Below are 57,671 nucleotides of genomic sequence, written 5' to 3' on the forward strand. Positions count from 1 at the left end.
AACACCGTCTCTACACCTGCCGATCGCGGTATAATATGTTCAAACTCAAAAGTAGTGGCAGTAATGTTACAAGGAAATGATCAGGCTGAATTAAACATTACCGCCTAATAGTTGTTCAGCCGTAAGTTCGAGGTGAGGAAATATCCCCGATTGAATCAAATCGCTGCCCACAAACTCCACCGCGTCATACCAACCTTCGACTAACGTGAGAACCGTGACTTTAGCATTTAGAGGGTCAACAATCCAATATTCAGGAATATCTAAAACGCTATATTCGGCTCGTTTGGCACGATAGTCGGTGCTTTTCGTCGATTCGCTGACGACTTCAACAACGAGTAGAGGTGGGGGTTCATTTAATTCAATAACGGCTTCACGATTTTGCAGGTTACGCCACTGTTCTAGAGGAATCACGACGACATCGGGAATACGAACGGTATCCCATCGACCGGCGCGGGGAGAACGCACACCGACAACTCCAGCCAAGGCTGTCCATTCTTGTCCTATTTGAGCGCATTGGTTATCAAAGGTGCGTTCCAAGAATTTTAAAATGGCTCCATGTTTTCCAGTACCCAAGCTCATCGGGACTAGCTCTCCATTAACCAGTTCATAGCAAGTGTCTGTCCCGTCGTCATACTTCAAGTATTCTTCAAGAGTCAGGCGGTTGGTGGTTGTCAGCATGGCAGGTTGGGGAAGAGTATACCAAGTGGCGGTCAACTATAACAACTAGAGCAGTGGGCAAATAACTGGGGACAAGAGACGTTGCATGCAACGTCTCTACTAGATTCTGATGCTGCTATTCAAATTTAGATGGTAATTGCTGTACCATCAAACTTGGTCAGCGAGAAACAGCTATCTTCGTTATACGTCAGCTTTTGCTCCTGCAAAATTCCGATCGCGATCGCTTCCCCTAATTTTACCGATTCGGTGTAGTCTGTACGCCAGTGTACACCTGCCATGTTGCGACCAATGGAAATATTTGCCGCTAGCTTATTCAATTCTCCGCCTACGGTGAGAACCTCTGTATCGGGTCCACTGTAGGGGATGTAAGACACCAACTGTGTCCCATCTTCATTCGGCACCATTGGCTTGGGTATCTGATAAGACTCATCAAACCACGCCTTTAACATCGTCACACAAGCCCCCGCCACTGTCGCATGTCCCGCACCGTAAGCCGGATGAGTCGGTGATCCTTCGGGAAACACTTGCGGTAGCAGATAATTACCATTTTTATCAAACATCGCTTTGAGTGCTTGAGAATTGAGAATCTCTGGATGAATTGGATACTCCGCCCGTCCCGTCATAAGATTGTGAATCAATCCACCAAAGGCTTCAGGGCGCAGCCGCCGATGCACAAACCATTTTTGATACCAAACTGCTTTTAAGGCTCGCGTCGCCACTTCTGTGACTAAACTGAGGATATGGGGTCCACCAAACGTACCAAACCCATTCTGATTCTCTGACGTGAGATAGAAATTTCCCCGATCAAACGGTGCGCCCATATCCAATAAAATCAAACAAGCATTCAAATAAGCTTGATAGAGGGCATCAAAATGCACATAATTGCCTAAATCCCGCATATTCCGAATATAGCGCGGCACTTTGTCAAATTTATCCTGACCACTGAAATCAAAGCCATTTTGCACCGCCAACCACATTTTATAATCGGTCATAAAGTCGCTGTTGGGAACAACTGTCCGTTGGCGTTGGTTAATTGTCAGCGTGCCATATTGGATATCTTTGAGCAGAAATTGCGAGATAAAAGGACCAACCACATCTCCCGGCGTAGATCCTCGGAAAATCACATCCGGTGTCACCTTACCATCTTCTTTCGGTCCCCGGAAATCCGAACAGTTTGAAAGTTCTTCGGCGGCTTTTTCAATATCGCAGTTATCGCGAAAGTCAGTAAAATTAACTTCCCGTAATAGCGCCATCCAGTACAGTTCTATGGCTTCACAAGCATTTTCTGCCCCATCGATACGGGGAGCAGGGCGAATCGTTACTGACTGAGCATCGGGTCCTTCTAAGTCAAAGGCTAACGCGGCTTGCGGATTGATTAATCGACGACAACCTAGGCGTTTGTTTTCCTCGGAACTGGATTCGGATAACTCTGGTTTGCCGCGAGTACAGCCCCGTGGTATTGCCTCAAAATCGCCAGGATTGCCACTACACAATGCTTTGAGTAAGAGTCGGTAAGCTTTTTGGTCTACTTCACCCAACTTGTTATGGGGTAAACCTTTGGAATAGTTGGCAATGTAACTGAGTTCGTTCTCAGCGTTCCGATACGCCGACTCCTCACCATTATTTAAATGCTCAGGATGGGGGCGCAAAAAGGCAATTTCAGCCGCTTCTTCACGAACTTGGCGAGATAAGCTGCGACGGGAAAAGATTTTTTTCATATTAATCTATCCTTGGAACAAGAAGCTTTATTCTTCAACAGCAATAGCAACCCATCCGGATAACTTCTAGGTTGGGTTACCCCTAAAATTTTCCAGCTTAACTTTGTCTACCGTTGACCCACGGCAGACAAGGATACGGTTGCTCAGGTTAGACGATTAGACCAATGGTAGAGGCTTCAATGATTCGCTGTCTATATCCCACATTTTTCTTTACGAAAACGGGATGCCACCTGATGCGATCGCTCACAAAAATATGTATAAGGATAAAGTATTAACTGTTTTAATGCCGTAATAGGGACGCACCTACGTAGTCGGACTGGCGGTAAACTGCTAAATCCAGGTGAACTCCCCCAGTTTTGGTAGAGATCTCCTGTTTCTAACCCGGTTAGTTCATGGGCAGCAATACCCGGTGCAGCTGAGGAAGAATTCAGGAATCCGAGAAATGCCACAGCCCCCATTCCTCCTATTTCCCGTTCCCTGTTTCCTCCCCTCACCACAATACTTATTCAGTAACCCCTAAGCTAAAATCACGCATCATCTTCTTAATCTCTATGTTGTGCATTTCCTCCTGACCAATTTGACCCCGGGCAAATTCTTCGAGATAGATGGAAGCATCTTCCACGACATCCAGAAGGTCTTTATAGAGATCTAAGGCTTTTTTCTCATGATTAAGGCTTTCCTGTAAAACATCCTGCACAGAATGTTGGTAAGTTTCCTCGATGGGCGCAATCTTTTGGCTGGGATGACCTTCTAAGCCTGTGATAATTTCTCCCACCTGTTGAGCGTGGAGTAGAGACTCACTAGCCTGTGCCTTAAAAAAGTTGACAATGGGAATTCGGTTGGGACCAATGATCATCAAGGAGTAATGAGTGTAACGCACGACGCCAGCCAACTCAAACTCCATAATGGTGTTGAGCAGGGCAATGGTCTTTTTCAGGTCAAGTTCTTTCATCATGTTGAGGTTACAGTATGTAGATTCACTGAGATCTGTTTTAGTTTATCTTTAAAGGACTCTAACAAATCAGCCAATCTACAACAGTTGCTAGAGAACATTTCGCAACCTCAGTCAGGGGAGATGGGGGAGATGGGGAAGCTGGGGTGATGGGGGGAGCGATGTAGAGACGTGCCATGGCGCGTCTGGAAGCTGGGGGAGCAAGATGCTCCCATTACGGCGAACCGCTTATTTTTGGGCATTATTCAAGTTCGCCCCGTCTAAGTTAGCTCCCGCCATATCTGTTCCTGCGATAGTGGCGTTGTTGAGATTGGCATTGTTTAAATCAGTATTGCTCAGGTTCGCGCCTTCCAGGTTGGCACTGTCTAAGTTGGCTCCTGCCAAATTCGCTCCCGCTAAATCTGCCCCGTTGAGATTAACGCCATTTAGATTAGCACCTTCTAAGTTAGAATGACTTAGATTTGCGCCTTCGAGATTGGCTCCTGCCAAATTCGCATTGGCTAAATCGGCATTGGTACAATCGGCACCTTTGAGATTTTTGCCACTCAAATCAGCGCCGTTGAGGGTCAAGCCTGCACATTTGAAGTTACTGGGTGCGACATTGGCATCACTAGCTGTAGTGGGCGGGGATATCGCCTCTTCTGTCTGGGTGGGCTGACTGACGGCGGCATTGGTTACACTATTTCTCTGTAACAACCATCCAGCTACACCAAGGGCGATAAGCACCGGAAGTGCGATCGCGACCCCCATAACTAAAGGTTTACCACGTTTAGCTTTTCGGAGTTGAGCTTCAGCTTGGATGTTTTCTAGCTCAATCTGATGAATCGCCTCTTCCATAAACTCTGATGGAATTTGGGCTTCGGTTCCAGCATCGATTAGCTCTTGTACCGAATAGCTTTGGTTGTGCTGGGCATAGAGTTGAGCAGCTCGCGTCAAAACGTCTTCGGCTTGCTCTTCTGGAATTCGATGGTTTTGCAGTTTCATAGGAGAGTTAGCGTGAGTACAATGAGCAATTTCCAGATAAGGTGGCTGGTTCCGAGAAACGGAGAATAAATCGTCGTTAACGGTTTCAGCGTCTGGCGCAATTGAACGGCGATAAAATTTATAAGCAGACAAACTTAAACTAGGTTGAATGCTTATTTAAATTTAGGCGGGAGTGGTTACTCTTACTATTGAGAATAGCTTACTCTTAAGAAAATTGAAGTGATTGAGGCGTATTTTTGAGGAAAAATGGTAAAATTTTACTGTTCCCTTAAAAAGGAATCGGTTAGTTAAAGCGTTGATAAAGAAAACAGTGACTAGAGATTAGTCAAATTTAGCGGTTGGGATTAGGGCGGGTTTTGTTGCTTCCTTTGTGGTGCGTTGACTCCTTTAATCCCTAAACCCGCCCCTACGTCTTTGGCATGCGATCGCGTATCGGTTACACAGCTGCATCATTAATCGACTTAACCAGGTGATGATTTGTAAATTAGTTAGATTAACCTTGGGGAAAAAGCCATGAATATCCGTATTGGGAACGGTTACGATATCCATAAACTGGGAAACGGACGCCCTTTGATTCTGGGGGGTGTAAACATTCCCCACGAATTGGGATTGCTAGGACATAGTGATGCAGATGTCCTCACCCATGCGATTATGGATGCCATGCTAGGCGCATTGAGTCTCGGCGATATAGGTCATTATTTTCCCCCCACCGACCCAAAATGGGCAGGAGCGGATAGTCTAGAGTTATTGAGTCAGGTGAATCAGTTAGTGCGATCGCAGGGTTGGCAGATCAGCAATATTGATTCCGTCATCGTCGCCGAACGCCCCAAGCTCAAGCCTCACATCAAAACCATGCGCGATCGTATCAGCACAACTCTAGCATTACAACCCGATCAAATTGGGATTAAAGCCACCACGAATGAAAAATTAGGACCCGTGGGACGAGAAGAAGGTATAGCGGCTTATGCTGTAGCGTTATTAGTTAAAGAGCATTAGTTCTTGGTTGGAACTTAATAAACTCAATGTACCTCACCAACATGGAAAACGCTGTATAAAGCCAGTTTGGGCTTTATTTGGTGTTGATTTTTGTTTAAGTCCCGGAGGGATACTGAAATGATCTTGGGCATTCAATGATCGGCTTGGAACCTTCTGCCTTGTCTTAAAGGCTCAATTTCCAGGGAAAGTGTTAGTCTATCCTCTAGGACTATCAAGTTGATTGTTTACCAATTCTGATGAGCGCCCTTTTACCATACTCTGAAGACATTAAAAAAGCCAGACTCAACACCCAGAGTTTAGGATTCCCCAGTCAAACCCTTTCGGTCACTCCGCGACGTTTCCCTGCCAAACCATTGGGGATCAAAGGACGGTTGACCACAGCGTTAACTGTAGGTATAGCAACGGTTTTGGCGTTCACGAGTCAAGCCGCGATCGCGCTACAAGTGCAGGTGACTCCAGAAAGCCCTCAGTTAGGGGATACACTGTCGGTGATGATTGACACAGAAACCACAACTCAACCGCCAAGCGTGTCCATCGGGCAAAAAATCTATCCCGCCTTTCCTGTCACCGCCAATCGTTATCGCGCCTTACTCCCAACCACTCCTCTGGATAAATCCGGACGTTTAGAATTTCAAGTCATTGGGGATGGTGAGGTAAGAAACCTGGCTGTATTCCTGAAAAATCGATCATTTCCCACCCAGCGTATCCGACTATCGGGTAGTGCCAACCGATCCGCCACAGAACTGGAACTCAATCGGGTGGCTGAGTTTAAAACATTGGTGACGCCGCAAAAGTTCTGGAATGGACCCTTAGTCAAACCTAATGCAGGTCGAGTGTCTACAGTGTTTGGTGTGCGTCGTTATTATAACGGAGTATTCGCCGAGGATTATTATCATCGAGGCGTTGATTACGCGGCTGGAACAGGTTCACCTGTCTTAGCACCCGCCGCCGGACGAGTGGCGTTAGTGGGACGAGAATCACAGGGGTTTAATGTACATGGTAATACCGTCGGAATTGACCATGGTCAAGGGGTGTTGAGTATTATGCTGCACCTCAATCAAATCGACGTTCAAGAAGGAGATTTTGTCCAAGCCGGTCAAAGAATTGGTACAGTGGGTTCAACGGGGGCTTCTACGGGACCGCATTTGCACTGGGGACTGTATGTTCATGGCATTGCTGTAGATCCAGTACCCTGGAGATTTGACGGTATTGAATAATACAGGGTTTAAGTTTTTTTGAAGTTTTTTCCCATCTTATACACTTATGGGTTTTGTTTGAGGTAAACTCTGGTAAGTCTCCCCTAATCCGAGTGACTAATGGGCAATCCAATCCAACACCATGAGTATTGAAAAAATCGTAGAACAAGCTCTGCAAGATGGTTACTTAACCCCAGTCATGGAAACTGAGGTTGGGCGTATTTGTGATACAGCCTCAGAGCTTTCGATCGAAGAATATATGGCGTTGGATCGCCTGATGGGAGCGCTGTTGACGGGTGAAGTCGTCGCCGTTCCGCGCAAGCAGTTTATTAACGTGATGGAGGAGTTGGTACTCACCGAAGCGATCGCGCAAGTGGCGGAAATTGAAGCAACTAGCGATCAGGTGCTGGATGTGGGCGATATCGCCGCCTATGCTCTGAATCGACTGCCTCCTCTATATGCTACGACAGAAGAAGGGGCAAAATACCAACGTCAACGAGCCAAAGAAGAACTGCAAGACTTGATCACTCAGCAAGTTGATACGGCAATCATGCAAAATCAGCATCGACCCGATTTTGGCTCTGAACGCCAAGCGATTCGTCGAGGTAGCGGTAAAGATCTGTTCCAGCAGGTGAGTTCCTTACTCCAAGATTACGCCCCCAACTTTGAACCCAAATCTGATCTCAAAAATCCTTAGAGGCGCAGGGGAAGCAGGGGAAGCAGGGGAAGCAGGGGAAGCAGGGGGAGCAGGGGGAGCAGGGGGAGCAGGGGGAGATGAGAGAGATGGGGGAGATGGGGGAGCAATTTCCTAATCAACAAAGGACGAATGACAAATGACGAATCACTTCCGCACCAAGATAGGCGTTCCGACTTGAATTTGTTCATACAACGCCTGAATATCAGCATTTCGCATTCGTAAGCAGCCGTGAGAAACTGGCTGACCCACTAGATCTTCATCATTAGTACCATGAAAGCCGATCTGATGGTATTCGTCAGACCAAAATCCGATCCAGCGATCGCCTAAGGGGTTATCGGGTCCAGTCGGGATTAAGTCACCCGTAATCGGTTGTCGCCAGATGGGGTTCCGCTGTTTACGGAGAACCTTAAAGTTACCTGTTGGCGTTTCCCAACCCGGTTGACCCACAGCAACCGGATAGCTCGCGATCTCTTGCTCCCCCCAGTAACTGTACACCTTAGCATCACTCAAATCCACGACTAGCCGCACATCCAAAGCCACGATCGCCTGATTGAGATGGGGAGTTAGTAATGATACTTGGGCGATCGCGTTTACATCAGAAGCACCTGGATGGGGTAAAATTAATCCGGCTAAAGGAACAGGTGTATCTAAACCCCATCGCAAATCCAGGGTCATTCGCTCTCTTATCCATTCACCATACTTGCCCAATAGTGGAGGTGAATCCAAATCACTCTCATCCTCCCCTCCATAAAATGTTCTCTGAACCGATTGGGCAATTTCAGAGGAGAGCTGTATCGACTGACGTTGTTGCCACGCCACTGACAATAGTAATCCTGCTGCTCCAAAGCAAAGCAGCATCAAGCTAGTTTTTAGTGAGAAGGTTCCACCCATAATAACTGAGGAGGCTATCACAACCGAGGCAACTCTAACTTATCAAAACCACTTTATATTTGACATTGGCAGCCGTCTTACCATTTTTTCCGGATAGGATGTCTTTCCTCTAGAAGAATGATGATAGGCTTTTCCAGATGCCATATTGAAACTTGACGGGAAACATTACCCGTTTGGAGGATGTACTTGGTAAGTTTGAATAGAGATAATTAAAATTTAGTTTATTCACCCCAACCAAGCCTTTGCTAATCTAAGCGGGAACTCTACGTGAAGTCAGGCGTCTGTGAAAAGTAAGGATGTTCTAGCACCCATTACCATCCATGAGCCAATCGATTTCTCTATCCTGGTCCCCGGTTGAGGTCACACCAAATAATGTGACGGTGCAACCTGAAAAACTCTCGAACTACGATTTAATTTTGCGCTGTCAGGACGGTATTACTCCTGACCGGGCTGCTTTTGCTGAACTGCTACGCCGATATCAGTCCCATGTGGAGAAGGTTTTATACCATTTGGCTCCAGATTGGCAGGACAGACCCGACTTGGCGCAAGAAGTTTGGATTAGAGTTTACCGGAATATTAAGCGCCTCAAGGAACCCGTCAAATTTAAGGGTTGGTTGAGTCGTATCACGACCAATCTTTTCTATGACGAGCTACGCAAGCGCAAGCGGGTAGCTCCGCCATTGTCCCTGGATGCACCGCGTCGGATGGATGATGGTGAGATGGATTGGGAAATTGCTGCTGATGGTCCAAGTCCGGAAGACAATATGGCAACGCGGGAATTTTACGCCCAGCTACGAGAAGCCATTAAAGACTTGCCAGAAGCATTCCGCACGACTATTGTCTTGCGAGAAATTGAAGGGATGGCTTATGAAGAGATTGCCGAAATTACAGGGGTATCCCTGGGAACCGTCAAGTCGCGTATCGCTAGAGCCCGCTCAAGACTGCAATCTCAACTGCAACCCTATCTAGATGTTTAATTGTCTCCGGATTAGAATGGGGAAATTGTTCCCCTAAACCAAAGTTCATTCTATGATGGGATATATAACATCTTGGGTGAAGTAATCCCAAACGCTTGAGGGCAATGGGATGAAGGGTGTAGTCGTTCACTCAAGTCTTGCGTTACCCTGACTAAGGTCAACTTTCAACTATTATTTTATTTGCTAAGCTGCAAAAGCTGGCAGGTTAACGGTAAAAGTCAAACCTTATCAGCCAATACAGTTTAACAGTGGGGCTGGGCATCTCCTCACTATAAAACGCCAACAGCGTAATTGATCAGATTACGACCAAGGAAGCCCATACGCTCTCTCGAATAGAGTCAGTGTGGGATGATGTCACAAACGATAACGATCCATAATTGAGCGCTAGTGAAGACTCGGTGGTGATCTAAAATGAACTCTAATTTTGATGCTCATAACTGTTCCGGGCAAAAAGCTGCCAGAGACATGGATAGTCTACAGCGCGATCGCTTTGAACTCATCAGTGCCTACATCGATGGTGAGGTGACAGCAGCCGAGCGCTATCAAGTGCAAGATTGGTTAGCCAATGATGCCAATAGCCAACGCTTGTATGCTCGACTGATGAAGCTACGCCAAGGGCTGCATCAGCTCCCCGTACCTGCCACTCAGGTAACCACTCAAGAGACGGCAAATCAGGTGTTTAGCCGCATTGATCGCCGCCGCATACGGAACACCATGGTTTGGGGGAGTGCCGCGATCGCCGCAATGTTTGTCAGTGCCTTTTCTGGGATACTCCCTGGTAGTCAGTTTATGCCACGGTTGGCTCAAACTCCTGTAACCGAAGAGGCGGCGGAACCTCTGATGATCGCCGTGAACCGTCCAGTTATCCAAATCCCCAAGGCGAAAAGTGCCTCGCCGGAAAATTTTATTGATTCTGCCATCTTCAACCCCTAAAAATCCTGTCGCTGGCAAGAAAACAGAAAAATATCTTCCCCTTATACCCCATTTCCTTGATGGGGTATTCATAATTCAGACTTCATCGGATTCCACCAACCCGAAGAAATGAGTGTACCCCCCAAACGCTGCACTCGCTCAGGTTGCATCAGGTAAATCCAAGCCTGTCCTAACGATTGGTTCGCCAGATCATAAATAGTCACTTGTTGCCGATAATATTCATTGTCCTCTGGGATTCGCTGCGGATTGTAGTCTTCTAGCTGATCCAAAACGGTTAAAAGGGTTGGTTCAGTAAACGTCAGTAAAAATCCTCGCACCGGACTATTTCCAGGAATCATCGCTGGATAGCCGATGGGCAAATTAAACAGTTGACCCAACGCGATCGCAGGTTGGGCGGCTATCACTTTTCCTTCACAGTAGCGTTGATAATTGACTTCCCCAGGTTTGAGAGTCCCGTAAACAAACACCCGGATGGACATACTCCCCTCCTAATCCTTTGACTGTCCTGGACTAAGCTTTGAAATAATTGATCAGATTCCATGGTAGAGTTTAGGGGTTGAAGTTACGAAAACCGTTCCCTGTGACACACCGAGCGAAGTCGAGGTGTTCCCTGCTCCCTTCTCTCACCTTTATCAAAACTAATCATTCACTTCAGAAATTCTATTCCCATAGCTAGATCCCAAGTCAACCCTAGGTCTATGCTAGTTACTCATTCAGGACATCCATCAATACACCCAACGTGAGATTGCTGAAGGCTTCACATTTTGTTACAAATGTAAAGAGACAACTCGCGTGGATAACAGGACTACTATGCTCGGTGGCTTTGCCGGTTTAACCAACCCGTCTGGTACAGATTGGGGCGAACGGATGCTCAATACCGTCGCTAGCAATACGATTCGCCACCTCTTTACTCGCAGTGAGTCTGTCGAGGTTTCGGTGCGCTGCAATCCCTCCAGTAAACTGTTACAGGGTAGCATTGACAGCTTTAAGATGCAGGGGCGAGGCTTGGTGATCCGTAGACAGTTTCGGACTGAGGAGATGTCCTTTGAAACAGACGCTGTGTCCTTGGACTTCAGTTCTGTCCTCAAGGGTCAGATCCACCTGAAGCAACCCACCCAAGCGATCGCCCAAGTCGTGTTGACAGAACCCGATATCAACCAGTCGTTTAAAGCCGAACTGGTGCGAAAGCGTTTAGAAAATATTTCCATTCCCGAATTGGAGGATATCACTGGGGGTAAACCAATTTCCTTCACCGACGTGCAACTCAAGCTGCTTCCCAATAACCGGATTCAGCTTTTTGCCAAAGTTAACCTTCCCGATCAGGAGTTAGTCCCGATTAGCATGACCTCAACTTTAGCTGTAGAACGGCGGCGGCGGATTCTGTTCAAAGACTCTAAATTTGAACCGGATACTATTCCAGAGGAATTGCGAGGCAATTCTGAAGCCTTGACCGATGCCCTGGATAAGATTTTGAATAATATGGTGGATCTGGATCGCTTCAATCTTGATGGCGTTACGATGCGAATCAATCGCCTAGAAACCCAAGGACAACAGCTGATATTCAGTGGTTACGCCCAAATTGATCGTATTCCTAATACTCCGTAACCATTAAGGGGGTGTAGGGTGTAGGGTGTAGGGTGTAGGGCTTGTAGCAGACAAGGCAACAAGGAAAAATTTGCCCTCTTTTCCTCTTCCCTCATCACGAATTGAGCAACTGCATGTCATTGAACGCCTTTTTTTCCTTGGGTGGGGTCGTTATGTTGCCCCTATTAGTGCTTTCTATCTTAGCGATCGCGCTAATTTTAGAGCGGCTAAATTTTTGGTGGCGAGTCACCCAGCGCCAGAACCGCCTGATGCGAGAGGTGCTGCACCTCTACCAACAAAATCCCCCAGAAGCCTTTCTCAAGCTAGAACAAAACAGTGATCTGCCGATCGCCCGAATTTTTCTAGCGGCGTTGGAACTCAAACGTCCCACTCCCGAACAATTTCGACTCGCCCTCGAAAGTGCGGTGCAAGCGGAGTTACCCATTCTCAAGCGGTTCAACACCGTATTTGAGACAGTCATCAGTGTCTCACCTCTGCTGGGACTTTTAGGTACAATTTTAGGCTTAATTGACGCCTTTGCTGCCCTACGGATTGGGGATATTGGCGGTCAAACCACCGTGGGTGTAACAGGGGGTATCAGTGAAGCCTTAATTTCCACCGTCGCCGGGTTGAGTGTCGCGATCGCGACTCTGATCTTTGCCAACACCTTTCGCGGATTATATCGGCGTCAACTCGCCCTGATTCAAGAATATGGGGGCAAGTTGGAACTGATTTATCTGGGTTATTACGAGCGAATGAAATAGCGATGGGCGCATCAGAATTTAAAACCCTTCCCCCTTTACCCGGTGTAGAGACAGAACCATAATCATGTATAATTGAATAGATTTAATCGTACTCCTGATGAGCGAATCCTATGTAAATAGAAACCCTAGAGCAACATCAGACGAAATTAAAATTGGCGAATTTTTGAATCGTCAAGCTCAATTGGGTCAACTTTCAGGAGTCATTCGGGTAGAAGGTGCAGCAGAAATACCAGGTAGTCGCAGTGGGGATTATCGCTTTATTCATCCAGACGGTAGCCAAACCTCTGCTGACTTAATGCAGCCTCAAAGCAAACGAACTAGGAGTATCGCCCAAAATATCATAGAAAAAAGCAATCAAGCGAAGATTGTCGTGATTGAACTAGCTAGAGGAGAAAGTAACCAAATTACAATTAATCAAGCTGAAAACATGGCTGATAGTGTTCTCTCTACACCCGATTGCGGGATCAGCCGAATTATTTTTATTAAAAGCCATCAGATTATCGTTGATATCTCCCATTAAGAGGAATTATCCATGCCCAAGCTCACTTGTTTATGCGGTGAAAACATCAATTTATCACCAATTCCCAATCCCCAAGGATTCAAGCTAGTCTGGGAACCTTTACGGGAAAAATTAATTGAGGAACTGATTACGGCTTACTCCTCAGCGAAATCTGAGCAAGAGTTTGAAGATTTAATCTACAAACTCCTTTATCCTCGGAATCCAGAGTTTCCCCAAATTTATGAATGTTCAAATTGTCAGAGAATTGCGGTATTTGCTCGTGCAGCTGACAGTCAACCTACAGTTTGGTACGAACCAAAATTTAAGGGAGGAACAATAAATTCAATCCGTTCTCTAGTAGAAAATTCCCAAGACGACGAAAAAGCCCAATCAACTCAATCAGATTATGTCCCATTAAATACCTATCATTAGGACGAATATCACTGAATTAAGCGTTTGTAGTAAGCGCTTGAGCGCTTCTGGCACGCCCTTCGTGGCAATCTGGATTTATTTTTTGATCAATGCAACGTCTCTACAATGGTGCCGAAAGTCCTAAGCTGTCATGCATTTAAATTGGGAAGGGGTAGCGAGCAAGATGCTCGCACTACAAGGATTTTGCCATTCTTGACATTAAGGTTTAAATGCCGAACAGCTTAATCGATGTGTCTACTGCTGATGCTCAAGCGGCTCTCAAACAACATCAGACAGGTGGTCCGCCAATTACTTTGGCTCAGGGGGTGAGGGGATATCTCTGGGAAGGCGCTAGACAAAATCCACCGAGTCCATTTTCTTCAGTGATGTGGGAACAGGATGGTCAGATTTATACGGTTCGGTTGCGGGTTCAGCCACGTCAGACTCTGCTTTATATGGCGGGTTCTATGGCGAATGCTGAACCAATTGTTGGTGCGGTGGCGGCTGAGGTGAATCAACCAGAACCTCCACCAATTTTACCCAGGGTTGTGCCTTCTCCTGCTCCTGTCTCGGAGGAAACTCTAGTGGCGCTGAAAAGAGAACCAGAGGGTTCTGGTGCGAGTGAAGGGAATCCCAGGAACTCAGTATCAGCATCTTTGGGGGCAAATGCTTCTGGACAAGGAACATTGACTTCAACAGAGTCCTCTGAACAATTGGAAGAATGTCGTCTCGATTCCCAACCGGAGATGATGACAAAACCACTTTTAAGTATTCCAGTTACCGTTGAAGGCAACCCAGGGTTGGTTGAGGTTAAAGGTAGCACAATTTTCGATGCGGATACAATTGCTACAAGAATTAATCCAATTATTCAGAGGTTAGAAGCTGGGAGTTTAAGTCTAGAAGAGTTCCCCAAAGAAACAAGCAATGCAATTACTCAACTTTATCTAGAAAATCACTATATAACTTCCAAAACTGATATCCCAGAGAATCGGAACGGGATTTGGGAGTTTAATATTATTGAAGGAGGTTTGCAGAGCGTTCAAATTGAGGGCAGACAGCGGTTAAATCTTGCTTATATTTGTAGTCGGATCAAACTGGCTGCGGGGATTCCTCTGAATGCCAATCGCCTGGAAGAACAATTGAGGTTGCTGGGGGTGAGTCCCCATTTGGAAAATGTAGAGGCGAGTCTGCGTAGTACGGGAAATGAAGGCAAGAGTGTTTTGATTGTACGGGTGAGGGAGGTCAATCCGTTTGGATTTAACTGGAATATTGATAATTATTCTCCCCCTAGCGTTGGCTCGGAACGATTGGGTATGGGGTTCCGTTATCTGAATTTAACTGGTTTTGGGGATATCCTGACTGGCTCCTATCGTTTTACGACCACGGGGGGAGCAGATATTTTTGATTTTACCTATCAGATGCCTGTTAACCCGATGGAAGGGGCTTTTTTACTGAGAGTGGCTCCAAATCGCAATGAAATTACCCAGTCGCCATTTGATGAGTTGGGAATTCAAGGTGAGACGGAATTGTATGAAATTGGGTTTCGTCAACCGTTGGTGCGGACTCCTCGCGAAGAGTTTGCCTTGTCGCTGAGGTTTGCATTTCAGGAGGGTCAGACGTTTGTTTTCGACGAATTGCCGACTCCCTTTGGCATTGGACCCGATGAGGATGGTGTTTCTCGTACCAGTGTGTTTAAGTTGGGTCAGGATTATATCCATCGGGATATCCAGGGAGCTTGGTCTTTGCGATCGCAGTTTAGTTTGGGTACGGGGTTATTTGATGCGACGACGAATCCGGGTTCTATTCCCGATGGGCAGTTTTTCAGTTGGTTGGGTCAAGTACAACGGGTACAGCAGTTGAGTGAGAACAATTTTTTGATTATTCAAGGGGATGTCCAGTTAACGCCGGACAGTTTGCTACCATCCCAGCAGTTTGTGATTGGTGGGGGTCAGTCCCTGCGGGGCTATCGCCAAAATGCGCGGACGGGGGATAATGGATTTCGCCTCTCGATTGAAAACCGAATTACAATCGAGCGCGATGCAGCAGGAGAACCGGAGATTCAAATTGCGCCGTTTTTGGATTTGGGAATGGTTTGGAATGTGGAGGATGATCTCAGGGATTCATCTGACCAGAAGTTTTTGGGCGGGGTTGGCTTGGGGTTATTATGGGAAGGATTTTTAGACATTGATGAGCTGAGTTTGCGCCTTGATTATGCACTACCGTTGATTGAGCTAGATGACCGGGGTGAAAATGCCCAGGATGAGGGTTTTTATTTTAATATTAATTATCAGCCGAAATGGTGAGGGAAAGCAATAGTTTGTAGTGAGAACTTTAGTTCTCTAACGCATGGCTGGAGAGGGCTAAAGCCCTCACTACGAACAATTGTTATAAAAATAAATATATTTCCGGCGCAATCTGGGGTAAAATTTCTGGCAAACAAATTAGTGAACCGATGAGAGAGATTCAGGGCGACCTAATCAGAGTTATCGGTTGGTGGGCATAATTTTCGGATCGCCCCTATTCCCGTTCCCAATTTTTGCATTTACCTGGAGGACATGATGCTGTCATTTCTGAAACGAGTCACTCAGTTGTTAATGTTGTTGATTGTCATGAGTGTCTTTGGTGTTGGGAAAGTGAGGGCGCAATCGATTACTCCGGCGCAGGATGGCACGGGAACCAATGTGACGACGAATGGGAATCGGCATGACATTGATGGGGGTAGTTTGTCGGGGGATGGGGCAAATTTATTCCATAGTTTTGAGCAGTTTGGCTTGAGTGAAGGGGAAATTGCTAATTTTTCATCGAATCCGAATCTTGTGAATATTTTGGGGCGGATTCGTGGGGGAGATCCGTCAATGATTAATGGTTTGATTCAGGTGACGGGAGGGGATTCTCATCTATTTTTGATGAATCCGGCGGGGTTTGTCTTTGGTGATTCGGCGGCGTTGAATGTGCCGGGAAATTTTACGGTGACGACGGCGAATGGGATTCAGTTTGGTTCGGGTTGGTTTAATGCGACGGGGGCGAATGATTATCAGGGGTTGGTGGGTAATCCAACTGGGTTTGGGTTTACCATGGCGCAACCAGGTGCCATTGTCAATGAGGGGAATTTGGCAGTGGGTGCAGGGCGGGATTTGAGTCTGGTTGGGGGTGCGGTGGTGAATACCGGGGAGTTGGAAGCGCCAGGGGGAGGCGTGGTTGTCTCGGCGGTTCCGGGTGAGAATTTGGTGCGGTTGAGTATTCCGGGGAATGTGTTGAGTTTGGAAGTGGAACCCTTGGGGGAGAGTCAGCCAAATGGGTGGAATTTACCGATTACGGCGTTACCGGATTTGCTGACAGTGGGGGCTTCTGGAGTACAGGGGAATTCCGATGGTACGGTGCAGGTGGCTGGAGTGCAGGTTCCAGGGGATGCGGGGACAGCGATTGTATCGGGTGAGGTGGATGTGTCGGGGGAGATGGGGGGTAATGTTGGGGTTTTTGCGGAGAAAGTGGCGGTTGTGGGGGCTGAGATTGATGCTTCCGGGGTAAAGGGTGGGGGTAAGGTGTGGATTGGGGGGGATTATAAAGGTGAGGGAACTGTGCCGAATGCCCAGCGGACTTTGGTTGATGGGAGTTCGGTGATTAATGCCGATGCGGGGGTGAATGGGGATGGGGGAGAGGTGATTGTTTGGGCGGATGAGGCGACGGGGTTTGATGGGAGTATTAGTGCGCGTGGGGGGAGTGATTCTGGGAATGGGGGGTTTGCTGAGGTTTCGGGTAGAAACTTTTTAGATTTTCAGGGAAATGTCGATACCCAAGCACCAAAAGGTCAAAGCGGTTCTCTGTTGCTTGACCCAACAAATATAAATGTTGTCTCAGGTGCTGGGAACACTTCAGACACAACTATTTTCTTTGGCGATCCGCCTACTGATGCTCAGGTGTCAGCAAGTTCTATAAGTAATGCAACATCCAATGTTATCTTGCAAGCTACAAATGATATTAGTTTTCAGGCTCCGATTAATATTACTACTCCTGATGTCGGGTTAACTGCCGAAGCAAACAACAATATCAGAGTTTTGTCCAGTATTACTACCAATGGGGGTAATTTTACTCTCAAGGGGGACAGCGATAACAGCGGCGAAGGTCTAATCACAACTTTTTCTGGTACGTCAATATCGACAGGAGGCGGGAATATCCGTATAACTGGAAGTAGCGGTGATAATCAAGAAGGCATCTTACTCGACAGTTCTATTAACTCAGGAAGCGGAACTATTGCCTTGACTGGAACTAGCAAGGGTACTGGAGAATTTAGCAGAGGCATTACCATTGGTCCGAACGGCAATCTCATTTCAAATGGAGGGATGATTGTCCTTACCGGAACCGGTAATGAGGGTACAGGAATTATTCTCTTCGGACTGATTGATTCCGGAGGAGGAAATATCAGCGTTACTGGAACTACCAGCGGAGTCAATACTGATCCTAACGAGAACATTCGTCCGCGAGGTATTAGTATCAACAGCGCAGCCACTTTTATTTCAAATGGCGGGAATATCATATTTAATGGGAGTAATAGTAATGGTCCAGGCATTTCTACCTTTAGTCTAATCAACTCAGAGGGCGGAAATATCACTTTTACCGGAACCAGTACGGGGACTGATGAGTTTGGAAGAGGCTTAAGTATTAATAGCGATATCCTTTCAGAGGGTGGGGATATCACCTTCACTGGAACTGGCAATAATGGTTTAGGCATTTTCATTGATAACAATACCTTAAACTCAGGGGGAGGTGAGATCCGCTTCACTGGAACTAGCACTGGAATGGGTCAGTTTAGCACAGGTATCGGTCCTAATCCCGGAGGCAATATCCTTTCAGAGGGCGGAAATATCACTTTCATTGGGATTGGAAGAGATGAGCCAGGTATCGAACTCCAAAGTTCGCTAAACTCAGGGGGAGGAAATATCAATCTTACTGGGAGTAATGCTAACAGTGATCCCCTCACCTTTTCAGCCGGAAGCACTGTAGAGGTTAACGCCAACATCACCACAGCCGGGGGAGATATCAATATTACTAGCGGTGGAATAATTGATACCACTGGCGGCACTCTCAATTCTGGTTCTAGCGGTAATGGGGGTGCGATTAATCTCACCGCGCCTAACGGCAATATTAATACAGGCGACTTATTTTCTTTCTCACAGCTTTCTGGGAACACTACAGCCGGTAACGGTGGCGGAATCACCCTGAATGCTGGCGGTGATATCAATAGTGATGTTCTCAATTCCAGTTCTACTCGGGTTATCGGTGATGGGAATACCGGAAATGGGGGAACCATTTCCCTGGAAGCTGGAGGCAACATTCAAGTCACTGAAGTCGATACTCGTTCCCAGATTATCGCCAGTAGCCAAGTGACTAATCGCACCGCCGGAAATGGCGGGGACATTACCCTGGAAGCGGGTAATGATATTACAGTTATCGATCGCTTACTCTCTTTTTCCCGTATTGGCATCACCGATGGTGATGGTACCGCCGGAAATGGCGGCGCAATTAGCCTCACAGCCGGAGGAAATATCAATATTCCTGGTGCAGATTTCGGTGGTACATCTCAGCCAATCTATTCTGAATCGCGGGTAAGTGGGAATGGCACAGCCGGAAATGGTGGAGCAATTACACTGACGGCTGAAGGGGGAATCACGATTAATGGTGTCCCTGGGGATATTCTTGGCGCTAATGCCATACGTGCGGGTTCTGTGGTTGGCGGTGATGGTATAGCCAGCAATGGCGGTGCGATTAAATTTGAAACCCAAAGCGGCGATATTAATATAGATGTACTCGAAGGCGCGATCGAATCAGCTGCGGTTGTTGTCGGTGAGGGGACAGCCGGGGATGGGGGTACAATTACCTTTGATTCCGGAGGCAATATCAACGTAGCGAACCCCGTTATCTCAGGTACAGGGGTAGGCACGGGTACAGCAGGAGATGCAGGGGCAATCACATTTAACGCCTCTGGCGATATTATCACTGGTGTCGATACCAATATCAGCGGCGTTACCTTATATGGCGTTGATGCTCGTGCATTGAGTGGGGGTTCAGGGGGTGCAATTAGCATCACCAGTCAGAATGGTTCAGTTGATACTAGCGCCGGAACCGTAAATAGTAGTTCTGTTGCTGGTACGGGAGGTGAGATATCTCTCTCGGCTGCTAACGATAGTGCGATCGCAACCATTGCGACGACGAACAATAATGTGAATGTGGATGCTCCTCTTAATCTGACTAATGATACATCCATTGATATTGACGGTACGGGAGGCAATGTTAACTTTAACGATACAGTCGATGGCAACCAGAATCTAACGGTTAATTCCGGTAGCGGTGATAGTAATTTCAACGCCCCAGTGGGTAACAGCCAACCTCTAGGAAATCTCCAAGTCAACTCGACTGGAACTACCCGGTTCAACGATACGGTTCAATCCGCTAGTCTAAGGACAGATACAGGGGGAGAAACTCAAATTAACGGCGATGTTACCACCACGGAAACCAACGGGCAAAACTATGGTGATAATGTCCGAATTGACGACAACCTTACCCTCAATAGCAACAATAATCCCATCACCTTTAATGGGACTCTCAACAGTCAAACTGGGGAAAACAATGATCTAACCGTTAATGCCGGAACGGAGAATATTACTGTCAACTCCCCAGTAGGTAACACCCAACCCCTAGGAAATCTCGAATTCAATACAACCGGGAACACTCAGATAAACTCAACTGTCCAATCCACTAGCCTGACGACAGATACAGGTGGAGAAACTCAAATTAACGGTAACGTCACCACCACGGGACTCAACGGACAAAACTACAATGATAACGTCCGAATTGACAATAACCTGACCCTGGATAGCAACAACAATCCCATCACCGTTGAGGGAACAATTAACAGCCAATCCGGTGAAACCAATAGCCTCACCATTAACTCCGGTAACAGCAATACCAGCTTCAACGCAGACGTAGGAAATACCAGTTCTCTCGGTGACGTTAACATTAACAGTACCAACGACATTAACACCCAAAACCTGACCGCTAACACCATTAATCTCACCTCAGAAAATAACGTCAACACCGGGAACCTGAATACCAGTTCTACCACCGAAAATGGTGGAGACATTTCTCTAGAAGGGACAAACGTTACCACCGGAAACCTGGATAGTTCCGGTATCAACGGTGGGAATATATCCATCGAAGCCACCACCAGCATTGAAACAGGCACAATTAATTCCAGCGGCGCATCTGGCAATGGCGGTGATGTTACCCTTGACCCAGAAAATGATGTTGAAGTCAGCTCAATTAACGCTCAAGGTGGTGAAAATGGAGTCGGTGGAGACGTAGATATTACCACCGAGCAAAATTTACGTGTCACCGGAACATTTACCGACCAAAATGGTACTAACGCTAGTATTTCTACCGCAGGGGGAGAAGACGGTGGTTCCGTTACAATTCGTCACGGGGGAGGTTCACAAAATACACCATTTGTGGTAGGAGATGCCACGACAAATGGCACAGCAGCGGCGATTACCACTGGGACGGATAATACAATTGCACCCGTTCAATCCTTTCCTGGTTCTTATACTCAAGGAACGCCGCCAAATGATATTCAGATTATTACTGAAGATCAACCAATCTCAGAACCACCACCACAGGAAACCTCACCCAATCCACTGAATCCTCTTGCAGAACAACAATCGGTTGAAACTATTGAGAATATTCAGAATGAACTGAGGAAAATTGAGGAAGCGACTGGAGCAAAACCAGCGATTATTTATGTATCATTTGTGCCTAAAGAACTCAGCAATGAGATACGGGAAGAACAACTGGGACTAAACCAAGAAGCTGAGTACCAAGATAAACTGGAATCCCAAGTATCCTCAGATATTCTTTTTAAACAACCAGATGATGATGACATCTTAGAGTTAATTTTAGTGACAAGTGATGGTAAACCAATTCGCAAGGTAGTTTCCGGAACAAGGGGGGATGAAGTACAGGAAAAAGCTAAAGATTTTTATGATGAAGTCAAAGGTGCGCCTCCTCCTATAAATGATGTTCCTAATAGAGATTCAAAGCTATTTGAGCTTGCTCATCAGTTCTACGATTGGCTAATTACTCCTCTAGAGAATGATTTGTCAGAGAAAAAAGTCACAAATTTGGTGTTTGTGATGGATATCAACTTGCGCCAGTTGCCTCTGGCAGCTCTCTGCCGAGAACAACAAAACTGTAAAGAAACTTATATTGTGGAGAAATACAGTGTTGGTCTTATGCCCAGTATGAGTCTCACCGATACTCGGTACGTTGATATCAGAGAAACACAAGTTATCGCTAGGGGAGCAAAAGAGTTTGATGATAATAATCAGAGAAGTTTGTTAACTGTTCCTGAACAAATACAACAGATCGAAAAAATATGGAAAAATGGAGGAGATTTTTCTCAGAACGATGAAGATTTGACTAAAGATAATCTTCAATTGAAGCGTTCACGGATACCTTTTGGCATCCTCCATCTAGGCACTCATGCAGAATTTAATGTTGATTCCCCCGATAACTCGTACATTCAGTTTTCTGGATCTGAACGCTTAAGATTGAATGAAATTAGACAACTAGGTTTTAATAAACCTTCTTTAGAGTTGTTAGTTTTGAGTGCTTGTAAGACAGCTTTAGGGACTGAAGAGAGAGAGTTGGGTTTTGCTGGATTTGCCCATTTAGCTGGAGTCAAATCAGTTTTGGCAAGTTTATGGGAAACTAACGAAGTTGCAAATTTAGCATTGAGTACAAAATTTTACAGACAGTTGTCAGATCCAAAAGTTATCAAAGCAGAAGCTTTGAGGCAAGCGCAACTCGCAATGATACACAACCAAGTATCTGTAGAAAATGCTCAGTTATCCTTTGCTCCCGAACTAGGAGAAAATATACAAAACATACAGCTACCCGACGAATTAGGAAACATAAAGGCTCTTGAGTTATCGCATCCCTACTACTGGGCAGGTTGGACAGTAGTTGGAAATCCTTGGTAGCTGTATGGATGGTAAAGTATACAGGAATAAACATTCACGCCTATATAGACCTTACGTTGGGTCTTTTCTTATCACTACTTACACTCCTCATTAACGTATTCTTGCAGTGTGCGCTTCCACTCTGACGATGAATTTTGGACTGAAAAAGTTTCCCGAATGACATCTAACCAAAGATCCTCTTCTGCAAATATTTCAGCTCTTGCCAAAGCCATTTCTTCAGTATTCATCATACTGGTTTGATTGACTAACTCAGCTAACTTAGCTTCAATACGACGACGCTTTTCATGGTCAGACCCTAAAACAAAAAACCTAATTTCCTTTTCCTTCGTGATCCTTTGTTCATTATCAATCGTTTCGTATGTCATTACACAAGTGTATTCTTGTCCAGGTTCAAGTGCTGAACCACCATAAATAATGCTTTGTTGATTCTGCTCCTCTGGAGTTAAAATATGAGGAGACCAAACAATATCGGGTTCGCCAGCACGGTGGCTCACTTCAATTTGTGTGACGGTTCCTTGCCAAACAAATAAAGGGCGATCACTCCAGGTAACGAGGAAGTTTGGATTAGAAGGATTTGGCGCAATCGCACAAAACTCACCTTGTGTAGATCCTGCTGTTGGTTGCCGGCGAAATAAATCCCTTAATCTTTCAATTACAGATTTATATTTTTCAGCCTTACTTTTGTCAATCATTAGCCAAGAGCTACCGGAAAAACTCAAGGCACTAAGCATTATTAAAAACTGTCTCCTGAGCAATTTACGCATGACGATTCCTCCTGAAAATTGGTAGAATATAAACTAAAAAAACTAGAGATGGAAAAAACAACGGAATTGACACCAAAGCGGAAATGTAAATCTGTAATCCAATAATTTCATAGAAAGGTGTTGTCCAAACCAACATGACTAAGCTGCGCTGACGTTGCTTACGTTCCTGTTTGAGCAGCATCAGAGCCATCCCTTTCCCCAAAAGTGCTGCCAAAAGAATCATCCAAAAATTGGGAATCCATATTACTCGATGCTGTGATAGGAGCTGGTAAACCATATAAGCATGAGCTTCACCTGCGGTAAAAACATCAGGGCAATTAACCTTTTTTTCCTGTGGCTGATTCTGGAAATAACACCAATATCCAATTGCTAGAGGAACAGAATACCTATCTTGAGCTTCTTCATACCCTCCAGACGTGATAATGGCAACTTGTTTTTCGATCCGCTTTTGGAGTTCTGAATTAGGATCGGGTAAACCAGAACCGATAAACTCCTTAGCCGATTCTCGCTCGTAAACTTGTTGGGGTGGGATAGAAAAATCAATGATTGAATGCAGTCCAAAAGGAGCAAAAGCTCGTTCAAGGGACGCGATCGCGCTATCCTGATTCCTCTCATGGTTCAAAAATTTACTGACTCTCTCCTGAAAGCTATTTAACTTTTGGGCATCAGTTGAACTTTTGAGTATCTCTTGCGGTTGAGGTAAATCGGCTAAAGAGTGGTTTTGATTTAAGAGATAAGACAACGCTAACGAGTAGGCAAAAGGACATGATTTAGCACAAGTGGGATCTTTCGGTAACATAACATCCCAGGATAAAAGGGCTGTATCGCCTTGAAAACTCCATTCGGATTTAGCAATAGTCGGCACAACATCTTTTTTCTTCGCTTCATCGACGGCAAACACAAACCAAATATCTTTTGTTTCAATAGCCATTTTGATAGAACTAGCCAAGTCTTGTTCGTTAGGTTCCTGAGTATGCAGACCATAATTAATTCCAATTGTTTTAATGTTTAATTGTGAAAGCCGATTTATCAATTGAGCTAGATAGCGCCGATCCATCGGCATGATTTTAAAGTCTTTGAGGGTAGTTATAGCTTCATTAATTGACTCCTGATCAATGGCAATTAATCGAACAGGGGGTGTACCCTGTGGTAACTGGTTGGTTAAATCTCGATAAACAGCCTGAGATAATTGGCGAACATCCAACAACAAGTCTTGTACTGGAACCAAAAAACTGAGAACCAAAGCCGCCGATAACGCGATCGCCTCCCGCTTCGTCGGTTTCCAAGTGCGCCAAAACCGCTTCAACCCCAAGGGTTCAATCTGAAACAAATCCGCTTGGAGAGATGGGTGACGAAACAGTGATGGAATTAAATACGCCGATGGATAAGCATACTTCTCTGTCTCAAAATACTCACAAGTTTCCCAAATAGCCGTTTGAATATCCTTATACTCTGCCAAACCTTGACACAACTTATGCAGAAATTGATGGGCTGCGGTATCGTGGATTTTTTCCCGCATCACCACCACCTGACTTAATCCCAACCGAATCAGGGATTCAGCGATACAGATTCCATTGCAAGAATTGAAAATCGCCACCCGCAATCCGCGATTTTTCGCTTCCGTAAGTTGATCTTCAATCTCACTAATCGATAGCGTCACACCGGGAGCTAATTCTAGCTTGCCACCTGTTAGTGCTGTTTCATTACTATGTCCCGCAAAAATCAGCGCATCCCAACCTCGATCATCCAACAAGCGTTCAATAAAGTCTTTTTTTATATCCTCTGACTCCAATTTAACCTCATCAACCGTTGCCACTTTCTTCAGCAACCGCACTGCTTGCTTGTCTTTATTGAGATCCAGTTCCGTTGCATCTGCCAAAATTGCCAAAATTCGAGGCTTTCCCCGCTGAGGAATAGTCCCTGCTTCAATGACTTTATTCCCCGCATTAATAGCCGTGCGTGAAATATGAACCAAATCTTTAGGCGCAATTTCCCACATTTCCCAAGGGAGTCTAGCTAAATCTGGGGAATCACAAGCAATTAATAAATCCACGCAGTTATTGTTCCCCTTCCATAGCTTTTTATCCGATAGTTTGTTAAATGTTACACTTTGAATTTCGTCACGAATTGGCAACAATTCCACACTACCTAGCCACTGATAAAAATTTTCAAGTAAAGCAGCTTTGGCTTCCTCCGATCTATTTTTCCAATCCACTTGTTTAGGAGTAAAAGAGAAATCATCTTGAATTTCTGCCCTCAACGGTACTCCATAGGAGCGTTCATAAGACGCTCTCCAGTTTCGATATAAGTCATCCAACTCTCCGGGATATTTGAGTTTAGCCAAAATAGGCGGTCGTTCTCCGCAGGTGAGTTGGAAGCTGCAATCTTGACCGATACGCAAAACATTGAGTTGGAAAACAGTGCAGAGGTTCATAGAGGTTAGCCGTTGTCGATCGGTTGTGCGCTGATTTGCCAGAGATGAATCATAAGATATTGTGGTGGATAAAACATCACTTTCTCTTAGGTTAATGAGTGGTAATGGTGCGTTACGCTACGCTAACACACCCTACAGATAGAGACTATGCCTAAGTTCTCACCCAGGACGATTTAGCAACCGAAATGCTTCTAAATCCAGGCATTTTTTTCTGGATAGTACCAGAAACTTGATCTGGATTGAAAGCAAACGACTCTAAAGCAAACTCCTCTCCCTGTAGCTCAATTGTCGCAGTAAACTGTTCGGTCACGTTTGCGATTAACCGCACCATCAGATAATAATCATCCCTTTCCAGTGTTTTGTCGTACAAAACACTATTGATATCCTTAACTTGTAACCGGATGCCTTGGGGTAAAAAACCACCGGACGGCATACCCAAAATTAAGAGTAATGACCACTGCGGAGTTGACTCACTCGACGTAGGCGGTAACGCCCAAATTCCCGCCAAAACTTCTAAAGATGTTTCTCCTAGAGAGATTGTTCGACAACTACCAGAAGCTTGCGACGGGATATTAATACCCCGATCCATCAATTGTGCGATCGCTGTATCAAAAGATTCAATAGAACGGAAACCCGTTGCTGTAGCAGGTATTAGGGGTGCAGGCAATCCCCATCCTAGACTGTGAGTCAAATCATCAATTTCATCTCGCAACCACAAACCAAGATTGATAACGTGATCAGACAAAGATGTCGGCAATGCTGGAATAACATCGTCAGTTAAAGACTTTTTTTCAGGTAGCGGAATAGCACTTGGTTCTAAGTAACGTGAATAGAACAACAAATGATTCATCTCAGACTCAAACAAAGACAGCGGAATCTGATAATATTCATCACCGCCAACCTGCAACTTAACCGAATCTCGGTAATCAATCAGCTTGTCATAGCGCAATAAACCACTCAAAACCACCTGTTCCTGCTCTTCCAAAACCTCCATCACTACATAAAAATGACCCGTCAATTCCGGTAAATCCACCGCCCGATTTGGCACCAACACATTATCAGTCAACTCCTCAGTCACAATCAAACAAACCTGAAACTCACCCACCTTCACCTTACAAACAGCATCAATCCCATTATCCCGTTGAAACAGTGAACAATTCTCTCGATTGACAGATAAATTAGCATCCCGTTGATTAACCCATCGTTCAAAACCAATCAGTGCCAAACCATTCAAATAGGATTGCCATTGCTGCGCCTCACCCGTGACTGGGTTACTAATCCGTGCAGCTTCCTCAAAATCCTCTGGTTCCAGCCAAATCGATTCAGGTAACCATTGAGCCAACTTAGTTTTATCTTGTGAGTAACTCATCATCACTGTTCTCCTGTGGTAAACTCATTATCATTTAACTTGTATTCCTACACACCATCAGCAACACCCTCGATTTGCTTTCTTTAACTCACATCAGCTTAAACTCTTTAAATAACGACACAGATATTCAGCATACTGGCTGGAACGGTTCCTTGTCCCTGATCTGAGTTCCGCAATCGCCTGATTAAATAGTTCATCGTCCACAAAAACCTCCACTTGTTCCATCAAATTACTTAAATAATCTGGCTTCTGGGAAACTCCAATTAAACCGAATTCCTTCGCTCGTTCTAAAATTCTCTCCAGCAATGTATTCACGGTTAGGAATCGCACTTGCTTTAATAGTTCTTTCGGCTGTAAAATCCGAGTAACCTGAGTCTGATTCGTCATCTCCAACATCTCAGCAATTTGACGTTGAGACATACTCTGACAGTAGAATAGTCTCAATCCTGGAATCAGCTGTGACGCAAACACCGCGTACCTTCTACGGTTCTGTAAATCAACCATGCGATCGCGAATCCCCTGTTCAATTGCCCATGTAAACACATCTATCAATTGCTCACGGCAAAACTCTAACCATTCATTTTCCTCGGCTTCCTCCGAGTCAACATTAGCATTCGGATCAGGTGGATCAATCTCTCCCGTATCTGGATCAGTTTTATCCAAAGGTTGTAGATAGTAAGGATAACCCCGCTGCTGCCAAATTCTCTCCTGACGCACCAATTCTGCCACCCGTCTTAATTCCCGCATCAATTCAGATGGAGAATTAATTATCACCCCGCTTGCTTGTAAAATAGCCAGCATTTCGTTTAATTGAGCGGTGGAAGGCTCTAAACATCTTCCCGTTTGTCTTTGCTGGCGTCTGTCGCGACGGTAGACACGATGAAAAGCGTCTAATAAAAGGTGATTTAGTCCATCTAAACGTTCTGGTTTAGCCTTATTCAACAGCGCCCAATCACTGACCAGACATAACCCATATTCCCGCAACAAAAAATTTTGTAACTCTGAATTCTGTTTAATTAGAGAATACGTCCAATTTCTGAGACTCTGGGAAGTTAAACTCCGCTGAAACGTTCGCAAAACCTCAACGGCAAAAAAGTTGTAAGAACTGTGTTGAGGTTGACCATTTCCATCCAGAACCTGTTGACTTGTCCCCTCATCGTTCAAAACAATCAAAGATTGTCCATCATCATTCAGCACCAGCGGCAGTATATCGGCTACATGAAAATCATACTTCAACCCGAAATTGCTCACCAACCGTCTCACTGCACCCAGAATATCGTAAGAGACAAAACATCTCAAACACAGCCCCGCGATCGCACGCTGGTAAATATCTATTTGATGTTCCTGGTTTTTGAATTGTGATAATAATAAATTCTGCACCAATTGATTCTGCTCTTTCGATAACACAGTGACATCAGAAAATTGCGGAAACTGTTGCTGAAAATACTCCCTAGCCGCTGTAATTACCAAACCCTGATTACAACCCTGATTAAAGGAATTAATTCTCCGTATCGTCCAATATCTCGATTGTTCTACCATTGTTCATGCTCTCACCCACTTATTGACTATTCGTTTTTCCCTTCATACCTTGTCTAGAATACAATTTAACTTCCCACTCTTATAAAGAGAGTAATAACATGGAATCAAACATCCAATCAAGGCAGGGAGCGGTATAATGCACTGTTCCCCTTTGGCTTAGTGACAGGAGTGCTGAGTATGTTCCCCGGCTTTTTTCCTGCTATTGGTAAGTAAGAGTCCGGGTTTTGGACTTATGCAGTTGAGAAAAATCTCTACCAGCTCTGGCTCTTACCTCTTGCCTTTTGCCTCCCCTCACCTCACCATCACACTGATTCAGTAGCAACACTGATAATGCTACTGACTTTAGAGTTTGTAGTAAGCGCTTCAGCGCTTATGGCACGCTTCGTGCCTACTACGAACCCAGCTTAAGTCAGCGACATTCGACCTAGGCTAAGTTCGTCGTTACGGTTTAACGGCTTTACAGCTCGACATTTACAACTGCATCAGTCACTTCGAGTCATCCCTATCAAAACATAGAAGAGCGATATGCCACACGATAAATCAGAAGCAATGCTCTTTACAATCACCTAATTTTTTCTTGATTGTATGACAACGCTTGAGACTTGAACAACCCTTGTCTTGCCATGAACGTGAAGGTTAAAGCCAATGAATGTGCAATGGAAAAAGCTAGTAGCCAAAACCGTCCTGTGGTTAGCGGCTGAAATTTTGCTCAACTCCTTAAACCTGGACACTATTGCTGACTATAGCGAGTTTGTTTTTGAATGCAATATTACTGTATCAGTCCAATTGCACTACGCCTATTAAAGGTTAAGAAGGAAAATACATAACGTTAACCTTCAACTCAAAGACTCAAGAGAAATTAAGTGACCTGAAATCAAAACTGCATAAGTCAACTTCAGTCACACCTACAAAAGTCACAGAAGCGAAGCTAAAAACTTCTCCTGACATCTGTAAACTACTGCATAAATAGCAGAAAGTCAACTGTTGTAGTTATTACCATTTAAGGAGTATCACCATGCGATTCCAACTATTTAGTGGAGTTATGGCAGCAACTGTCATCGTCAATTCTGTTCTTCCTGCCTATGCCAATCCAACCGATTCTTGGATTAACCACAGTGCTATCACCAAAGACCCCCGCGCCCTTTGCGATGATGTTGTTGGTCAAAAGATTGAAGCTAATATTGAAGAGAAAACTCAGAACAATATAGAGTCTTCAAGTCATTCTAGCAACCAGTCCTCCAACCAAGCGAATAGTCGTCAAACTCAAAAGGGTGGTCAAGGTAGCCTTAGCTTTGGTTCATTCCGTATTGGAGGAGGAGGAGCAAGCATCAGCAATACAAATAACCAAGTCGTTGATGCCTCCAGTAAGACTCATAAATCTACTGTAGATAATAGTTCTCTCATCTCTTATGACAAAACAAGAGTGACTAATGAATTAGTTGGCACGAATTGCCAAGCTTTTATTGAGGGAGCTGCTCTTGTAGATGTTACTCGCATCCAATCAGAAACTCAGCGCCATGCCATTGATAATTCTGCAAAGATGAATCTCTTAAACGTAATATTTGGGACTAGCAATTCCCAAGCTTATCCTGACCCTGGTACTCTTCCCTATAACCCTTACATGATTCAGCCAGGTCAGTAATTTTGCAATTCCTGCATTTTTCAATGGACTTGTAAGGTTTAACCTCTGGGTTAGAGAACTTATTCGCTAGCATCTCTAACCCAGATCAACTCCAACTCTAAAAGATTAATTGTCAAGCTTTTCAATGGGTGAAAAATCGTGAAAAAATCTAATTTGTTAGGTCTTGGGCTAAGTTTTTCTGTTGTTGTTTCTACAACTCTACCTGCATTAGCTCAGTATTCTGTTCCCAGTCATCCACAGGTGAGGAATCAGGGCATGACACAACCCCAGCCAGCAATGGCAATTGTTGTCAGCTTTCCCGAACCCGTTGTTTTTGATATAGGTCAAAATCAAACAGTATCTATCACTCTATATCTAGCTCAACCCCTTCAGAATAGTGCTGGGAATGTAATAGTTCCTGCTAATTCTCCAGTTGAAGCTTATCTGGTTCCCCACGAAAGTGGTGCATTTATTGTCGCTCGATCTCTGGTTGTGAACGGTCAACTTATTCCAATTCAAGCAAATAGCAATTTCTTGGAAGGGAAAACAGTCACTGTGAGAAGCGGAACTGACAAAGCTCAAGTATGGGGATCTACGTTCGCTCGTATCGCCCATGGAGTCGTAGCACCTCTGAGTGATGGCAATCTTAATGAAGTCTACAAATATGCTGCTATTGCCGATGGAGTTGCTCATTTAGCGGGAGCATTTTCTACAGAGAAAGCACGAGTGGTAGAAATTCCTCAAGGAACAACGTATATACTAAGATTACAAACGACTCCTTCATCCTCCACAACTGCTTCTCCCCAAGTTGAAGATCAACCCATTCCAGGTAACATTTTCAATTGAGGTCAAAACTCTCAATTAATGACTCATGACTAATTTCTCAATTTCTCAATAAAATACCAAGTTTTGACTAAATTTCCTTGCATCAGGGCAGCAACACCAGAAAGGGCTTGGAGTTCAGATAGATTCGGGTTGAGAGTTAGGGCAGGTTTAAGGGCATTTTGAGCATCTCTACCTCGCCATTCATATAAATAAACGAAGGCAAGATAAGCATGAGCATAAGGATTTTGGGGATCAAGCTGGACAACCCGTTTTAACGCTGCGATCGCACCCTGGGAATCTACTTGTAAAACTCTAGATAAAGCTAGAGCATACGCCAAATCTAACCGTTGCGGTTCCAACTTTAACCGATGAGTTAACGCCAAGTCTGCCTGCACGAGGTAATCCTGAATTGGATCATACTGATTAATTCGACCCGTTTGTTCAAAGATAGCTTCCAGGGAATCAGAACCATTTGGTAAAGTCGCTGCTAATGTCCGAAATTGGGTAATTAGGTCTAATTCCGGTGCAGGTGTTGTAGACGCTTTTGGGTCAATTTTTATTTGAACGGCTGGTACTGATATCGGATAGGTTTCCCCCGTCTCTCGATTCAAATAGGTGGCTTTTAATATATACGCTCCCGCTGGAATATCTGCCGGAGGTAACATCGCCATCTGTTCAATAACCTGGTATTTGGGTGATGGATTGGTGATGGTTGATAGTTGACGGTTGTTTGTGGACTTCGGAAACAAGTTTCCCATGGCAATACCATGATCATGTAGCCATTGATATTGATATCCTGCTTCCAGCGAATGCCAGGTTAATAAAACAATTCCCGATTGTAACGGTTGCCAATCCCCTGTCCATTCATAGGTAACAGGTGTAGGGAAACCAGGGGGGGCTGTCTCTGGGACAATCACCCGATTTAATTGAATTTTATTTAATCCTTCGACTACGCTTAAGGGCAGGTTGTTGAATAAGGGCGGGTTTTGTTGTTCATTCATTGGTGAAGAGGGCGGGTTTTGTTGAACATTTATTGGTGGGTATCTGAAGTTAGTTCCTAAACCCGCCCCTACAATTGGGTCTAACTCTGTCCCGATAATTGACTGTTTTCTGTTAACTTTTTCTACCTGGAAAAATGGCTGATGTCGATGATAGAGCTTGAGCAGACTTCCATCAGGTAAATCCCAAGTTTTCTGGAGTTGGAACTCGCCCCCTTTTTCAACCTTCTCAACTATAGCCGCTTGCGCCTCAGGAACAGAACCTTGCTCCCCTGTTTTCGTCACAAACCAAGAGAGCGATCGCGCATCCTGTTCAACTTGCTTTTCTCGTACTCCCACCTGACGCCCATACACCTGAAAATCTCGCAACGCCCCATAATAATTTAAGTTGTGTTGATTAATTTCAGGGGTTGATGGTAATACGCCTAACGTTGTCTGTAAATTCGGAGAAGTTTGGATAATTTCATCAATCACTTGATCCAGGGGAATAGGTTGTCCAAAATAAGGAAAATGTTGAACACGCGGCGCAAGAACTTGAGTTAAAAAACCACCGCCCAAAGGAAACAAATTCAGCACCATTAACACAGACGCTAACCCCACCGTACCCCAGCGAACAGACTTACCCCAACCCCCTTGCCATAGAACCAAACCCGATGCTAAAACTAACGAAAATACAGACAACAATGGCAAAATATACCGAGCATCCTTATTCACATTCAGAGAACATAGTAAATACCCCCCGACCAAAAACACAGCCAGCCAACCGCAAGAAAAATCCCACCGTAACGCACCCAACCCATATCCTTTCTGAAACCCTCTGCGCCCCTCTGCGTTAACCTCTGCGCCCCTCTGCGTTGAAAAAACATCCTCCCTTTCCCTACCCCAAACTCTCTCTTTTTTGCGCCAATAAAGAATCAAACCCACAATCGGCACAAGCAACAGAACCCACGACACCAAAAAAGGTAAAATCTTCCCATAATAAAGCCAAGCCTCCAAAGTGTTCAGCGCCGGATCACCCTCTGCGATCGCGGAATCTAACGTGGCTCGTTTCCCAGAGGTTAAAATGAGTAGCCAGTTGGTGCGATACCAGGGATAAAATACCAACACAGACACCAACAATCCCGCGATTAATTGAACCAAGCGTCCCCAATATCGCCGTCGAATAGTCCCCACAATCACCCAGACAATCGGGATAAATAGAAAGAATAGCGCCGTTTGCTTAACCATGAGCGCTAATCCCAGGGATAAGCCAAAGATTATTGCCCAGAGTAGAGATTGAAGCGATCGGCTGCCGATCAATTTTGTAGGTTGGGTTGAGATACGAAACCCAACGCCATCGTTATTGTGAACATTATCATGTCCGCCTAAACAGTCATCATTTCCTTTTCCCTTGTCTCCATCAAATTTAACTGATGATATTAAACCTTGATTTCGCCAAACTGTGAGACAGAAGAAACTGAATGTAACAACAGCCGTCAGGGGATAATCCAGCAGGAATTCTAAACGATAGCGATAGAGTCCCGGTAAAAGCACCGTTAATCCAGCCGCCCATAATCCAACCCGACGGTTGAAAAGTTGGACACCTAAACCATAAACTGAACCGATAAGAATAGCATGAAAGAGTAATAGAACCAGTGTGGCTTGATCCGTTCCCCGACCAAAAACATGTTGAATAATAGCTGTAGCGATATACGTAAACGGCGGTATTTTAGACGAAAGTTGCCATAAATTCGTCCACCATTCCCCAGAGAACCACTCCGGATGCTGCAAGGCTTGCCAATAATTTAACGCACCCGTTAAATAATCCGCTTGATCCCAAGCCGGGACAGAATTGTCAAGCACAAACCACAGGCGATCGCACAACGCGCTGGCTAGCCAAATTAGTCCGAGAATTCCCAGATATTTGCGGTTCCCCGTTTTCCACCACTGTAATCGGTTGTTCATGGTTGATTGTTTATTGTCTACTTTCGAGGATCACGTTTTTCCAATAAGTACCAGGACATAGTTTATGTACGCTGTACTAAGAAATGATTGATTTGATCATCTTCACATGAGAAATACCCGCTTCTTCAAATCTATCTCCCTCTGGTAGAAAGCCAAGTTTTAGATAAAGAGATTTCACATAATATTGAGCATGAATAAGCACTGTATTGATTTGCTTTTTGGCAGCAATTTCTAGAGATTTTTCCATCAATAGCTTACCGATTCCTCGTCCTCGGAAATCCGCTAAAACAGCGAGGCGTTCAATTTTAGCCGTTTGATGATCCAAATATCTCACCCTGACGGTTCCCACAGCCTGATTCTCGACATACGCCAGAATATGATCGGCGGTTTCATCTTTGCCATCCAAATCCAAACTTGGATCAACACCTTGTTCAATATGAAAAACCGAGCGTCTCACTCCTTGAATAGCGGCTGAATATTCTTTATAATTAACAATCTTGAACGTGATATGGCTCATCGCGATCGCTCCATCGTTCGTAGTCAGGGATGCAAGCCTATTCACGGTAACAATTTGAGTAAAGGGCGACCCAAACAAATTGAGTGGACACCATTGTTAATTAATGCAAGCGGGTTGCCCCTACAGAAGAATAACCGCACCAGCAAATAGCTTGATCAACTGTGCAATTTACCCATTATGGCAAGGGCAAGGAAATGCGTTAACCACTTACCCTAATTCTGCAAGAATTGAATAAGTTGTTCCAATTTCGACCAAGCCGCCCCACTTTTGAGAATATCCTTTGCCCGTTCAATTCCAGCTTGGTGATCCTCCAACGCCACAACCCCAGCCACTTGCAAGGCTAAGGAAGTATTTAACGCCACCACATCCTGCTGGGCAGCGGTTCCTTTCCCCTGTAAAACATTCGTTAAAATGTCCACATTGTCCGCCACATCGCCGCCACGCAATGCCCCTGTGGGTGCTGACGTTAAGCCAAACTGTTGCGGATTCAGCGTAGACAGTCGCACCCCACCATCGGATAAAAGTGCCAAGTCGGTTTCGTCAGCTAATCCCGCTTCATCCAGGTTTTCTCGTCCATGGAGGACAATTCCTTGCTGAATTCCCATTTGTTTTAACGCATGGGCAACTGTTGACACCACGTTAGCGTCAAATACACCAATCACTTGACCTGTGGGGCGCAATGGATTGACTAGCGGTCCTAACAGATTAAATACTGTCCGCACCTTCAAAGTTTGTCGCAATGGGGCTACCGCTTTCATGGCGGGATGCCATCCCCGGGCAAAGAGAAACGTCACGCCCACCTCGTCCAATGCGGACTGGACTTTTTCTGGTGGGGCAGATAAATTGACGCCCAAAGCCTCCAAAACATCGGCAGAACCCACTTTCGAGGAGGCGGAACGATTCCCATGTTTGGCAACCCGCACACCCGCCGCCGCCGCGACAAATGCTACAGCCGTCGATATATTAAAGGTGGATGCACCATCGCCGCCTGTGCCACAGGTATCAATAACTGGTGTTTGATGATCAATGGTGTCCTGCTGTAAGGATTGCTCCTGCAAGACTTGAGCCATTCCTGCCAATTCCGATGGAGAGACGCCTTTTGCCTGAATCGCAGCCAGAATCGCCCCCGATAACACTGGCGGAATGTCCTCGTTGAGCCATCCCTGCATCAGTTGTGCGGCTTGGTCACGGGATAATGATTGTCCGTCGAGAATCTGTTGCAGCAGGTTAGACCAGTTGATAGGAGTTTGGATCATGGGTTGATGTTTATCTGGAAAAATAGGAGCTTGGTGAATGGCGACTATGAAAAAGTGTAATATCGTACCGGATATTATGGAGGGCGATTACTGGACTAAATAATCTAAACAAATACAAAGAAAGTTTTATTAGAGTACAAGCGTTAACATCCTCTCCCCTGCCCCTCTGCTCGCCTGCTTCCCTGCACCTGTACAGGGTCAATCGAAAACGTTTCCATCTCCTGAATGTTATCATGGGCATTCAAAAACCTGACGGCACCTTAACTGAGTTTAGCGTTAACTCAAAACCCTTGTTTCATTCCAATCCCACCCGACCCAATCCAGCTAGAACCTCTGTTGTGGACACTCCATCCAAACCTGTTGAGGCACAGCTAAATGAACGTGAAGACCGCTTCCGCGCTAGCTTTGAGCAAGCGACAGTTGGCATCAAACACGTATCGACGGATGGCAAAGTCATCCAGGTCAACCCTAAATTTTGTCAAATCGTTGGTTATACCCGTGAACAAGTTCTCACCCGCACCTGGCAAGACCTAACCCACCCTGATGACTGGGCAAGCGATCGCGCGATAATGGAGTTACTCTTAGCGGGGACTCTCGACTGTCACTGCCAACAAAAACGATACCGACACCAAGATGGCAGCATTGTCTGGGTGCAAATTACCCTATCCTTAGTGCGAACGCCTCAAGGAGATCCGAAATACTTTTTGCTCGTCGTTCAAGATGTGAGCGCTCGTCAAACGGCTGAATCGGCATTGCAGCCAGAAGAACCCTGGCGCGAAAAATCTCGCCGCGAAGCCTTGCTCAATCGCCTCTCGACGCAAATCCGCAATAGTTTAGACGTAGATACGATTCTGGAAACAACGGTACTGGAAATCCGCCAGCTATTGCGAATCGATCGCTGTCAGTTTATCCGATATCATACTGAGCAAACGCCAGCTTATTGGAAAGTTGTCACAGAAGATCGAGAGTCTCAGCTTCCCGATTTGACAGATTGCTATTGGGCGGATACCAATACCGTTCTCACGCAGCAGATATTACATCTGGACATTGTGCGGATTGATACCGTTGAAACGGTGAGCGATCCATTATTGCAGGAATTTATGCGATCGCTCGACTATCAGTCTCTCTTGCTTATCCCCCTAGAAACCCCGTCCGGAATCACCGGGATTATCAGTTGCAGCCACACTCAGCAGACTCGCCCTTGGACAGATAGCGAAGTTGAACTCCTGCAAGCGGTGATTAGTCAACTGCTCATGGCGCTCCAACAAGCTGAACTTTACGCCGCTAGCTGTCGAGCCACAGAACACGCCCGCAAACAAGCCGCCCAATTATCAAAAACACTCCACGACTTGCAGCGCACCCAATCCCAGTTGATCCAAAGCGAAAAAATGTCCAGTTTGGGTCAGCTTGTGGCAGGTATTGCTCACGAAATCAATAATCCGGTCAATTTTATTTATGGCAATCTCATTTATGCCCAAGAATATTACCAAGACCTCATAGCGCTGGTGCAACTTTACCGCACCGCTTATCCTAATCCTACAGCCGTTATTAAAGAGCGGATGGATAGCATCGATTTGGACTTTATTTTAACCGACTTTGCCAAACTTCAATATTCGATGAAAGTTGGCGCTGAACGGATTCGGGAAATTGTGCAATCGTTGCGGACATTTTCTCGTTTAGATGAGTCAGGGCGCAAGACAATAGACATTCATTCGGGTATTGAAAGTGCTTTGATGATTTTGCAATATCGACTCAAGGAGAAACCCGGAGCAGCAGGAATCTGTGTGATTAAAGAGTATGAAAAATTACCCCCAGTCGATTGTTGGCCCGGACAGTTAAATCAAGTTTTCATGAATATTTTGACGAATGCGATTGACGCGATCGAGGACAAGGAAAATTGCGATTCGTCTCAAACGGAGGCGGACTTTTCCAAGAATACTGTCTTATTTTCACCAACGATTACGATTCGTACAGGTCTTAGTCAAACGGACTCCGCACACCCCTCAATAACGGATGGTTTAACCGAGGAACACTCCAGGGGAGAAATGGATAATTCTGAACCGGACAATCCTTATATTTGTATCCGCATTGCAGATAATGGAATCGGGATGAGTCCACAGACCAAAAAACGGCTATTTGACCCCTTTTTTACTACAAAACCTGTAGGCTTAGGGACGGGGTTAGGGTTGGCGGTTAGTTACCAAATTGTTGTTGAAAAACATGGCGGTAAGCTGTGGTGTAATTCAACCCCTGAACAAGGGGCTGAGTTTGTGGTTGAGATTCCTATACGACAACCGCCGCATAAGCGCTGATGGGAGAAAATTGATCCGGTCTACCCCTTCTGAATCTATGCATTACTCACATCTTTCTTAACAATTCAGAAGGCTGGACATGGCTGATGGGAGAGGGGTTGGGGGTGAGGTCTGATTACTCAATTCGCTGTTACCTTCCATTACATTTTTCGCTCTATCTGAGCAAAATGTTCCAACAACAATCGGTGAATAAAAATATACCCTCCTCCCACCTTCTGTAAAAAAATCTGCTGCGTCGCATAATCCAGAAATCGCGCATAATTCCAGGGAATACAACCACTGAAATAAAGCACTAACCGTAACGTAAAATGCTGAATGCAAGCAATCCCCGCAGGTGAAAACAACCCAAACAGCAATCCAATCACAGCACCAAATAAAATCGGTAGTCCCACGATTTGCGCCAAACCTACCATAGCAACTACCCCAATTAAAGCAAAAATTAAGGTATTTTGTGCCGATTGCCATATCCCTTGGTTGGGAACTGTACTTGTCTCAATTCCGCCCCCCGTTAATCCACGCAATAAGACGAAAATTAATCCCGTTCCTATACCACTCAATCCATAAGTTAGCCCCTCAATTATCGCCTCCTGACTCGGCGCAATCAGCCAGAAAATGAGTCCACTGCTGAAACCAAATATTAATCCTACGGTTAACCCAATTCGCAACCCCGGTACTATATTTCGTTTTGCTTTTACCCATGACCATTTCAACGTTTCCACGGGTTCAATCTGATTCATAACTAACGCGACAATTAACCCCGCCATCAACCCGCCGCCGAGTCCCATAATTAATCCTGCTAATAGAGTAATTTCCCGCCAAAACATAAGCTCGACATTCAGCCCCCCACCTAACCCCATAATTAATCCACCGATTAAACCGACTCCTAGAGAATAAAGCCATTTTTGCGCTTTAGTGTTTAACCAACTCGGCTGTAATCGCTCAATTAAAAATACGGTTTCTGAGTTTTGGTACATTCGTTTTGCCAGCCAAATTAACCAGTTAATTACCTGCTCTTGGTTATACTTGACTTGACCCCGCCTGCGCTTAAACATCCGCTGAATGTACCGATCAAATAAATGCTTGCGCCAGTCGTCTAAACCACTCCTTTGCGGTAACTCATCCAGGGATATTCCCTGATACGCCAGGGTGATAATACTTAACATCAACGGGGATTGGGCTAAGTCTTGTAAGGTGCTATCTGATCGCAACACTTGGCGCACTACTGTAAGTTGCGTCCCAGCACTGTTTAGATAGCGATCAATTTGGACTAAGGTAAGCGGTTGCAGACAAATCGCAGCTTGTAAATTCAGACGCTGTTGTAGGGCTTGATAATCACGAATTCGACTACAAACCACGAGTTCAGTTGTGCCATGTTCGCTAGTAAATTGATTGATGGCGGTAACACAAGCCTCTCTTAATGTAATACTTACTTCGTCTAACCCATCCAATAAAAGTAACAGTTCTCCGGAATCAATCCAGGTTTGACCAATATCTTTCGATACTTGATATTTGGTATGTAGTTCGTTAACTAACCAGTCAGCAATGGTTTGCTTACCCCCCGTCCAAGAGGATAAATTAAAGACCACAGGAATCGGATGATTACTATCAACGTCTGCTTGATCCAATAGATCGCGAGTTAATTCTAAAAGCGTCGTGGTTTTACCACTTCCCGGTTCCCCTAAAATTAAGAGCGATCGCCCCTCGCCCATCGCTAGAAACTTCTCACTGACTTTAATTCCCGGTAATAGGGTTTGCTGGAACTCCCCGGAACCCTCCCAAACCAATTCCCAAGGGCGTTCGACTAAATCGAGACGTTCTTCTAAGCCTAGTTCAATTAAGACGCGACCATGTAACGAGGTTTCTAATACGCCTTTGATCCAATAGTTTCTCACTTTATTGAGTAATATATGGCGAAACTGTACATCCTGGCGTGTTTGTTTCGGTTGGGGTTTAGACGGAGAACTTTGGGGTGAATAGATTCTATTTTCTGAGGATACAGGTTGAATTAAATAACTGGGTACGGGGTCAGTAATATTTTTTAACGACAGATCGCCTAAAAATGTGGTGGGTAACTGTAAATGATTTTTGACCAAATCATAAACAATCTGAGAAATGCAAATTCCTCCCGGTTGTGCCTTCCCTTCTAAACGGGCGGCAATATTCACCCCATTACCCATGACATCGCCTTCACTGACAAAGACATCACCTAAGTGAATACCAATCCGATGTAAAATGATATCATTCTCTGATAACCTTTGGGCAGCTTGAGCCAGGGATTTCTGAATTTCAATCGCACAATCCACCGCCAGAACCGCACTGGGAAAATACATCAACAAGCCATCCCCAGTAGACTTAATCGTCTGTCCAGAAAACTGCTGACATAATTGCCGCATTAACTCTAAATCCCGGTGAATTAAGTCCAGAGTGTGTTCTTCATCCGCCGACATTCTGGCACTAAAACCCACACCATCGGTAAACGCGATCGCGGCTAGGGTGCGCTGAGTCTGAAGCTGAGACGGTAAGCTGTTTACAGTTCTCATGGGACGAGGTAAAGTCTGGCTAGGTAAGGGGATTGTCGCACTAGATGGTAAAGCTGCGATCGCGTCTAATACTTCTCTCACATTGTCATAGCGATCGCGGATATCCTGACACACCATTTTCGCTAAAATGTCATGAAAACGTGAGGCTTCTGCCACCTGATCTCGCCACAGTATTTCACCGGTTTTCGGATCGGTGGGCAAGTGATGCGGTAATACGCCAGTTAAGGCTTGAATCCCCAACATTCCCACCGCATAAATATCGCTACTAAAACGCGGTTTTCCCGCACATTGTTCGGGAGGCATATAACCGGGTGTACCAATAGCAATCGTCACCTCTGTTGGGGAACTTGTCGCCGTACTTACCCGTTTAACTGTGCCAAAGTCAATTAAAATAATCTTGCCATCCGCTGCCCGTCGAATTAAATTAGAGGGTTTAATATCCCGATGAATAACCTGATGTTGATGAACAATGTTTAAGATTTCTAAGATATCCCAGACTAACCGGATCGCCTGCATCTCATCCAATCGGCGTCCAGCCGCTAACTCGTGACGTAAATCATCCCCTTCAATATGTTCTTGAACTAAATAAAATTGCTGATTATCTTCAAAATGGGCTAAAAGCTGAGGAATTTGGTCATGATTGCCCAATTGATACAAAACCCGCGCCTCGGTATCAAATAGGCGGCGAGACGCCTCTAACACAGAGGAATTCGACACCTGCGGCTTCAGTTGCTTAACCACACAATAAGGATGTCCAGGTAAATCGCGATCGCGTGCCAGGTAGGTTTCGCCAAAACCCCCACGCCCCAAAGGTTGGATAATTTCATAGCGCCCCCGTAGTCGTGTCCCAATCATAAGATTTGTGTAGACTCTCAGCAGGTTTTATTGACCGCACAAGTGATATAATTCTGCCATAGCCCCTCGAAAAAGCACGTTCCGTCTCAATCGTAACGCCCTCTGTTCCTGAACTGAGTAGTCTCACGGTGCTGGGACTTTTAGGATTGGGTGCATTAACCCGCGCTGGTTGGGTTTCGTTCCTCAACCCAACCTACAAAGATGACATAAGACAAATGACAAATGACAAATCTCTGGACATCGGCTGACCATGCGCTATCTTATTTAGAGCGATCGGATACTCTCCCCCATCGCACTGAAGGTGAAGCTGTTGTCTTAGAAGAGGTTCCCAAAACCGTTAAACGTATCCTCGATTTAGGTACTGGAGATGGACGCCTGTTGGCACTTCTGAAAATTGATCGCCCCCATGTCGAAAGTATCGCGATCGATTTTTCGCCCACGATGCTTGATGCTGCCAAACAGCGCTTTGCTGGGGATGAGACGGTAAAAATTATCGCCCATGATTTAGATCATCCCTTGCCAGAGTTAGGTACATTTGACGCGATCGTTTCTAGCTTTGCCATTCATCACCTAACTCATGAACGCAAGTATTCCCTTTATGCTGAACTCTTTAACGTGCTAGAACCCGGTGGTATTTTTTGTAACTTAGAACACGTCGCCTCTCCCACACCAGCACTCCATGAACATTTCCGCGCTTGCATGGGGATTGCTGACAAACCAGATGATCCCTCGAATAAATTATTGGATGTAGAAACTCAACTGAAATGGCTACGAGAAATTGGTTATACTGATGTCGATTGTTATTGGAAATGGCTGGAACTGGCGCTTCTGATTGGTAGAAAACCGAATACAACAGAAAAGCAATAGCAAATCATTGAAGTAGAGACGCGCCATGGCGCGTCTCTCCAATGGTGCCGAACATCCTAATCGATGTGTCTATTGCTATACCAATAAGCTGTCATGCATTTAAATTGGGTATTAGTAGCGAGCAAGATGCAAAGCCTGCGGCATGGCTTCGCTAAACGCACTACAAGGATTGCGCCATTCTTGACATTAAGGTTTAAATGCCGAACAGCTTACCGTTCAGGAGACAACCCCTACCTTAACCAAACCCGCCCTTGCTGAAGGTTAAATATCAAGTCAACTCCTCTATCTTCCTCATCTTCTACATCTCTCCTCTCTCCCTCATCAACTGTGAAACGTTAGAAGCATTTACTGATTCCACACTTCATCAATCGGTGGTGGTTCAGGGGGTAGAGGGCGTGATGAAAGGGGCTTTTCGTTCGTCTCCGAGGACTGATTTAAAGCGTGCATCGGATTGTTACCCCGGATAGTCCCCACCCAATTATTTTGATTTTGGGGTGTCACTGTGGATAAAGCATTGCCTCGATCCAGCAAATAACTCAGATGATGTAGCCCTTCACACAACCGATGTAAATGGGCGCAACGATACTCCGCCGCTTGCCAATCTCCAGCTTCTAAGGCTTCAGCGTATCCGCGCTGTAAAGCTCTAATGAGTCTGAGTTGGGTTTCAATGATGGGATAGTTTAGAGTCATTCCTTTGGCTTATGTTCACAATTGTACTTGGTACATACCCCCTGATGCGCTAATCGCTTTGGACTAGATTTCTATACTGATCGCGGTTCTTACTCGTTACGATGAAATACACCAATTTATCCCCCATCCCTTATCTCTCATGCTTTTCCTGTGAGCGGAGTGTACCTCATCGAATCGCGAACCGCTATATCCTGACTCAATCATAACCTAATAACTATTGGTCATATCAATGATTTGATTCAATTTATCTTATGGATAAAACATCATCATTTGATAGATTTCACCTGTTGCAGGAAAAACGAAGATTTCTGTCAATGAGTTATTGTACTTATGGGATAATTGAGCTGTTGTCATCCTCACGACGCATCCAGCCAGCTACGCTCTGGATTTCTTATACCTGAAGATAAATCTATTAAGTTATCGCTAAGTTTAATAACTCCAAGATATAAATCAATTAGAGAATAATAATGCCATCGAAAATACTCTAACTTGACCTGGATACGAGGTTGAGGACTATCACAAACGAGGAACATCGACTTCTGAGGGCTTGTGTTTAACTTCGATCTATTCCATCGTTCAGAACTTTATAGGTTGTAGCCGGATGATTTTTATCGATTCATCTAAAAATTAAAAACTATCTGATCTATTCTTTGCTGAGAGAGATTTAAGGCGGCATAATAAAGCAAATGGGATGGCTAAGACTATACCATCTTTATCAATGTTAAACCTAACCTCTGATCTCGAATGCAGCGAGTTGTCTTTTGTGACTTCGACGGTACGATTACGGCAGTAGAAACCTTTGCCGGGATGTTAAAGGATTTTGCGCCTGAGGTATCTGCCCAAGTGATGCCCGAACTTTACGCTAAACGGCTAACCCTACGGGAAGGTGTGCGCCGCGTCCTAGAATCAATTCCGTCCTCTCGATATCCAGATATCCTCACCTATACCCAATCTAAACCGATTCGCCCCGGTTTAGTGGAATTACTCGATTTTCTGGACGATCGCGGCGTACCGTTTGTGGTGGTTTCCGGGGGATTGCGCGGTATGGTGGAGACGGTGTTGGGTCGCCAAAAGCGGGGAGGAACGTCGCTGCTAGAACGAGTGGCGGCGGTTTATGCTGTAGATCTGGATACCAGTGGTGACTATCTCCAGCCCTTGTCCGAGTTTGAGGGGGATAGCGAATTAGTTGCCAAAGTTCAAGTGATGGCACAACACCCAGCAGACGAACAGATTGCGATCGGGGATTCGGTGACGGATTTTAATATGGCATTGCACGCCTCTGTCGTCTTCGCCCGCGATCGCCTCAGCCAATATCTCGATGAACGTCAAAAGCCTTACTTACCCTGGAATGACTTTTTTGAGGTGCGTCAACACCTATCCCAGCTTTGGGGAGATAGCTATGGGAAGCAGAGGGAGCAGGGGAAGCAGAGGGAGCAGAGGGAGCAGGGGAAGCTTCTTAGAGAAGTCGGGGATCTTTCGGAGATATACTGTAAAGTTTTGTAAAATAAATTTTGCCAAAACTTTATTGAAAAGCCTGTTCAGCTTCATAGAATTGAAAAAATAACATTCATATAATGAAATAGTTTATTGAAAAACGTCCAACTAGGAGTTGCACCATGGTCTATCAACAAAACGATCGCGTAAAAATCATCAAAGGCTCTCTCAAAGGTCATACAGGAAAAATTGCCTCTTGTAGCCATGAAGGTAGCTATTTTATTGCCAGAGACTTGACGCATCAAACAAACGATATGTCCAACCTATACGGTCCCCTGCTGGGCGATGAAATTTCACCTTTATCCTATTAAATTGAATTCACTCATACAATGCGAAAACAGGGGGAGAAGAAAAAATTCCCCCTTTAAGCTGTTGTGCATTTAAATTGGGCATTAGTAGCAAGCAAGATGCTGCCCTACAAGGATTTCAAGAGTATTGACATTAAGGTTTAAATGCCGAACAGCTTAACCTGTCAACTCCCCACCCCTACCATTACTGAAAATCAGAGAAATCAGTGTGATTAGCCCAGGGTTAGTAACTGGGGTTTAAAGATCATCGCCAGACCAAAGAATAGCATAAAGAGTCCGCCAACCAGTTTCAGTACTCTCCCTTGGTTTTCAGTGAGTCGAGTGGACTTAAACGAATAGATAAAGTTGCCTAAAATAGCCAACAGCGGAATAACGTAAATTCCGGCATACAACGCTGTCCACGAGATATGACACAAGCCAATTGTATCTGAGCAGTACTGTAACAGCGCCGTCATGTAAACAGCAGGCAGAATCGCTGTACAACCAAGTTCGACAATATTGACAAAGACAGCTAATAGAACCGTCCCCGCTAATGCAGCCAGAAACATCTTGCGATCGCCTTTAGCATTTCTCAGATTTCTGACGATCTTTCCCGCTCGTTTATTGATCGTTGACTGTTGTTTTTCTGAGAGGGATAGGGAGATAGATTTTTTGAACCAAAAATAATCCTTGATATTGATCAAACCTGCCCCGGTAATCAGAATTCCCAGAATTTGCATAAATCGAACGCCATAGTTTTCTAGGAAGACTGAACCCGCCAAGACCATCAGCATGATAAAGATAAAATACATCACCGCTGATGTGATAATAAAGGTTGTCCCCACCAAGGTCATATCCTTGCGACTGCGGGTATAGGTGAGTAACGACAGCAGAATGACTAAAACGGTGAACGCACAGGGGTTAAAGCCATCGGCAAGGGCAATGGTAGAGACAAATAGGGGGAAGGGAAGCCCTTGGGCAAAGGTTTTAATTACAGCATCAGGGGTGAGAGCAAGAAATACAAATAGACTGATGATCGTTGTTGCCAGCAACCCGCCAATCCAATAGCGTTTACCTTGTCGTTTCTCAAGCTGGTCTTTCAAAAACGGATAACTACAGAGATACCAGAACGGGATTAAAAAGACCTGCCACGGGGGGCTGGTTTGTTGCTGAGTCGTTTGATCAGTTTTGGGTAAATTGATTGGAGATCCGACGGCTGTTTCTATCGCTGCAATAATTTGGTTTTTGTAGCCGATATACCCTTGATGAACTGGAATGTATTCCAAAGGTCCTTCTGCTTCACTATAGCCAATGAACATTTTGTCCTCAACCACAGTCCTGGGAACCGCGCCGGACGAGATTCCCCGGGCTTTTTGGAATTCCTGCCATTCCTTGGGATTGTCGTTAACCTCAAGGGACGTAACCTCAACATTTTTATTGTGTTGATCGATATAAGCCATTAACGGCTTTTGCTCAAGGCAATGGGGGCAGGTTTTGCTGTGGAAGAAATAGACATCGACGACATCATCCCTAGCCTGAGCAACGGACTGAAAGGAGGTCACGAATACCAGACCAACCATGATGATAAAGGACAGGATCAGTCTGCGGTAAGATTTAACCATCATTTTTTAGCGTCCTTTTTACATGAGGAGAAATTTAGGAGACGATACTTCTACTTTAAATCCATCACCGGGCGAGGATCTGCTCTTAGAAAAAAGACGTAATAGTTCTATCTTGACAGGATGGGCATGATGTTTTACGGATCTCTGGCTTGTTCTGTTGGATGCCCATCGCTTATACCCCAGCAATACCAACGGTTTCCAGAGTTCTGTGTTATTGTAAGGCATTGTAAATCTGAAGGCTTTCTAAAATCTATCTAAAGATCGTTGCTGATGGTGTAAAAAAATTGTCAAGATACTGTATAAGTAAGAAAAGCTAATTTTTGAACAAACGTGAAACAGAGGGATCATAATGGTTTACAAGCAACATGAACTCGTGCAAATCACCAAAGGCTCTTTAAAGGGTCACACGGGAAAAATCGCGGCTTCCAGCCATGATGGAATCTACTTTATTCAAGGAAACTGGAATAGTCACGAAACGGGTGCTTCCAATCTGTACGGACCCTTGTTAGGAGACGAAATTACGCCAGTGGCGAACTATTAAGCCTCCTCTGCTCCTATAGCAGCAGAGGAGTGACGAATTGGTCATAATTCCTTGATTACCTCGATTAATCTAAACGTTTTTAGACCCCTCGATTTATACAGACAACTGAAAGGGTGCAGCCTAAACCTGGTTGCACCTTTGTCATGTAGAGACGTTGCATGCAACGTCTGGAACAATGGTGCCGAAAGTCCTAATCGATGTGTCTACTGCTATAAAATTAGCAATTTTAATCGTTTACCTCAATAAAACTTATGTATAGGTCATGAACCGAGGCATTCCCTGATCGAACGTGGCATTTGAAAGTATCTCTACTTCCCCAGCTCCCAGACGTAGAATGCAACGTCTGGAACATTGCTTCCCACGTTCCCTGTTCTCTGTTTCTTTATTTTTGAGGACGAAATTGCTGCTCGACAAGCTGTACCAGGGTTTTTCTGGGCAATAATCGGGGCAGATTAGCGATAAAATTATTCTGCCACCGCCCTGTTACTACCGTACAATCATCAGCATCTAGAGCCTGGAGAATTTCCTGCACCACTACCTCCGGGGAATCGGTTTGTTGCTGTTTTAAACTCTCAGGAGCATATTCGGCAAAATTAGCCGTGGTGAAAAAGTTGGTTTCCGTTGGTCCAGGACAAGCTGCCAGAATTTTAACACCCGTGTGCTGATTTTCTGCCCAAAGCGCCTCACTGAAACTAAGAACAAAGGCTTTAGTTGCTGAATAGATGGATAGATAAGGAAGCGGTTGAAACCCAGCAATTGAGCAGAGGTTAATAATACTTCCAGAACCTCGCTGTTGCATCTGCGGGAGAAAGTGATGAGTCAAGTCTACCAACGCCAGGATATTAAGCTGAATCATCTCTAGCTGTTTACGCCGAGACGTTTGACTAAAGGCACCGTAGTCGCCAAACCCAGCATTATTAATCAGTAAATCAATGGAAATATTTTTCTGATTGACTATTTCAAAGACGTGTGGGACGGCATCAGGTGCGGTAAGATCTTGGGGAATAACCTCAACTTGAATCCCGTATGTGGCTTGTAAATCTTGGGCAAGTTGCTGTAGTTTGTCTTGGGAACGAGCCACAATCACTAAATCGGTTTGCCGTTTAGCGAGTTCCTGAGCAAATGTAGCCCCCAGTCCTGCCGACGCTCCAGTAATTAAAGCAGTAGACATTAATGTTCTATTCTTTTTAGAGATGTTTAGGTTACCATTCTTAACCTAATGTCTAGTTTAACGCATTGCCCCTAAAATGGTATCTCAAAGAAGGAACTCAGCCTCAAGGAATATTTTGCAATTCATTGTGGTTAATTAAATAAATAAAGTCTATAATTTATAGTCGTACAAAAATATCGACGTTTATTTTAATTGAGAATGTCCCGATTGAACAAAAGATTTTCAGTTTTGATCGTAGTATTGCTGACGGTGATTTTTACTGTAGCCTGGGGAATTTACCGTCCAGTTACTGGAGACAATCAAACAGAGATTCTTTGGGATAGGTGGGGCGTACCGCATATTTACGGTAATAATACAGAGAATCTATTCCAGGCGTTTGGTTGGGCGCAAGCGGCGAGTCATGGCAATCTTATTCTCAGGTTATATGGACAGGCACGGGGTAAGGCAGCCGAGTATTGGGGGCAAGATTATTTGGATTCCGATAAGTATGTCCGCACCATGGGTATTCCCGCCAGGGCGCAGGAATGGTACGAAGCGCAAGATCTGACGATGCGGCGTTATCTGGATAGCTTTGCGGCGGGGATTAATCGTTATGCGTCCGAACATGATGACCAAATTGACGATAAGGTCAAGGTGGTGTTGCCCGTGGATGGGGTGGATGTGTTGGCACATTTACAGCGGGTAACTCATTTTAATTTTGTGGTGAATCCCCAGCGTTTGGAATCGTTGAAATCGGGGGATTCCAAAGCGGGTTCTAATGGATGGGCGATCGCACCGTCTCATTCGGCGAGTGGGAATGCGATGCTACTGGCGAATCCGCATTTACCCTGGTCTGATTTTTACCTGTGGTACGAAGCCCAGTTAACCGCCCCAGGGATTGATGCGTATGGGGCGGCGTTGGTGGGAATGCCGATGTTATCCATCGCGTTTAATGATCAGTTGGGTTGGACAGCGACAGTAAACACCCATCGGGGTTGGACGGCTTATGAACTTACTTTGGCGGATGGGGGATATGAGTTTGATGGGCAAGTTCGCCCTTTTGAAACCGAAACCAAAACCCTAAAAGTAAAGCAGGACAATGGGACACTAGAGGAACAGGAATTTGTGATTCGGCGGTCAATTCATGGTTCTGTCGTTAGTTCACAGGAGGGGAATGCGATCGCGTTGCGGGTGGTGGGGTTAGACCAACCCCAATTAATGGCACAGTTGTGGGATATGATGCGATCGCGTAATCGCCAAGACTTTGAGACAGCCGTTGCCCGTTTGCAACTGCCCATGTTTACTATCCTGTATGCTGACCGAGATGGGCATATTTTGCATATCTTTAATGGTCAAGTGCCAGTACGTTCTCAGGGAGATTGGCAGTATTGGCAAGGTGTGGTTCCTGGCGATACCTCTGAAACCTTATGGACAAGGTATCATCCCTATCCAGATTTACCCCGCATCCTTGACCCAGAAACGGGTTGGTTACAAAATGCCAATGATCCACCTTGGACAACCACATTCCCCCAAGCGATTAATCCTGATGATTATCCGCCCTACATGGCACCCCAATCGATGAACTTCCGCGCCCAGCGATCGGCAAAAATGTTGATGGGGGAGAATTCAATTAGTTTTGAGGAGATGATTGCCCGAAAATTCTCCTCGCGTCTAGAATTGGCAGATCGGATACTCGATGACTTAATTGCTGCAACACGACAGTCAGGGGATGAGTTAGCCAATGAAGCCGCGAATGTGTTAGCCAACTGGGATCGACAGGCAAATGCAGACAGTCGAGGAACGGTTTTGTTTGCCACTTGGGTACAATTAATGCCGAATACGAATCAGTTTGCTAGAGGTTGGAACCCTCAATCGCCTCTGACTACCCCTGATAGTTTGGCAGATCCGGTGGCGGCGGTGGAGGTTTTAGCAGAAGCTGCCGCTAGGGTTAAAGCAGGGTATGGGAGGTTAGATGTCCCTTGGGGTGAGAGGGCGCGATTAAAGTATGGGGATGTGGATTTACCGGGAAGTGGCGCGTCTGGGCAGTTGGGCAGTTTCCAGGTGATTGATTTTGCCCCGATGGATGAGACAGGGTTGCAATCAGTAGCTGGGGATAGTTATATTGCCGCGATCGAGTTTTCTGATCCGATTAAGGCAAGGGTACTCACGGTTTATGGCAATGCCACACAACCGGGTTCTAGGCATATTGGGGATCAGTTACCCTTGTATGCACGGAAGGAATTGCGATCGGTTTGGCGGACTCGTCAGGATATTGAGGCAAATTTGGAATCGCGGACGGTGTTTTGAAAGGAAAAACTTCGATCATTTAGGGGTAATAGCTGGAATCTACGATTAAAGGTTTATAAAGTCTTAGGAATAAGCCTTGATACGATAAAAACAAATGCACTTATTGAACTGATACAGTAGAGTTGAGGGGGTGAAATTATTATAGCAACCGCCATAGGGTTAGGACACATCATTTATGTAGAGACGTTGCATGCAACGTCTCTACAATGGTGCTTGCTTCTCGCGACAGTGAGTATGACGAATGACGAATGACAAATGACGAATGACAAATGACAATCCCCACCGTTAACTTTAATTGTCCCCACCTACTTAAGTATTCAACCGGACATAAGGAGAAACCGAAAAATGGATCAAATTTTGCCGAAACTGCTGTGGATGAGTACTGCGATCGCGTTTTGGGTAGTGTGGGCTGGAACTGTTACGGCACAAGAGGTTGAGGTGCAAGGGTGTGGAGTTGCGGGGGAGTTTTGTGTTTTAGGGGAAACCTTAGAGAGTCCAGAACCAGTAGGGAATGAGTCGAGTGATCCGACTGAGAACCGTTTAGACCCAATTAATCAGTACGGAGATAATAATAGCTTAGGTCAAGTGACGAATGTTTCCCAGTTGCGGGATGTACAGCCCAGTGATTGGGCATATACTGCCTTGCGATCGCTCATTGAACGATATGGCATACTCACAGGGTATCCTGATCGTACATTCCGAGGCAATCGGTCAATGACTCGCTACGAATTTGCCGCCGGATTACGTCAGGCTTTAGATCAAATCCAATCCTTAATTGCCAGGGGGCGCGATGTTCCTCCCACAGACTTAGCCACACTGGAACAGTTAACCAATGAATTTGTTTTAGAACTCTCCCTGTTACGGGGTGATGTAGATGCCTTAACCGCTCGAACTCGAGAACTGGAACTGACCCAATTTTCGACAACAACTCAACTGGATGGAGAAGTGATTATTGGCGCGGCGGGGATTGTTTCTGAGGATGATACTGTCACCACATTGGGACATCGTACCCGCTTAAATTTAGACACCAGTTTCACGGGTCAAGATTTACTGCGAACCCGACTACAAGCGGAAGGATTAGGGCGTCTGCAACGTCGCACAGGTACACCGGAAGGGGAACTATCTTTTACTGGGGCTAGTGATAGTGACTTGGAGATTGATGCTTTATTGTACCGTTTCCCGATCGGGAATCAGACGCAAGTGGTTATTGCGGCGAATGCTGGGGCGGCGGATGACTTTACGGATACGATTAACCCTTACCTGGATGGGGATGGCGCGAGTGGGGCGGTATCTCGCTTTGCTACTCGTGCGCCGATTTATTATCTCGTCAGTGGGGCGGGTGTCGGGGTAAGACACGCCGTAAATGATCACTTAGAAGTCAGTTTAGGCTATTTAGCTGGGAATGGCGGAAATCCGGAACCCGGTAACGGCTTATTTGATGGGGCTTATGGCGCATTAGCCCAAGTCAAATTTGAGATTCGCGATCGCGCCACGATTGGCTTGACTTATGTTAATGCGTATAACCAAGACTGGCAAGTCGGTAGTCAGGATACTAATTTAGTCAATCAATTAGATTTGCCCGTCGTTACAAATTCCGTTAACCTCGCCGCTTCCGTACAACTTAATCCCCGATTTGTAGTTGGAGGATGGGCGGGTTATACCACCGCTAATGTTATCGACGAAGGGGATGCTAATTTATGGTATTGGGCGCTAACATTAGCCTTACCCGATTTCGGCAAAACTGGCAATCTCGGCGGATTTATTATCGGGATGGAACCCAAAGTCACCGGGAGCGATGGTTTGAAGAGTTTAGGCATTGATGATCCGAGTACCTCCCTACATCTAGAAGCATTCTACCAGTATAAGTTAACCGATAATATTACAATTACACCAGGGATAATTTGGCTAACTGCACCGGATCATAATAGCGATAACGATGATACATTTATTGGCACAATACGAACCACATTGCAATTTTAAAGGGGCGGGATTGAAGGTATATTGAAAATTGTATAAATCGTAGGGTGGGTTAGGCGAAATTTAATTCAGGCGATAATTATTTAATCAGCTATCCGCCGTAACCCACCGATATTCAGGTGGGGAATGGCAAGCTACGTCATACTCGCTTTCATCGAGAAGCAAGCTACGTTTATGTAAGGGGTTGAGCCAAAGCGCCATTGAATAAAGGGCGGGTTTTGTTGTTCAGTTATCGGTAACCAGCCCAATTGAGTCCCTAAACCCGCCCCTACAATGGATTAATAAATTCTGAATTCGAGTTTTTTTACATGCTGGTTTAAAATAGTAAATACTTATCTATACTAACTATTCTATGCGTTTATCCACGATTAAAACCCTGCCTTTAGCCATCGGCTTTACCACTATCGCTCTAGTTATCCTGCTATGTCTCAGCAATTCCGTGCAAGCCGCCAAAGATCAAGATGTAGAAAAGCTCTTAGATGAAGGAGAATGTCCGACTTGTAATCTGCGGGGAGTGCGTTTGAGGAAGCGGAATCTCAGGGGGTTTAATATTGAAGGCGCTAACTTAGTTGAAGCCGATTTAAGAGAAGCTGACTTACGGGAAGCCCGACTTTCTGGGGCAAATTTAGAGGATGCAGATCTCCAGAATGCTAGACTCGCTAACGCTAATTTATTTCGATCTAAACTTGTTAAAGTTAATCTACAAGAGGCGGATTTAGAAGACGCGAATCTCCAGAATGCTAATTTACAATTTGCAGATTTGCGGAAAGCAAACCTGATGAATGCTTCATTACAGAATGCTAATCTGACTCGTACCAATTTACAGGAAACCGATTTAAGACAGGCTAAATTAGCCAATGCATCTCTAGAAGGAGCCAATCTCGGTGACGCTAATTTAGAAGGAACCTCATTAAGAGGGGTAAACCTCAAAGGCGCTAACTTAGAAAATGCCAAGTTATTTCGCACCGATTTAAGGGGAACCCAATTTAATAGTCAAACGGTTCTGAATGACAAATGGTTATTTGTTTGGGAGTTGGTTAATCAAGGAATTTCCGGACAAGCGTTAGCGGGGGCGGATTTGTCAGGTGCGAACTTAGAAGGGTTGAATCTGGAAAACGCAAATTTAGAAAATGCCAATTTAGCTGAAGCGTATTTATTTATTGTCAACTTACGAGGCGCTAATCTGCAAGGTACTCAGTTGACTAATACGGAATTGCGCTATGCTGACCTGAGTAATGCCGATTTAACCAATGCCAACTTAAGAAATGCCGAACTCGGAAATGTTAATTTAGCCGGAGCTAATCTAGAAAATGCTAACCTGAGAACTGCCAAAATTAATGAAGAGACTACCCTTGACCCCAAATGGCGTTTGGTTTGGGAAATTGTGAATCAAGGGGCTGAGGAACGTGAACTACGGGGTGCTAATTTATTTAATGCTAATTTAAACGGAGCCAATTTCCGCAATGTGAATCTGAGTGGTGCGAGTCTGTACAATTCTGACCTTCAAAACACGAACTTTGAGGAAGCAACCTTGTTTCAAGCCGATTTGAGCAATGCTAATTTAGCGGGGGCGAATTTGCAGAAGGCAAATCTACAAGAGGCGAATCTAGAGGGGGCGAATCTAGAGGGGGCTAATCTTAACCAAGCGAATCTCTGTAACGCAATTCTGCCCGATGGGACACAACAATCTTGTGAATAAGCGAAGCGCTTCGATACATAACCGATAAGACGGTGCGTTAATGGCAGCATCTGAAGGTGGGGAGGGCGGGTTTTGTTGTTCAATTATCGGTAGGTATCAAAATTAAACGGCTAAACCCACCCCTACATGCTTATGACTTTATTTTGTATCGAAAATTTACACATTGCCTATCCAACTAATCCGGGATATTGGGCGGTGAATGATGTCTCATTTACTCTGAATCCTGGAGAACGATTAGGATTAGTGGGAGAGTCAGGGTGTGGCAAATCCACTCTGGGACGCGCTGCGATGCGGTTATTACCAACAGCAACAAAAATTGAAGGACAAATTAAATTTAAAGGACAGTCTATTTTTGAGTTGAACCCAACTCAACTGCGCCAGTTTCGCGGGGGAGTGGTGGCGCTGGTATTTCAAGATCCGATGACACGCCTTGATCCGTTGATGACGATTGGGGATCATTGTCTAGAAACCTTACAAGCGCATCAACCTCAGTTATCGCGTTCTGAGTGTAAGCAAAAGGCAATTGAAACCCTAGAAGCGGTGAAGATTCCGGCTAACCGTTGGTCCCAGTATCCCCATGAATTTAGTGGCGGAATGCGGCAACGAGTCGCGATCGCACTCGCCCTATTACTCAATCCTAAGATGATTGTCGCGGATGAGCCAACCACAAGTCTAGATGTCACCGTCTCCGCCCAGATATTACAGGAATTGACGCGACTTTGCCAAGAACGGGAGATGGCGCTGTTGCTAATTTCCCACGACTTAGCCATGGTAGGGGAATATTGCGATCGCGTGGCGGTGATGTATGGGGGCAAACTGGTAGAAATGGGGGCAGTTGGGGACATTTTACACCACCCTCAGCATGAGTATACGCGATCGCTCCTGCAAGCGGCGCTGCTTATGCAAACGGTGAATGATGGGGAACAATGTAGAGACGTTGCATGCAACGTCTCTACATCGAAGAACAATCTACCAACACCCATTCTCCGAGTGCAACAGTTAAAGCAGTATTTCACCTTAGAACAAAATTTTATTGCCCAATTGTTTTCCCGCGAACCTCAACTGATCAAAGCCGTGGATGAGGTTAGCTTTGATCTGTATCCGGGTCAAGTTTTGGGATTAGTGGGAGAATCAGGATGTGGAAAAAGTACACTATCGCGCACAATTTTGCAACTGATTCCGCCCACCTCTGGTATTGTGGAATTCCAAGGCATAAATTTAACCCAACTGAACCGGAAATCCTTGCGGGATATGCGGCGACATATTCAAATGATTTTTCAAGATCCCTTGGCTTGTTTGAATCCCCTAATGAGAGTGGGTGATAGTATTGCTGATCCTCTATTTATCCACCACCTAGCGACAGCAACAGAAGCGAAACAGCAGGTGATGGAAATGCTGGAACGGGTGGGATTAACGCCTCCAGACGACTACTACCACCGCTATCCCAGAGACTTATCCGGAGGACAACAGCAACGAGTCGCGATCGCGCGGGCGTTGATTACTCGTCCCCGTTTGATTATCTGTGATGAACCGGTGAGTATGTTAGATGCAAGTGTGCAGACGCAGGTGCTGGAATTAATGCGATCGCTAAAACAGGACTTTGAGTTAACCTATTTATTTATTACCCATGATCTCTGGGTAGCCCGGTTTTTCTGTGACGCGATCGCGGTGATGAATCGGGGTCAGATTGTGGAAATGGCAGAAACGGAAGACTTGTTTACGAATCCCCAGCATCCGTATACCCAAACCCTGTTACAAGCTGCACCCTTATTGACAGTGTAGGGGCGGGTTTCACTACTATCCTTTCGGTTACACCCAGATATAACTAGGGCTTGCTGAATAAGTGGTGAGGTGAGGGGGAGCAGGGGAACACCTCGACTTCGCTCGGTGTGTCAGCTGAGGGAGCAAGGGTACATTTTCCCTGAGCAAGGTGATGCCATACTTAGGAAGGATGCTACCCCATTTCCTGGCACTTTATCCACTGTCCATACGCCTCAAAGTATTGATGGATCAGGGTTTCCGGGTTGTGCAGTAAGCCCTAACTAAACCCGCCCCGATGCAGGTTGCTAGATTTCCCGTGAAAATTGGGAATTCAAAGTGACAGGAGAGTCACGGCGATACTACCGCCAAAACAAATATCAACATCTGTACTTGGGGCGCGATCGCGTTTGGCATATTCGCCTTTATAGTAATAGTGATCCCCCTCTACAACATAGTTAACGGGTAAGGGCTGAATACTCGGTTTACAGAATACGATATCAGGTTCTGGAGAACCGGGTTCTAGGTGAGGTAAATTCACATTCCAAAACATACCTGGATGAGTGGGACGTTGAAATAACTCTCCTAACACTCGTGTTGTCCAACGGCTAGCCACTTGCCAATCAATCACCAACGGGCGTTTAATCCAGTGGGAAATCGCAATCCCTGGAATTCCCAGAATTGCCGCTTCCCGCACCGCCGCTACTGTCCCGGAAATATGGATATCAACCCCTAGATTACCGCCTGCATTAATCCCAGAGAGTACCCATTGGGGATTTTGCACCAGTTGAGTCAGGGCGAGACGGGTACAATCGACAGGCGTTCCGGCTACCGCGTAGGCAAATTCTGAGCGCCGTTGGACATGGATCGGCTGATGCGTGGTAACTTGATGACTACAACCGGATAAATGGGTTTGAGGCGCAACGATAACGCTTTTACCCTTAACCGCTTGCTGGAGTGCTTGAATCCCTGGAGCATCTATTCCATCATCATTGGTGAGAATTAAAGTCATTTTATGGGCGCAACTGATAACACCAATGTTCTAGCATAGCGGTAAATTGTTAATTGTTGATTGCTGACAAAACTGTGGCGGGTAATATCCCTATCGTTGAGACAAAATAAATTAATAACCTGTAATGGAATGGCACAACTAAAATAGGGCTTACTGTGATGTAAGCACAAAGCGTGCTATAATGCCTAGCTGGAGAGGGCTAAGGTTCCCTCACTACGAACCAATTCCAATCCATCAATTAAGATGGGTCACGTCAGTAGGGTGGGTTAGGCGGGTATTTGCTTAACTGGAAGTTGGACAAACAAAGTGCGATCGCGGTTGGGAATTTGGTGTTTTTTGCTCGGGTTTCAGGTTAATATTAAAATATGATATCGGGACATAAAACCCAATGTAGGGGCGGGTTTAGGGACAAAATTAATGGAGCCACCAATCACCTTTCTACAAAACCCGCCCTGCCCAAACCTTTCACTGCGATCTCGGTTGCGAATAAGGTGGGTTGGGTTGTCCAGTTTGGGATTAATCGATTGCCTTTCGGTGGGGGAATGGGCGGGTTTTGTTGTTCCGTTATTGGTGGATATCTGAATTGATTCCCTAAACCCGCCCCTACATCTAATTTTTCTGGCCCAAATGCCTTGGCGAATAAATTACGCAAATTTATTTTTTGTCCAAAGTACAATCCTTAAGCCAATAACCTTTTAATCCGGTATCCGCCGTAACCCACCAATAAATATATTGAGATTCATTTTATATTTTTGATAGGTTAAAATCCCATGAGTTAATTATTCAATTATAGATTAAAATTTGCCCAAAATGATACCCTCGTCAAAGTTGCTAAATCTCGATGTAGACCCTAAATCAGACTTTATTGTGCCAGAAATACCTGGACTAAACTTAATCCATGATTATATCAATACTCAGGAGCAAAATCAATTACTGGAGATTATCGACCAACAGGAATGGTCAACCCAATTAAAACGCAGA

Annotated in this window: 43 protein-coding genes and 1 pseudogene (2 of these 44 cut by a window edge); 24 read left to right on the top strand and 20 right to left on the bottom strand. The window is 45.2% G+C overall.

What is annotated here, in order from left to right; all coding sequences use genetic code 11:
* The 6 genes from RH949_RS07175 to RH949_RS07200 all read right to left on the bottom strand — a co-directional run.
* On the bottom strand, positions 1-65 hold the 5' portion of the coding sequence (locus RH949_RS07175) for an HNH endonuclease (RefSeq protein WP_446352424.1). The gene continues 55 nt to the left of window position 1, outside the view; the window shows 65 of its 120 coding nt (coding positions 1-65); it begins with the start codon at positions 63-65; its stop codon lies beyond the left edge, outside the window.
* Positions 66-90: 25 nt separating this feature from the next.
* Entirely contained in the window at positions 91-678 is a 588-nt protein-coding gene (locus tag RH949_RS07180) for a Uma2 family endonuclease (RefSeq protein WP_044204220.1), read from the bottom strand.
* A gap of 125 nt (positions 679-803) precedes the next feature.
* Positions 804-2,396: a vanadium-dependent haloperoxidase gene (locus RH949_RS07185; protein WP_446352373.1), complete on the bottom strand. Its 1,593-nt coding sequence runs from the start codon at positions 2,394-2,396 to the stop codon at positions 804-806.
* 191 nt (positions 2,397-2,587) lie between these two features.
* The gene (locus RH949_RS07190; RefSeq protein ID WP_006098217.1) at positions 2,588-2,845 is read right to left on the bottom strand and encodes a hypothetical protein; all 258 of its coding nucleotides are present in this window, start codon (positions 2,843-2,845) and stop codon (positions 2,588-2,590) included.
* A gap of 53 nt (positions 2,846-2,898) precedes the next feature.
* The gene (locus tag RH949_RS07195) at positions 2,899-3,348 is read right to left on the bottom strand and encodes a ferritin-like domain-containing protein (protein WP_006097829.1); all 450 of its coding nucleotides are present in this window, start codon (positions 3,346-3,348) and stop codon (positions 2,899-2,901) included.
* Positions 3,349-3,576: 228 nt separating this feature from the next.
* Positions 3,577-4,464 carry a pentapeptide repeat-containing protein gene (locus tag RH949_RS07200; protein WP_006098160.1) on the bottom strand — a complete coding sequence of 296 codons (888 nt, stop codon included), beginning with the start codon at positions 4,462-4,464 and terminating at the stop codon, positions 3,577-3,579.
* A 381-nt stretch (positions 4,465-4,845) separates the two neighbouring features.
* Here RH949_RS07200 and ispF point away from each other — a divergent pair, with 381 nt between their 5' ends.
* From ispF to RH949_RS07215, 3 genes are all read left to right on the top strand, one after another.
* Positions 4,846-5,328 (top strand): 2-C-methyl-D-erythritol 2,4-cyclodiphosphate synthase, encoded by a 483-nt coding sequence (ispF, locus tag RH949_RS07205; RefSeq protein ID WP_446352374.1) that lies wholly within the window; start codon positions 4,846-4,848, stop codon positions 5,326-5,328.
* A 236-nt stretch (positions 5,329-5,564) separates the two neighbouring features.
* Positions 5,565-6,545, top strand: coding sequence for a M23 family metallopeptidase (locus RH949_RS07210; protein WP_446352375.1), 981 nt, complete (start codon positions 5,565-5,567; stop codon positions 6,543-6,545).
* A 121-nt stretch (positions 6,546-6,666) separates the two neighbouring features.
* Positions 6,667-7,221 carry a late competence development ComFB family protein gene (locus tag RH949_RS07215; RefSeq protein ID WP_044204216.1) on the top strand — a complete coding sequence of 185 codons (555 nt, stop codon included), beginning with the start codon at positions 6,667-6,669 and terminating at the stop codon, positions 7,219-7,221.
* Positions 7,222-7,365: 144 nt separating this feature from the next.
* Here the strand turns inward: RH949_RS07215 and RH949_RS07220 are convergent, their stop codons facing one another.
* A complete protein-coding gene (locus tag RH949_RS07220) occupies positions 7,366-8,079 on the bottom strand; it encodes a L,D-transpeptidase (protein WP_446352376.1) in 714 nt (237 codons plus the stop codon).
* A 353-nt stretch (positions 8,080-8,432) separates the two neighbouring features.
* Between RH949_RS07220 and RH949_RS07225 the strand changes: the two genes are divergently transcribed.
* Together RH949_RS07225 and RH949_RS07230 are read left to right on the top strand one after the other, a co-directional pair.
* Positions 8,433-9,089: a sigma-70 family RNA polymerase sigma factor gene (locus RH949_RS07225; protein ID WP_044204213.1), complete on the top strand. Its 657-nt coding sequence runs from the start codon at positions 8,433-8,435 to the stop codon at positions 9,087-9,089.
* Between the two features lie 411 nt (positions 9,090-9,500).
* On the top strand, positions 9,501-10,022 hold the full coding sequence (locus RH949_RS07230; protein ID WP_006097786.1) for an anti-sigma factor family protein: 522 nt from the start codon (positions 9,501-9,503) through the stop codon (positions 10,020-10,022).
* A gap of 68 nt (positions 10,023-10,090) precedes the next feature.
* On the opposite strand, the gene RH949_RS07235 is transcribed toward RH949_RS07230, so the two are convergent.
* Entirely contained in the window at positions 10,091-10,501 is a 411-nt protein-coding gene (locus tag RH949_RS07235) for a gamma-glutamylcyclotransferase family protein (RefSeq protein ID WP_446352377.1), read from the bottom strand.
* A 331-nt stretch (positions 10,502-10,832) separates the two neighbouring features.
* Between RH949_RS07235 and RH949_RS07240 the strand changes: the two genes are divergently transcribed.
* From RH949_RS07240 to RH949_RS07265, 6 genes are all read left to right on the top strand, one after another.
* On the top strand, positions 10,833-11,627 hold the full coding sequence (locus RH949_RS07240; RefSeq protein ID WP_006097994.1) for an LmeA family phospholipid-binding protein: 795 nt from the start codon (positions 10,833-10,835) through the stop codon (positions 11,625-11,627).
* Between the two features lie 113 nt (positions 11,628-11,740).
* On the top strand, positions 11,741-12,370 hold the full coding sequence (locus tag RH949_RS07245; protein ID WP_446352378.1) for a MotA/TolQ/ExbB proton channel family protein: 630 nt from the start codon (positions 11,741-11,743) through the stop codon (positions 12,368-12,370).
* Between the two features lie 97 nt (positions 12,371-12,467).
* Positions 12,468-12,890: a hypothetical protein gene (locus RH949_RS07250; RefSeq protein WP_446352379.1), complete on the top strand. Its 423-nt coding sequence runs from the start codon at positions 12,468-12,470 to the stop codon at positions 12,888-12,890.
* Between the two features lie 12 nt (positions 12,891-12,902).
* The gene (locus RH949_RS07255; protein WP_446352380.1) at positions 12,903-13,301 is read left to right on the top strand and encodes a hypothetical protein; all 399 of its coding nucleotides are present in this window, start codon (positions 12,903-12,905) and stop codon (positions 13,299-13,301) included.
* Positions 13,302-13,510: 209 nt separating this feature from the next.
* Entirely contained in the window at positions 13,511-15,583 is a 2,073-nt protein-coding gene (locus RH949_RS07260) for a ShlB/FhaC/HecB family hemolysin secretion/activation protein (protein ID WP_446352381.1), read from the top strand.
* Between the two features lie 252 nt (positions 15,584-15,835).
* Entirely contained in the window at positions 15,836-22,312 is a 6,477-nt protein-coding gene (locus tag RH949_RS07265; RefSeq protein WP_446352382.1) for a CHAT domain-containing protein, read from the top strand.
* 74 nt (positions 22,313-22,386) lie between these two features.
* On the opposite strand, the gene RH949_RS07270 is transcribed toward RH949_RS07265, so the two are convergent.
* The 4 genes from RH949_RS07270 to RH949_RS07285 all read right to left on the bottom strand — a co-directional run bounded on the left by RH949_RS07270 (position 22,387) and on the right by RH949_RS07285 (position 28,418).
* On the bottom strand, positions 22,387-23,076 hold the full coding sequence (locus RH949_RS07270) for a hypothetical protein (protein ID WP_446352383.1): 690 nt from the start codon (positions 23,074-23,076) through the stop codon (positions 22,387-22,389).
* Complete coding sequence (locus RH949_RS07275; protein WP_446352384.1) at positions 23,069-25,510, bottom strand: CHASE2 domain-containing protein; 2,442 nt, start codon at positions 25,508-25,510, stop codon at positions 23,069-23,071. The genes RH949_RS07270 and RH949_RS07275 overlap by 8 nt, the downstream gene beginning before the upstream one ends.
* A 151-nt stretch (positions 25,511-25,661) precedes the next feature.
* Positions 25,662-26,882, bottom strand: a complete 1,221-nt coding sequence (locus RH949_RS07280) for a DUF1822 family protein (protein ID WP_446352385.1) — start codon at positions 26,880-26,882, stop codon at positions 25,662-25,664.
* Positions 26,883-26,972: 90 nt separating this feature from the next.
* The gene (locus RH949_RS07285) at positions 26,973-28,418 is read right to left on the bottom strand and encodes a hypothetical protein (protein ID WP_446352386.1); all 1,446 of its coding nucleotides are present in this window, start codon (positions 28,416-28,418) and stop codon (positions 26,973-26,975) included.
* A gap of 645 nt (positions 28,419-29,063) precedes the next feature.
* On the opposite strand from RH949_RS07285, the gene RH949_RS07290 reads away from it, so the two are divergent.
* The 3 genes from RH949_RS07290 to RH949_RS07300 all read left to right on the top strand — a co-directional run bounded on the left by RH949_RS07290 (position 29,064) and on the right by RH949_RS07300 (position 30,885).
* Entirely contained in the window at positions 29,064-29,222 is a 159-nt protein-coding gene (locus RH949_RS07290; protein ID WP_446352387.1) for a hypothetical protein, read from the top strand.
* 238 nt (positions 29,223-29,460) lie between these two features.
* Positions 29,461-30,060: a hypothetical protein gene (locus tag RH949_RS07295; protein ID WP_446352388.1), complete on the top strand. Its 600-nt coding sequence runs from the start codon at positions 29,461-29,463 to the stop codon at positions 30,058-30,060.
* 255 nt (positions 30,061-30,315) lie between these two features.
* Positions 30,316-30,885 (top strand): hypothetical protein, encoded by a 570-nt coding sequence (locus RH949_RS07300; protein WP_446352389.1) that lies wholly within the window; start codon positions 30,316-30,318, stop codon positions 30,883-30,885.
* A 29-nt stretch (positions 30,886-30,914) separates the two neighbouring features.
* On the opposite strand, the gene RH949_RS07305 is transcribed toward RH949_RS07300, so the two are convergent.
* The 3 genes from RH949_RS07305 to trpD all read right to left on the bottom strand — a co-directional run bounded on the left by RH949_RS07305 (position 30,915) and on the right by trpD (position 35,579).
* Positions 30,915-33,806, bottom strand: a complete 2,892-nt coding sequence (locus tag RH949_RS07305) for a phospholipid carrier-dependent glycosyltransferase (protein WP_446352390.1) — start codon at positions 33,804-33,806, stop codon at positions 30,915-30,917.
* Between the two features lie 76 nt (positions 33,807-33,882).
* A complete protein-coding gene (locus tag RH949_RS07310; RefSeq protein ID WP_446352425.1) occupies positions 33,883-34,323 on the bottom strand; it encodes a GNAT family N-acetyltransferase in 441 nt (146 codons plus the stop codon).
* Positions 34,324-34,535: 212 nt separating this feature from the next.
* A complete protein-coding gene (trpD, locus tag RH949_RS07315; RefSeq protein ID WP_446352391.1) occupies positions 34,536-35,579 on the bottom strand; it encodes an anthranilate phosphoribosyltransferase in 1,044 nt (347 codons plus the stop codon).
* 233 nt (positions 35,580-35,812) lie between these two features.
* On the opposite strand from trpD, the gene RH949_RS07320 reads away from it, so the two are divergent.
* The gene (locus RH949_RS07320) at positions 35,813-37,891 is read left to right on the top strand and encodes a PAS domain S-box protein (protein ID WP_446352392.1); all 2,079 of its coding nucleotides are present in this window, start codon (positions 35,813-35,815) and stop codon (positions 37,889-37,891) included.
* A 140-nt stretch (positions 37,892-38,031) separates the two neighbouring features.
* Here RH949_RS07320 and RH949_RS07325 read toward each other — a convergent pair whose 3' ends face one another.
* Complete coding sequence (locus RH949_RS07325) at positions 38,032-41,286, bottom strand: protein kinase domain-containing protein (RefSeq protein ID WP_446352393.1); 3,255 nt, start codon at positions 41,284-41,286, stop codon at positions 38,032-38,034.
* Positions 41,287-41,508: 222 nt separating this feature from the next.
* Here RH949_RS07325 and RH949_RS07330 point away from each other — a divergent pair, with 222 nt between their 5' ends.
* Positions 41,509-42,153 carry a class I SAM-dependent methyltransferase gene (locus tag RH949_RS07330; RefSeq protein WP_446352394.1) on the top strand — a complete coding sequence of 215 codons (645 nt, stop codon included), beginning with the start codon at positions 41,509-41,511 and terminating at the stop codon, positions 42,151-42,153.
* A gap of 345 nt (positions 42,154-42,498) precedes the next feature.
* Here RH949_RS07330 and RH949_RS07335 read toward each other — a convergent pair whose 3' ends face one another.
* Positions 42,499-42,843, bottom strand: a complete 345-nt coding sequence (locus tag RH949_RS07335) for a hypothetical protein (protein ID WP_006098037.1) — start codon at positions 42,841-42,843, stop codon at positions 42,499-42,501.
* Between the two features lie 744 nt (positions 42,844-43,587).
* On the opposite strand from RH949_RS07335, the pseudogene RH949_RS07340 reads away from it, so the two are divergent.
* Both RH949_RS07340 and RH949_RS07345 read left to right on the top strand, forming a co-directional pair.
* Positions 43,588-44,232: pseudogene (locus tag RH949_RS07340) on the top strand (HAD-IB family phosphatase); the annotation flags it as partial.
* A 227-nt stretch (positions 44,233-44,459) separates the two neighbouring features.
* Positions 44,460-44,648 carry a hypothetical protein gene (locus RH949_RS07345; protein WP_006098250.1) on the top strand — a complete coding sequence of 63 codons (189 nt, stop codon included), beginning with the start codon at positions 44,460-44,462 and terminating at the stop codon, positions 44,646-44,648.
* A 209-nt stretch (positions 44,649-44,857) separates the two neighbouring features.
* Here RH949_RS07345 and RH949_RS07350 read toward each other — a convergent pair whose 3' ends face one another.
* Complete coding sequence (locus RH949_RS07350) at positions 44,858-46,186, bottom strand: glutaredoxin family protein (protein ID WP_446352395.1); 1,329 nt, start codon at positions 46,184-46,186, stop codon at positions 44,858-44,860.
* Positions 46,187-46,595: 409 nt separating this feature from the next.
* Here RH949_RS07350 and RH949_RS07355 point away from each other — a divergent pair, with 409 nt between their 5' ends.
* Complete coding sequence (locus tag RH949_RS07355; protein WP_006098246.1) at positions 46,596-46,787, top strand: hypothetical protein; 192 nt, start codon at positions 46,596-46,598, stop codon at positions 46,785-46,787.
* A gap of 382 nt (positions 46,788-47,169) precedes the next feature.
* Here the strand turns inward: RH949_RS07355 and RH949_RS07360 are convergent, their stop codons facing one another.
* Positions 47,170-47,958: an SDR family NAD(P)-dependent oxidoreductase gene (locus tag RH949_RS07360; protein WP_446352396.1), complete on the bottom strand. Its 789-nt coding sequence runs from the start codon at positions 47,956-47,958 to the stop codon at positions 47,170-47,172.
* Positions 47,959-48,156: 198 nt separating this feature from the next.
* Between RH949_RS07360 and RH949_RS07365 the strand changes: the two genes are divergently transcribed.
* From RH949_RS07365 to RH949_RS07380, 4 genes are all read left to right on the top strand, one after another.
* Complete coding sequence (locus tag RH949_RS07365) at positions 48,157-50,244, top strand: acylase (protein WP_446352397.1); 2,088 nt, start codon at positions 48,157-48,159, stop codon at positions 50,242-50,244.
* 345 nt (positions 50,245-50,589) lie between these two features.
* Positions 50,590-52,224: an iron uptake porin gene (locus RH949_RS07370; protein WP_446352398.1), complete on the top strand. Its 1,635-nt coding sequence runs from the start codon at positions 50,590-50,592 to the stop codon at positions 52,222-52,224.
* A 349-nt stretch (positions 52,225-52,573) separates the two neighbouring features.
* Positions 52,574-53,920, top strand: a complete 1,347-nt coding sequence (locus RH949_RS07375; RefSeq protein WP_446352399.1) for a pentapeptide repeat-containing protein — start codon at positions 52,574-52,576, stop codon at positions 53,918-53,920.
* Positions 53,921-54,046: 126 nt separating this feature from the next.
* Entirely contained in the window at positions 54,047-55,702 is a 1,656-nt protein-coding gene (locus RH949_RS07380) for a dipeptide ABC transporter ATP-binding protein (RefSeq protein WP_446352400.1), read from the top strand.
* A gap of 310 nt (positions 55,703-56,012) precedes the next feature.
* Here the strand turns inward: RH949_RS07380 and surE are convergent, their stop codons facing one another.
* Positions 56,013-56,690, bottom strand: coding sequence for a 5'/3'-nucleotidase SurE (surE, locus tag RH949_RS07385; protein WP_446352401.1), 678 nt, complete (start codon positions 56,688-56,690; stop codon positions 56,013-56,015).
* A gap of 810 nt (positions 56,691-57,500) precedes the next feature.
* Between surE and RH949_RS07390 the strand changes: the two genes are divergently transcribed.
* Positions 57,501-57,671: the 5' portion of an alpha-ketoglutarate-dependent dioxygenase AlkB gene (locus RH949_RS07390; RefSeq protein WP_446352402.1), read on the top strand. It continues 453 nt past the right edge of the window; the window shows 171 of its 624 coding nt (coding positions 1-171); it begins with the start codon at positions 57,501-57,503; its stop codon lies beyond the right edge, outside the window.

The sequence above is a fragment of the Coleofasciculus sp. A1-SPW-01 genome (assembly GCF_040217205.1).
GTDB classification, from domain to species: Bacteria; Cyanobacteriota; Cyanobacteriia; order Cyanobacteriales; family Coleofasciculaceae; genus Coleofasciculus; species Coleofasciculus chthonoplastes_A.

Excerpts from the sequence above, each read along its gene's own strand:
- RH949_RS07180 (WP_044204220.1), bottom strand. The coding sequence starts at position 678 with ATGCTGACAACCACCAACCGCCTGACTCTTGAAGAATACTTGAAGTAT.
- RH949_RS07185 (WP_446352373.1), bottom strand. The coding sequence starts at position 2,396 with ATGAAAAAAATCTTTTCCCGTCGCAGCTTATCTCGCCAAGTTCGTGAA.
- RH949_RS07195 (WP_006097829.1), bottom strand. The coding sequence starts at position 3,348 with ATGAAAGAACTTGACCTGAAAAAGACCATTGCCCTGCTCAACACCATT.
- ispF (WP_446352374.1), top strand. The coding sequence starts at position 4,846 with ATGAATATCCGTATTGGGAACGGTTACGATATCCATAAACTGGGAAAC.
- RH949_RS07210 (WP_446352375.1), top strand. The coding sequence starts at position 5,565 with ATGAGCGCCCTTTTACCATACTCTGAAGACATTAAAAAAGCCAGACTC.
- RH949_RS07215 (WP_044204216.1), top strand. The coding sequence starts at position 6,667 with ATGAGTATTGAAAAAATCGTAGAACAAGCTCTGCAAGATGGTTACTTA.
- RH949_RS07220 (WP_446352376.1), bottom strand. The coding sequence starts at position 8,079 with ATGCTGCTTTGCTTTGGAGCAGCAGGATTACTATTGTCAGTGGCGTGG.
- RH949_RS07225 (WP_044204213.1), top strand. The coding sequence starts at position 8,433 with ATGAGCCAATCGATTTCTCTATCCTGGTCCCCGGTTGAGGTCACACCA.
- RH949_RS07230 (WP_006097786.1), top strand. The coding sequence starts at position 9,501 with ATGAACTCTAATTTTGATGCTCATAACTGTTCCGGGCAAAAAGCTGCC.
- RH949_RS07235 (WP_446352377.1), bottom strand. The coding sequence starts at position 10,501 with ATGTCCATCCGGGTGTTTGTTTACGGGACTCTCAAACCTGGGGAAGTC.
- RH949_RS07240 (WP_006097994.1), top strand. The coding sequence starts at position 10,833 with ATGCTCGGTGGCTTTGCCGGTTTAACCAACCCGTCTGGTACAGATTGG.
- RH949_RS07245 (WP_446352378.1), top strand. The coding sequence starts at position 11,741 with ATGTCATTGAACGCCTTTTTTTCCTTGGGTGGGGTCGTTATGTTGCCC.
- RH949_RS07250 (WP_446352379.1), top strand. The coding sequence starts at position 12,468 with ATGAGCGAATCCTATGTAAATAGAAACCCTAGAGCAACATCAGACGAA.
- RH949_RS07255 (WP_446352380.1), top strand. The coding sequence starts at position 12,903 with ATGCCCAAGCTCACTTGTTTATGCGGTGAAAACATCAATTTATCACCA.
- RH949_RS07260 (WP_446352381.1), top strand. The coding sequence starts at position 13,511 with ATGCCGAACAGCTTAATCGATGTGTCTACTGCTGATGCTCAAGCGGCT.
- RH949_RS07265 (WP_446352382.1), top strand. The coding sequence starts at position 15,836 with ATGATGCTGTCATTTCTGAAACGAGTCACTCAGTTGTTAATGTTGTTG.
- RH949_RS07270 (WP_446352383.1), bottom strand. The coding sequence starts at position 23,076 with ATGCGTAAATTGCTCAGGAGACAGTTTTTAATAATGCTTAGTGCCTTG.
- RH949_RS07275 (WP_446352384.1), bottom strand. The coding sequence starts at position 25,510 with ATGAACCTCTGCACTGTTTTCCAACTCAATGTTTTGCGTATCGGTCAA.
- RH949_RS07280 (WP_446352385.1), bottom strand. The coding sequence starts at position 26,882 with ATGATGAGTTACTCACAAGATAAAACTAAGTTGGCTCAATGGTTACCT.
- RH949_RS07285 (WP_446352386.1), bottom strand. The coding sequence starts at position 28,418 with ATGGTAGAACAATCGAGATATTGGACGATACGGAGAATTAATTCCTTT.
- RH949_RS07290 (WP_446352387.1), top strand. The coding sequence starts at position 29,064 with ATGAATGTGCAATGGAAAAAGCTAGTAGCCAAAACCGTCCTGTGGTTA.
- RH949_RS07295 (WP_446352388.1), top strand. The coding sequence starts at position 29,461 with ATGGCAGCAACTGTCATCGTCAATTCTGTTCTTCCTGCCTATGCCAAT.
- RH949_RS07300 (WP_446352389.1), top strand. The coding sequence starts at position 30,316 with ATGACACAACCCCAGCCAGCAATGGCAATTGTTGTCAGCTTTCCCGAA.
- RH949_RS07305 (WP_446352390.1), bottom strand. The coding sequence starts at position 33,806 with ATGAACAACCGATTACAGTGGTGGAAAACGGGGAACCGCAAATATCTG.
- RH949_RS07310 (WP_446352425.1), bottom strand. The coding sequence starts at position 34,323 with ATGAGCCATATCACGTTCAAGATTGTTAATTATAAAGAATATTCAGCC.
- trpD (WP_446352391.1), bottom strand. The coding sequence starts at position 35,579 with ATGATCCAAACTCCTATCAACTGGTCTAACCTGCTGCAACAGATTCTC.
- RH949_RS07320 (WP_446352392.1), top strand. The coding sequence starts at position 35,813 with ATGGGCATTCAAAAACCTGACGGCACCTTAACTGAGTTTAGCGTTAAC.
- RH949_RS07325 (WP_446352393.1), bottom strand. The coding sequence starts at position 41,286 with ATGATTGGGACACGACTACGGGGGCGCTATGAAATTATCCAACCTTTG.
- RH949_RS07330 (WP_446352394.1), top strand. The coding sequence starts at position 41,509 with ATGACAAATCTCTGGACATCGGCTGACCATGCGCTATCTTATTTAGAG.
- RH949_RS07335 (WP_006098037.1), bottom strand. The coding sequence starts at position 42,843 with ATGACTCTAAACTATCCCATCATTGAAACCCAACTCAGACTCATTAGA.
- RH949_RS07345 (WP_006098250.1), top strand. The coding sequence starts at position 44,460 with ATGGTCTATCAACAAAACGATCGCGTAAAAATCATCAAAGGCTCTCTC.
- RH949_RS07355 (WP_006098246.1), top strand. The coding sequence starts at position 46,596 with ATGGTTTACAAGCAACATGAACTCGTGCAAATCACCAAAGGCTCTTTA.
- RH949_RS07360 (WP_446352396.1), bottom strand. The coding sequence starts at position 47,958 with ATGTCTACTGCTTTAATTACTGGAGCGTCGGCAGGACTGGGGGCTACA.
- RH949_RS07365 (WP_446352397.1), top strand. The coding sequence starts at position 48,157 with ATGTCCCGATTGAACAAAAGATTTTCAGTTTTGATCGTAGTATTGCTG.
- RH949_RS07370 (WP_446352398.1), top strand. The coding sequence starts at position 50,590 with ATGGATCAAATTTTGCCGAAACTGCTGTGGATGAGTACTGCGATCGCG.
- RH949_RS07375 (WP_446352399.1), top strand. The coding sequence starts at position 52,574 with ATGCGTTTATCCACGATTAAAACCCTGCCTTTAGCCATCGGCTTTACC.
- RH949_RS07380 (WP_446352400.1), top strand. The coding sequence starts at position 54,047 with ATGCTTATGACTTTATTTTGTATCGAAAATTTACACATTGCCTATCCA.
- surE (WP_446352401.1), bottom strand. The coding sequence starts at position 56,690 with ATGACTTTAATTCTCACCAATGATGATGGAATAGATGCTCCAGGGATT.